At 61.5% G+C, this 57343-nt stretch carries 48 protein-coding genes and 3 tRNA genes; 26 read left to right on the plus strand and 25 right to left on the minus strand.

Translation table 11 applies throughout. The features are described 5' to 3' along the window. Positions 1-154: 154 nt before the first annotated feature. From AB5Y95_RS05205 to AB5Y95_RS05215, 3 genes are all read right to left on the minus strand, one after another. A tRNA-Met gene (locus AB5Y95_RS05205) sits at positions 155-231 on the minus strand. A gap of 95 nt (positions 232-326) precedes the next feature. Continuing rightward, a tRNA-Met gene (locus AB5Y95_RS05210) sits at positions 327-403 on the minus strand. Between the two features lie 92 nt (positions 404-495). After that, a tRNA-Met gene (locus AB5Y95_RS05215) sits at positions 496-572 on the minus strand. 196 nt (positions 573-768) lie between these two features. Here AB5Y95_RS05215 and glgX point away from each other — a divergent pair. Continuing rightward, positions 769-2832 carry a glycogen debranching protein GlgX gene (gene glgX / locus AB5Y95_RS05220; RefSeq protein ID WP_126881923.1) on the plus strand — a complete coding sequence of 688 codons (2064 nt, stop codon included), beginning with the start codon at positions 769-771 and terminating at the stop codon, positions 2830-2832. A gap of 82 nt (positions 2833-2914) precedes the next feature. Here the strand turns inward: glgX and AB5Y95_RS05225 are convergent, their stop codons facing one another. The 3 genes from AB5Y95_RS05225 to AB5Y95_RS05235 form a co-directional block, all read right to left on the minus strand. Beyond that, on the minus strand, positions 2915-3634 hold the full coding sequence (locus AB5Y95_RS05225) for a hypothetical protein (RefSeq protein ID WP_017780170.1): 720 nt from the start codon (positions 3632-3634) through the stop codon (positions 2915-2917). Positions 3635-3751: 117 nt separating this feature from the next. Then, the gene (locus AB5Y95_RS05230; protein WP_368159813.1) at positions 3752-5389 is read right to left on the minus strand and encodes an ATP-dependent endonuclease; all 1638 of its coding nucleotides are present in this window, start codon (positions 5387-5389) and stop codon (positions 3752-3754) included. Between the two features lie 261 nt (positions 5390-5650). Next, positions 5651-6538, minus strand: coding sequence for an AraC family transcriptional regulator (locus AB5Y95_RS05235; RefSeq protein ID WP_362816046.1), 888 nt, complete (start codon positions 6536-6538; stop codon positions 5651-5653). A 167-nt stretch (positions 6539-6705) separates the two neighbouring features. Here AB5Y95_RS05235 and AB5Y95_RS05240 point away from each other — a divergent pair, with 167 nt between their 5' ends. Then, positions 6706-7623: a DMT family transporter gene (locus tag AB5Y95_RS05240; RefSeq protein ID WP_026139174.1), complete on the plus strand. Its 918-nt coding sequence runs from the start codon at positions 6706-6708 to the stop codon at positions 7621-7623. A gap of 52 nt (positions 7624-7675) precedes the next feature. After that, positions 7676-8539, plus strand: coding sequence for a LysR family transcriptional regulator (locus AB5Y95_RS05245; protein ID WP_010634091.1), 864 nt, complete (start codon positions 7676-7678; stop codon positions 8537-8539). A gap of 59 nt (positions 8540-8598) precedes the next feature. On the opposite strand, the gene AB5Y95_RS05250 is transcribed toward AB5Y95_RS05245, so the two are convergent. Together AB5Y95_RS05250 and AB5Y95_RS05255 are read right to left on the minus strand one after the other, a co-directional pair. Further along, positions 8599-9378, minus strand: a complete 780-nt coding sequence (locus AB5Y95_RS05250; protein WP_010634092.1) for a TSUP family transporter — start codon at positions 9376-9378, stop codon at positions 8599-8601. A 207-nt stretch (positions 9379-9585) separates the two neighbouring features. Then, positions 9586-10347 carry a tRNA-uridine aminocarboxypropyltransferase gene (locus AB5Y95_RS05255; protein WP_368159818.1) on the minus strand — a complete coding sequence of 254 codons (762 nt, stop codon included), beginning with the start codon at positions 10345-10347 and terminating at the stop codon, positions 9586-9588. A gap of 167 nt (positions 10348-10514) precedes the next feature. Here AB5Y95_RS05255 and AB5Y95_RS05260 point away from each other — a divergent pair, with 167 nt between their 5' ends. Further along, entirely contained in the window at positions 10515-10928 is a 414-nt protein-coding gene (locus AB5Y95_RS05260; RefSeq protein ID WP_124250978.1) for a VOC family protein, read from the plus strand. 62 nt (positions 10929-10990) lie between these two features. Here AB5Y95_RS05260 and AB5Y95_RS05265 read toward each other — a convergent pair whose 3' ends face one another. Beyond that, positions 10991-11980 (minus strand): D-alanine--D-alanine ligase, encoded by a 990-nt coding sequence (locus tag AB5Y95_RS05265; RefSeq protein ID WP_065017688.1) that lies wholly within the window; start codon positions 11978-11980, stop codon positions 10991-10993. A gap of 200 nt (positions 11981-12180) precedes the next feature. Beyond that, positions 12181-12789, minus strand: coding sequence for a 2OG-Fe(II) oxygenase (locus AB5Y95_RS05270; RefSeq protein ID WP_019838799.1), 609 nt, complete (start codon positions 12787-12789; stop codon positions 12181-12183). 264 nt (positions 12790-13053) lie between these two features. Between AB5Y95_RS05270 and AB5Y95_RS05275 the strand changes: the two genes are divergently transcribed. Both AB5Y95_RS05275 and AB5Y95_RS05280 read left to right on the plus strand, forming a co-directional pair. Next, the gene (locus AB5Y95_RS05275; protein WP_065017689.1) at positions 13054-13530 is read left to right on the plus strand and encodes a glutathione peroxidase; all 477 of its coding nucleotides are present in this window, start codon (positions 13054-13056) and stop codon (positions 13528-13530) included. Positions 13531-13690: 160 nt separating this feature from the next. Continuing rightward, complete coding sequence (locus AB5Y95_RS05280) at positions 13691-15076, plus strand: DEAD/DEAH box helicase (RefSeq protein WP_017780180.1); 1386 nt, start codon at positions 13691-13693, stop codon at positions 15074-15076. Between the two features lie 51 nt (positions 15077-15127). Here AB5Y95_RS05280 and AB5Y95_RS05285 read toward each other — a convergent pair whose 3' ends face one another. The 3 genes from AB5Y95_RS05285 to AB5Y95_RS05295 form a co-directional block, all read right to left on the minus strand. After that, the gene (locus tag AB5Y95_RS05285; RefSeq protein WP_065017690.1) at positions 15128-15592 is read right to left on the minus strand and encodes an acetyltransferase; all 465 of its coding nucleotides are present in this window, start codon (positions 15590-15592) and stop codon (positions 15128-15130) included. A 7-nt stretch (positions 15593-15599) separates the two neighbouring features. Beyond that, entirely contained in the window at positions 15600-16091 is a 492-nt protein-coding gene (locus AB5Y95_RS05290; RefSeq protein ID WP_368159822.1) for a GNAT family N-acetyltransferase, read from the minus strand. A 94-nt stretch (positions 16092-16185) separates the two neighbouring features. Continuing rightward, positions 16186-17031 (minus strand): DUF5718 family protein, encoded by an 846-nt coding sequence (locus AB5Y95_RS05295; RefSeq protein WP_139430787.1) that lies wholly within the window; start codon positions 17029-17031, stop codon positions 16186-16188. A 356-nt stretch (positions 17032-17387) separates the two neighbouring features. Between AB5Y95_RS05295 and AB5Y95_RS05300 the strand changes: the two genes are divergently transcribed. The 6 genes from AB5Y95_RS05300 (at position 17388) to AB5Y95_RS05325 (ending at position 21416) form a co-directional block, all read left to right on the plus strand. Then, entirely contained in the window at positions 17388-17939 is a 552-nt protein-coding gene (locus AB5Y95_RS05300; RefSeq protein ID WP_124250984.1) for a class IV adenylate cyclase, read from the plus strand. A gap of 71 nt (positions 17940-18010) precedes the next feature. Next, positions 18011-18523, plus strand: a complete 513-nt coding sequence (locus tag AB5Y95_RS05305; protein ID WP_124250985.1) for a DUF4823 domain-containing protein — start codon at positions 18011-18013, stop codon at positions 18521-18523. A 20-nt stretch (positions 18524-18543) separates the two neighbouring features. Further along, a complete protein-coding gene (locus AB5Y95_RS05310) occupies positions 18544-18936 on the plus strand; it encodes an NUDIX domain-containing protein (protein WP_026139176.1) in 393 nt (130 codons plus the stop codon). 168 nt (positions 18937-19104) lie between these two features. Next, entirely contained in the window at positions 19105-19611 is a 507-nt protein-coding gene (locus tag AB5Y95_RS05315) for a GNAT family N-acetyltransferase (RefSeq protein WP_005300445.1), read from the plus strand. A gap of 238 nt (positions 19612-19849) precedes the next feature. Continuing rightward, positions 19850-20968, plus strand: a complete 1119-nt coding sequence (locus tag AB5Y95_RS05320) for a glycerol dehydrogenase (protein ID WP_026141034.1) — start codon at positions 19850-19852, stop codon at positions 20966-20968. 115 nt (positions 20969-21083) lie between these two features. Continuing rightward, positions 21084-21416 (plus strand): antibiotic biosynthesis monooxygenase, encoded by a 333-nt coding sequence (locus AB5Y95_RS05325; protein WP_368159828.1) that lies wholly within the window; start codon positions 21084-21086, stop codon positions 21414-21416. Positions 21417-21591: 175 nt separating this feature from the next. Here the strand turns inward: AB5Y95_RS05325 and pdxY are convergent, their stop codons facing one another. From pdxY to AB5Y95_RS05340, 3 genes are all read right to left on the minus strand, one after another. Next, complete coding sequence (gene pdxY, locus AB5Y95_RS05330; protein ID WP_368159831.1) at positions 21592-22455, minus strand: pyridoxal kinase PdxY; 864 nt, start codon at positions 22453-22455, stop codon at positions 21592-21594. Between the two features lie 480 nt (positions 22456-22935). Further along, the gene (locus AB5Y95_RS05335; protein WP_025201780.1) at positions 22936-23691 is read right to left on the minus strand and encodes a DUF429 domain-containing protein; all 756 of its coding nucleotides are present in this window, start codon (positions 23689-23691) and stop codon (positions 22936-22938) included. A 78-nt stretch (positions 23692-23769) separates the two neighbouring features. Then, positions 23770-24333, minus strand: a complete 564-nt coding sequence (locus AB5Y95_RS05340; protein WP_268038735.1) for a phaC PHA synthase — start codon at positions 24331-24333, stop codon at positions 23770-23772. 315 nt (positions 24334-24648) lie between these two features. On the opposite strand from AB5Y95_RS05340, the gene AB5Y95_RS05345 reads away from it, so the two are divergent. From AB5Y95_RS05345 to ybcJ, 4 genes are all read left to right on the plus strand, one after another. Beyond that, positions 24649-24999 carry a phasin family protein gene (locus AB5Y95_RS05345; RefSeq protein ID WP_005300428.1) on the plus strand — a complete coding sequence of 117 codons (351 nt, stop codon included), beginning with the start codon at positions 24649-24651 and terminating at the stop codon, positions 24997-24999. A 93-nt stretch (positions 25000-25092) separates the two neighbouring features. After that, entirely contained in the window at positions 25093-26877 is a 1785-nt protein-coding gene (locus tag AB5Y95_RS05350) for a class I poly(R)-hydroxyalkanoic acid synthase (protein WP_368159834.1), read from the plus strand. Further along, positions 26874-27278, plus strand: a complete 405-nt coding sequence (locus tag AB5Y95_RS05355) for a MaoC family dehydratase (protein WP_017765421.1) — start codon at positions 26874-26876, stop codon at positions 27276-27278. Before AB5Y95_RS05350 ends, AB5Y95_RS05355 begins: the two co-directional genes overlap by 4 nt. 188 nt (positions 27279-27466) lie before the next feature. Further along, positions 27467-27700, plus strand: a complete 234-nt coding sequence (ybcJ, locus tag AB5Y95_RS05360; protein WP_005300419.1) for a ribosome-associated protein YbcJ — start codon at positions 27467-27469, stop codon at positions 27698-27700. Positions 27701-27848: 148 nt separating this feature from the next. Here the strand turns inward: ybcJ and AB5Y95_RS05365 are convergent, their stop codons facing one another. The 4 genes from AB5Y95_RS05365 to AB5Y95_RS05380 form a co-directional block, all read right to left on the minus strand. Beyond that, a complete protein-coding gene (locus AB5Y95_RS05365) occupies positions 27849-28322 on the minus strand; it encodes a DUF4442 domain-containing protein (protein WP_005300417.1) in 474 nt (157 codons plus the stop codon). Positions 28323-28468: 146 nt separating this feature from the next. Next, complete coding sequence (locus AB5Y95_RS05370; protein WP_368159837.1) at positions 28469-30220, minus strand: ABC transporter transmembrane domain-containing protein; 1752 nt, start codon at positions 30218-30220, stop codon at positions 28469-28471. A gap of 109 nt (positions 30221-30329) precedes the next feature. Then, positions 30330-32066: an ABC transporter transmembrane domain-containing protein gene (locus AB5Y95_RS05375; RefSeq protein WP_368159839.1), complete on the minus strand. Its 1737-nt coding sequence runs from the start codon at positions 32064-32066 to the stop codon at positions 30330-30332. Between the two features lie 139 nt (positions 32067-32205). Next, positions 32206-35007 carry a response regulator gene (locus tag AB5Y95_RS05380; protein WP_010634113.1) on the minus strand — a complete coding sequence of 934 codons (2802 nt, stop codon included), beginning with the start codon at positions 35005-35007 and terminating at the stop codon, positions 32206-32208. Between the two features lie 155 nt (positions 35008-35162). On the opposite strand from AB5Y95_RS05380, the gene trxC reads away from it, so the two are divergent. Both trxC and AB5Y95_RS05390 read left to right on the plus strand, forming a co-directional pair. Then, positions 35163-35603, plus strand: a complete 441-nt coding sequence (gene trxC / locus AB5Y95_RS05385) for a thioredoxin TrxC (protein WP_368159841.1) — start codon at positions 35163-35165, stop codon at positions 35601-35603. 154 nt (positions 35604-35757) lie between these two features. Continuing rightward, a complete protein-coding gene (locus AB5Y95_RS05390; protein ID WP_005300397.1) occupies positions 35758-37146 on the plus strand; it encodes a DASS family sodium-coupled anion symporter in 1389 nt (462 codons plus the stop codon). Between the two features lie 308 nt (positions 37147-37454). Here the strand turns inward: AB5Y95_RS05390 and AB5Y95_RS05395 are convergent, their stop codons facing one another. Together AB5Y95_RS05395 and AB5Y95_RS05400 are read right to left on the minus strand one after the other, a co-directional pair. After that, the gene (locus tag AB5Y95_RS05395) at positions 37455-39929 is read right to left on the minus strand and encodes a glycogen/starch/alpha-glucan phosphorylase (RefSeq protein ID WP_368159843.1); all 2475 of its coding nucleotides are present in this window, start codon (positions 39927-39929) and stop codon (positions 37455-37457) included. A 384-nt stretch (positions 39930-40313) separates the two neighbouring features. Continuing rightward, positions 40314-40511 (minus strand): DUF4250 domain-containing protein, encoded by a 198-nt coding sequence (locus AB5Y95_RS05400; RefSeq protein ID WP_005300391.1) that lies wholly within the window; start codon positions 40509-40511, stop codon positions 40314-40316. Between the two features lie 233 nt (positions 40512-40744). Between AB5Y95_RS05400 and AB5Y95_RS05405 the strand changes: the two genes are divergently transcribed. Next, a complete protein-coding gene (locus tag AB5Y95_RS05405) occupies positions 40745-41230 on the plus strand; it encodes a cell division inhibitor (protein ID WP_005300386.1) in 486 nt (161 codons plus the stop codon). 502 nt (positions 41231-41732) lie between these two features. On the opposite strand, the gene AB5Y95_RS05410 is transcribed toward AB5Y95_RS05405, so the two are convergent. Further along, positions 41733-43256 carry a fumarate hydratase gene (locus AB5Y95_RS05410; RefSeq protein WP_368159846.1) on the minus strand — a complete coding sequence of 508 codons (1524 nt, stop codon included), beginning with the start codon at positions 43254-43256 and terminating at the stop codon, positions 41733-41735. Between the two features lie 247 nt (positions 43257-43503). Here AB5Y95_RS05410 and pabB point away from each other — a divergent pair, with 247 nt between their 5' ends. From pabB to AB5Y95_RS05425, 3 genes are all read left to right on the plus strand, one after another. Beyond that, complete coding sequence (pabB, locus tag AB5Y95_RS05415) at positions 43504-44838, plus strand: aminodeoxychorismate synthase component 1 (RefSeq protein ID WP_368159905.1); 1335 nt, start codon at positions 43504-43506, stop codon at positions 44836-44838. A 50-nt stretch (positions 44839-44888) separates the two neighbouring features. Further along, a complete protein-coding gene (locus AB5Y95_RS05420) occupies positions 44889-45455 on the plus strand; it encodes a CoA pyrophosphatase (RefSeq protein ID WP_368159848.1) in 567 nt (188 codons plus the stop codon). Between the two features lie 216 nt (positions 45456-45671). Then, positions 45672-46970 carry a serine/threonine transporter gene (locus tag AB5Y95_RS05425; protein ID WP_017782660.1) on the plus strand — a complete coding sequence of 433 codons (1299 nt, stop codon included), beginning with the start codon at positions 45672-45674 and terminating at the stop codon, positions 46968-46970. Positions 46971-47412: 442 nt separating this feature from the next. Here AB5Y95_RS05425 and sstT read toward each other — a convergent pair whose 3' ends face one another. Continuing rightward, a complete protein-coding gene (sstT, locus tag AB5Y95_RS05430) occupies positions 47413-48663 on the minus strand; it encodes a serine/threonine transporter SstT (protein ID WP_324043528.1) in 1251 nt (416 codons plus the stop codon). 339 nt (positions 48664-49002) lie between these two features. Between sstT and AB5Y95_RS05435 the strand changes: the two genes are divergently transcribed. From AB5Y95_RS05435 to AB5Y95_RS05450, 4 genes are all read left to right on the plus strand, one after another. Continuing rightward, a complete protein-coding gene (locus AB5Y95_RS05435) occupies positions 49003-50931 on the plus strand; it encodes an ATP-dependent DNA helicase RecQ (RefSeq protein WP_368159851.1) in 1929 nt (642 codons plus the stop codon). 566 nt (positions 50932-51497) lie between these two features. Then, positions 51498-53420: a PrkA family serine protein kinase gene (locus AB5Y95_RS05440; RefSeq protein ID WP_005300364.1), complete on the plus strand. Its 1923-nt coding sequence runs from the start codon at positions 51498-51500 to the stop codon at positions 53418-53420. A 23-nt stretch (positions 53421-53443) separates the two neighbouring features. Further along, positions 53444-54715, plus strand: a complete 1272-nt coding sequence (locus AB5Y95_RS05445) for a YeaH/YhbH family protein (protein ID WP_010634123.1) — start codon at positions 53444-53446, stop codon at positions 54713-54715. Between the two features lie 10 nt (positions 54716-54725). Further along, positions 54726-56243 (plus strand): SpoVR family protein, encoded by a 1518-nt coding sequence (locus AB5Y95_RS05450; protein WP_005300359.1) that lies wholly within the window; start codon positions 54726-54728, stop codon positions 56241-56243. A 65-nt stretch (positions 56244-56308) separates the two neighbouring features. Here the strand turns inward: AB5Y95_RS05450 and fadR are convergent, their stop codons facing one another. Continuing rightward, positions 56309-57022: a fatty acid metabolism transcriptional regulator FadR gene (gene fadR, locus AB5Y95_RS05455; RefSeq protein WP_005300356.1), complete on the minus strand. Its 714-nt coding sequence runs from the start codon at positions 57020-57022 to the stop codon at positions 56309-56311. Between the last annotated feature and the right edge of the window lie 321 nt (positions 57023-57343).

Raw genomic sequence — 57343 nt, forward strand, 5'->3', positions numbered from 1 at the left:
TTTGAACCGACGACCTTCGGGTTATGAGCCCGACGAGCTACCGAGCTGCTCCACCCCGCGTCCGAATTGTATTGCCACCACAAGAGACAGAGCAGATGCCCCTTGTTGTCTTCGTCTCCACCGCAGAGCATTGCCTGCCATGGACACAAATAGTTGGTTGCGGGGGCCGGATTTGAACCGACGACCTTCGGGTTATGAGCCCGACGAGCTACCGAGCTGCTCCACCCCGCGTCCGAATTGTACTGCCACCACAAGAGACAGAGCAGATGCCCCTTGCTGTCTTCGTCTCCACCGCGCGGCATCGCCTGCCATGGACACAAATTAGTTGGTTGCGGGGGCCGGATTTGAACCGACGACCTTCGGGTTATGAGCCCGACGAGCTACCGAGCTGCTCCACCCCGCGTCCATATTTTTTCGTTCAGGCTGAGCAGTAGCCTGTTCGAATTCTCTTGTTTATCAACACATTGTGAAACAAGGCTGATGCAAGAACTCAGATGGTTGCGGGGGCCAGATTTGAACTGACGACCTTCGGGTTATGAGCCCGACGAGCTACCGGGCTGCTCCACCCCGCGTCTGAGGTCGCCAATAATAGGCGCCGGCGCTCAGATTGCAAGTAAATATCCTAAAAAAACTTCATTCGTAGATTAAACCGGCATAAATCGCAGGAATTTGCAACAGAGCGCGGTTTTTTCAGGCAAGCAGCTTGTGGGCCAAGCTGGCGCACTACACTCAGATGGTTTGTAACTCCTCGTTTTGGGTAGGTTTATCATGCGCATCTCCGCCGGTCATTGCCGTCAATTGGGGGCCACACCCGAGCACGACGGCGTCAACTTCGCCATCTGGGCCCGTCTTGCCAGCAGGGTCGAACTGCTGCTGTTTGCCGGCGCCGACGATGCCACGCCGGAAGTGATCCCCCTCTCCCCCCGCCTCAACCGCACCGCCTACTACTGGCACATCCATATAGAGGGGATCGGGCTGGGTCAGCGCTACGCCTATCGTATCCAGGGCCCTTGGCGCCCCTATTACGGCACCCGCTTCGATGCCGACAAGGTACTGCTGGACCCTTATGGTCGCAGCATCGAGCTGGGCGCCAACTACGATCGCTGGGCGGCGGCCCGCCCCGGCAGCAACCTGGCCTGCTGCGCCAAGAACCGGGTAGTGGATACCCGCAACTACGACTGGGAGGGGGACAAGCTGCCTGCCCACTCCCTCTCCCGTTCGGTGATCTACGAGCTGCACCTGGGGGGCTTTACCAAGTCGCCGGACTCGGGGGTCGACCCCGCCCTGCGCGGCACCTACCTCGGCCTTATCGAGAAGATCCCCTACCTGCAATCCCTTGGCGTCACCGCAGTCGAGCTGCTGCCGGTGTTCCAGTTCGATCCCCAGGATGCCCCCAGGGGGCTCTCCAACTACTGGGGCTACAGTCCCATGTCGTTCTTCGCCCCCCACGCCCAGTACGCCAGCGGTGAGGATCCCCTCACCGAGTTTCGCGACATGGTCAAGGCGCTGCACCGCGCCAACATAGAAGTGATCCTGGACGTGGTCTACAACCACACCGCCGAGGGGGGTGACGATGGCCCCACCTTCTCGTTTCGCGGCATCGACAACGAGGCCTACTACATCCTCGACGCCAATCAGAAGGACACCAACTACTCGGGCTGCGGCAACACCTTCAACGGCGCCCATCCGGTGGTGCTGCGCATGATCATGGACAGCCTCCACTTCTGGCGCCAGGAGATGCACGTGGACGGCTTTCGTTTCGACCTGGCGGCCATCCTGTCGCGGGACGAATCGGGCCAGCCCCAGGCCAATGCGCCGACCCTGCGCACCATCGACACCGATCCCCGCATCGCCGACATCAAGCTCATCGCCGAGGCCTGGGATGCGGGGGGCCTCTATCAGGTGGGCAGCCTGGCCGGCGCCCGCTGGCGCGAGTGGAACGGCCAGTTCAGGGACGACGTGCGCCGCTTCCTGCGCGGGGATGACAACGCGGTGATGGCGTTCGTGGAGCGGCTGTGCGGCAGCCCGGACATCTACCACTACCACCACGCCGATCCGGAGAAGAGCATCAACTTCGTCACCTGCCACGACGGCTTCACCCTGTGGGACTGGACCAGCTACAACGGCAAGCACAACGAGGCCAACGGCGAGCAGAACCGGGATGGCTGCGATCACAACTTCAGCTGGAACCACGGCCAGGAAGGGCCAAGCGAGGATCCCCAGATCAACGCCCTGCGCACTCGTCAGGCTAAGAACATGATGGTGGCCACCCTGCTCTCGGTGGGCTCCCCCATGCTGCTGATGGGGGATGAGGTGCTGCGCACCCAGCACGGCAACAACAACGGCTACTGCCAGGACAACGACACCTGCTGGATGCACTGGCAGCCCGATGCCAGGGGGCAGGAGATGTTCCGCTTCATGAAGGAGCTGATCCAGTATCGCAAGCACCTGTTCCAGCGCCCGGAGCAGGAGAGCATGCCGCTGTCGCTGACCGAGATCCTGCGCCACAGCGAGATCTGCTGGCATGGGGTCAACGCCGCCCAGCCGGACTTCGGCCCTCACTCCCACGCCATCGCCATGTCGGCCCTGTCGAGCGAAACCCGGCTGGCCCTCTACGTGCTGTTCAACGCCTACTGGGAGCCGCTCACCTTCAACCTGCCAAGCCCCCCCAAGGGGGTCGGTGGCTACTGGCGCCGGATCCTGGATACCGCCCTGCCCTCGCCCGAGGACATCAGCACCTTCGGCATGCCGCTCGAAGGGTTGACCCGGGAGTACCTGGCCCAGCCGCGCAGCAGCTGCCTCTTCATCTGCGGCGCCGACGACTTCTACTAGAGGCCGCACACCAGGGCCGCAAACAGCCAGCAAAAAGCCCACCCCGGTTGCCCGGGGTGGGCTTTTTCATGATGCAGGTCGGTCAGGCCAGCTGATGCAGCACGCTGGTCGCCGCGATCTGGGCGATGATGAGGCCGCACAGGGCGGTGGAGACCACCACCGGCGCCGTCTCCTGCTGGCGGTAGAGCGGGCTGAACCAGAGCAACAGGGCGGCGATCAGCAGGGCGGCCTGGGTCAGCACGCCGGGGATCAGGGCATCGAGGCCGGCGCCGCTCCCCTGCCAGCCCACCAGCACCGCCAGCCAGAGCAGGCTCAGGATGGCGGCCACCAGCCCGGCCAGCGGCAACAGGGTGTTGAATGCCTGCAGACGGTGACGGGCTCGCAGCAGCATCAGATGGGCGAAGGCCGCCCCCAGCAGCACCATCTGCAGCAGGCCGCCAAGCCAGCCCTGGATCTGCAGCAAGCCGATGCCATAGACCAGCAGCGGCACCGCCGGCAGCCAGAACAGGGTGGCCGGGATGGCGCGCTTGCCCTCCAGCCGGGATTGAGCCAGCGACAGCACCACTCCCAGGATCAGGGCGGCGCCGCCACTCCAGATCAGCCAGTCGGCCGCCTTGGCCTCCACCGCCAGCATCAGGGAGAGGCCGGTGATCACCCAGACCGAGAAGAGTTGGGTGGTGATCCGCGAGCGCTGGCCCGGGCAGAGATCACCGCGCCAGAGCACCAGGCCCAGGGCGATGAGGGCCCCCAGCGCCATCAGGCCGGTCAGGGGAAAGAGCCAAAAAGGGAGTTGGACGAACATGACGCCTCCAGCAGCAAGAATTCAGAACGCGCCGATGGCGCCGGATGAAGGGGCCGAGTATACCCAAAGCCGCCGCCATCCCCAATCCCTGCCGCGCATCAGCCTGCGACGAAGGGCTCAGCTCTGGCCACGGGCCAGCGCCACCACCCGGGCGAACATCTGGCGCAGCACCGGCGGGATGTGCTCGCCGCCGAGCCGCTCCGCCTCCTCCACCACCGCCAGCGCCATGCCCGGCTTGCTGCGATGGTGAATCGCCTTGTTGATGATGCGCCCGGCGTTGAGGGTCGAGCGCCCCCCGACGCCAGCTTCACGCCGGAACACCGCCTCGAAGCCGTTGTGGTAGAGGTAGTGCTCTATGTCCGCCGCCGGCAACTGGGTCAGCCTGTCCCGCTCCCGCTCCCCCTTGAGCAGGGAGCGCGCCGAGGTGGCGTATTTGACCCCCGCCTCGTCGCCGTCGGTGAGCAGATGCCACTCGATGCCAAAGTCGCGCGCCACCTTGATAAGGGGTGACTGACCACACTGGGCGAACTCGATGATCCGTACCCCCTCCGCTCGCAGGCTGTAGCCGCAGATCTGGGCGAGCTCGGAGAGCAGCCAGATCTCGGTCTCCCCCTCCACCAGCAGCCAGCAGCGGGCAAACATCGACATGGGGCGGTTGATGCGCACGTGGAAGGCAATCTTGCGCAGATCGTCGCTGCTGTAGCGCTCGCCCCCCAATTGATGACAGAGAATGTCCTGCTGGCGGCGCACCAGCCGGCGGATCTGGTTGAGGGGCAGCGAGGAGAGCAAGTCCCCCGAATTGGTGGTGAGCAGCTTCTGCCCAGGCAGTTGTTCCAGCAGGCCCCAGGCCAGTGCCAGCATGGTGGGGTGCAGGCGGCTCTCCGGGTCTTCCAGGATCATGATGGGGCGCGCCCCCTGCTCCAGCTCCCGGTTGCCCCGCGCCTGCAGCAGGGTGGCTGCCATGCCCGCCATCGCCAGTTGCAGCGCCCGGTTGTCGGCATTGCGCAGCAGCGCCTGCAGATTGCCGGGATTGCGCAGGGTCATGGGGCGGTTGACGATCTCCCGCTGGCTGCGCGGCTTGTTCTTGATGGGGGCCAGCGCGTTGAAGTAGTGATCCATCAGCTGGCGTACCGCCTGCAGCGCCTCCTTGAGCTCGGGCTCGCCGATGCGCTGGGGCTCGTCGATCAGCTTGTCGGCCAGCTCGCTCAGCCGCAGCTCGGAGAGATCCCCCCACTGCAGGGTCTCCACCCCGCTTCGGGCGGTACGGGCATCCCGCAGCCGGAACACCGGGTTCATGGTGATGAGCAGGCAGACCAGCTCGTGGGCATTGTCGATGGCCAGGCTCTTGCCGATGCCATCGAGAAAGTCGTGGGTGGTGGTGACGGAGCCATCGCTCTGCAGCTCGGCGCTGGCGCGGTAGTGAATGCGGTGAAACTTGTCCTTGTGCTTGATCCAGGCGGCGCCGAGGCGGGCCAGTCGCTGGGAGTGCAGGCACATCTGGGGCCTGTGCTCGCTGAAGGTGAGCACCAGTTGCAGGTGGCGGGCCGGCTCGAGCTCGGGATCTTCGGGCTGATGGAAGTCATCGCTGCTGAACTGGTAGGGCTCGGCATTCTGGCCCAGCAGACACCAGAGGGCGCGCAACAGGCTGGACTTGCCCCAGGCGTTCTCGCCGATGAGCACTGTGGTGTGGTCCAGCCCGAGCGAGAGGCGATTTATTCCGCGAAAACCTTTGACTTCAATGCGTTCCAGAAACATGCGGCCATATCCAGTCCATCCTGATGGCGCAATAGTGGCAAAGTTGTCGGGAAAATCCTATCGGGTCGTGGCGATTTTCAGCGGGAACTGTGAGGAACGAGCGGTTCGGGGACGGTGGCGCCGGCAAGTCGGCCCTGGGGGGCGTTCCAGTGGCTGAACCAGAGGTGGCGAGTGCGAGTCTGACGTTTGCGATGATTCAAGGGCATCTCCTGTGCGGGTTGAAGGAACGAGGCTTCCCCTCGTTGCCAACCAATCTGCCGCTTATCTGTGACAGGAGGATGACAGCTGGCTGCGCCACTGACCCGGGGTCAGACCAAACGCTTCACGAAAGCGGTTGCCAAGGTGGGCCTGGGACGAGAAACCGCACTGGATGGCGATGCTGGCCAGAGAGTCGGCGCCGGCCAGCAGCTGCTTGGCCCGCTTGAGCCGCAGCCCCAGCAGGTAACGGTGGGGTGGGCAGCCCAGGCTCTGGCCGAACATGCGGGCGAAGTGGTATTCGCTGAGACCCGCCTCCTGCGCCAACGCCGCCAGGGTGACAGGCTCCGCCAGATGGGCCAGCAGGTACTCCTGCACCCGCCGGATCACCGCCGGTGCCAGCCCGCCGCGCACCTCGGGCAGCGGTGGCGCCTCTCGGGTGTGGTGGCGATAGGCGTGCAGCATCAACATCCAGGCGCCATGGGAGAGCGCCATCCTGTCCACCTGGTGCTGCCAGTCCAGCTGCATCAGCTGGCCCTGCACCAGGCTGGCGGCCAGCGGATCGTCGATGAAGGTCTTGTCCTCCAGCAGCAGGTGGCGCCCCTCCTTGTCGCACACCTCTTCGGCGATGCGGGTCAGGTGGGCCGGGGTGAAGTAGAGGTGGAAGAAGCGAAACTCCTCGCGCACCAGCCACTCGGACCTGTGGTGATCCGGCATGATGCACACCTTGCCGGTGCCGCCGTGGCCACCCGGGCCGTCCAGCCGCTCGGTCTGCTCGCCCCCCTGCAGGTAGACGCTCAGGGTATGGTGGCCCGGCTTGTGATAGCGGGTCTGATCGTAACAGTTGCGCCAGCTGGCGACGCCAAGGCCAGGTTCCAGCCAGCAGGCGTTCTCCAGTCGCGCGCCCGTGCTGACCAGTGCATCGAATACTCCCGCCGGCTTAGTCTGCAGCACCCGCTCTGTTCCTCTTGTTGCTTGCCTGATGGCCCCTGTGCGCCATCTTAACGCGGCGCGGCGGCAAAGGCTGCGGCTGCCCGTAAAAAACCGCAAGATGGTGTAAGCCCGCCGCCACCGCCCGCTGCATGCTGATCCCATGTCGTACTCATCTCACCGGATACCCCATGAACCTGATGCTCTATCTTGCCACCGTCCTTATCTGGGGCAGCACCTGGATCGCCATTGCCTGGCAGCTCGGCCCCATTCCCATCGAGGTCTCGGTGCTCTATCGCTTTGCCCTGGCGGCGCTGGCACTGTTTGCCCTGCTCACGGTGAGCGGCAAGTTCCCGCGCCTGCCCTGGGCGGGCCAGCGTTACGCCGCCCTGCTCGGCGCCCTGCTTTTTTCCACCAACTTTCTCTGCTTCTACCACGCCACCCTCTATATCCCGAGCGGCATGTCGGCGGTGATCTTCGCCAGCGCCAGCATCTTCAACGGCCTCAACCTCTGGCTGTTCGAGGGTAAAAGACCCGGCCTGCGCTGGTTGCAAGGATCCTTGCTGGGGCTCGTCGGCACCCTGCTGTTGTTCTGGCCCGTGCTGGCGGATGCGCAACTGGGTGCAAACGGCTGGAAGGGGCTGCTGTTTGCCTGCGGCGGTACCCTCTGCTTCTCGCTCGGCAACCTGGTCTCGGCCCGCGGCCAGCGCCAGGGCTATCACGTGCTGCAGATGGTGCCCTGGGGCATGGTCTACGGCGTGGCGCTGCTGCTGGGCTGGGTCACCCTGCTCGGTCAGTCGCTGACGCTGCCCACCGATCCGCGCTACCTGGCGGCCATGGTCTATCTGGCCATCTTCGGCTCCGTCATCGCCTTCACCGCCTACCTCACCCTGGTGGGGCGCATCGGCCCCAGCAAGGCGGCCTACGCCACCGTGCTGTTCCCTCTGGTGGCGCTGACCCTGTCCACCTTCTACGAGGGGTTCGTCTGGCAGCCGGTGTCGGTGGTCGGCGTGGTGGTGAGCCTCATCGGCAACCTGGTGATCTTCGCCCCGCCCGTCAAGGCGTGGCGCTGGCCGCTGGCACGGGCTACAAACGGTACTTGCCCCTGATGCCACCAGCCCCTAAGGTAACCGCTTTCAACAGACGAGGATGGGAGAGAGCATGTTACTGGAAGGGCTGGAGACACTCTGCCTGCTGGCGAGCGAGGGCACCATGGCCAAGGTCGCAAGCCGCCTCTACATCAGCCAGTCGGCGGTCAGCAAGCGTATCGCCCAGCTGGAACAGCGCCTTGGCAAGAAGCTCATCGAGCCGGATGGGCGCCACACCCGCCTCACCCCCCAGGCCAGGGAGCTGCTCACCCGGGTGGCCCCGAGTCTGGCCGAGATGAAGGGGGTGCTGACGGACAGCCAGATCCTCACCGACCAGACCCCCCTGCCCGTCGCCTGCTCCGAGACCCTGCTGGCGGGCTACCTCGCCCGCTTCATGCACGACTATCTCGAGCGTGATCCCCACATCGCCCTCTCCACCCACCACACCCCGGTGATCCTGGCCCGGGTGCGCGGCGGCGACGCCCTGCTCGGCATCTGTGCCGGGCGCCTGCCCCCCGGCCACGGCCTGTGCACCGAGCGACTGCTGGAGGAGCCCTTCTATCTGGTGGGGAACGCGGCGTCCGAGCACCAAGAAGAGAGTGCCGAGCAGCTGCAACCCATCCTCACCATGGATCTGGACAACCCCTCCAACCGCTATCTGCGCGAACCGCTGGCGGCCCTTGGCCTGACCCCGGCCATGGAGCTCGACTCCTACCTGGCGCTGATCGAGCTGGCCAAGGCGGGGATTGGCCCCGTGCTGCTGCCGGCCGGCCTGCTGGCCCTGGTGGGCGAGCAAGGGGCGCAGGCCCGTCCCCTGCCGGGGCTGGGGCGCCCGCTCCACCTGGTCTACCGGCCAAACAGCCTCAAGCGTGAGCGCATTGCCCGCCTGGTGCAGGCCCTGCAGGCCCATTTCCGGCAGCTGACGGCGCAGGGCTGAAAAACAAGAGGGCCCGATCCAGCGGATCGGGCCCTCTCTATGATCCCTTGTGCAAGGCGTCAGCCCAGCCAGGCAAAGAGCTCGGGATACTGGCTCCACACCAGCTTGACGGACATCAAGAGGGAGACGGTCACCAGCAGCGGCTTGATGAGCTTGACCCCCTTCTTGAGCACCAGCTTGGAGCCCATGCGGGCCCCGATGAACTGCCCCAGCGCCATGCACAGGCCGACGCTCCACACCACCTTGCCCCCCAGGGTAAAGAACAGCAGGGAGGCGATGTTGGAGGTGAAGTTGAGCAACTTGGTGTGGGCGGTGGCCCGCGCCATGCCAAAACCCGCCAGGGCCACGAAGCCGATGGCAAAGAACGACCCAGTCCCCGGCCCGAAGAAACCGTCATAGAAACCCACGCCACCGCCCACCAGCAGGGCAAACGCCATGGGGGTGAGGCGGCGCTGGCTCTCCGCATCGCTCACCCGGGGGGAGAAGTAGAAGTAGCAGGCAAACGCCATCAGCAGGAAGGGCAACAGGCGTTCCAGGATGGCGGCATCTATGGTCTGCACCGCCAGGGTACCGATGGCCGCGCCGATGAAGGTGCAGATGACCGCCGGCCAGATGATGGCCCACTCCAGCAGCCCCTTGCGGGCATAAAACCAGGTGGCGGAGAAGGAGCCGAAACTGCTCTGCAGCTTGTTGGTACCGAGCACCAGGGCCGGCGGCATGCCGGTGGCGAGCAGGGCGGGCACCGTCAGCAGGCCCCCGCCGCCGGCAATGGCATCGATGAAGCCAGCCACCAGGGCCACGCCAAACAGGGCAAGCAGGGTAAAGAGTTCCAGTTCCATCCATCGCCTCGCGAAATTGACCGGGGCCCGCAAGGGCCCGCACAGCGCAGGCTCGCCATGAGCCTGATAAACACTGCAGGTCGCTATCCTAATGGGGCTTGGCTCATGACGCTAACGAAACGGTGGCAGGCAATTGATTCCTGATTTTCATCAGTCAACCGCTCCATGGCGTGGCTGGCACGCGTGCGGTCCCCTCGCCCGCCTTGATCAGGCCACGTCAGACTCGCAGGTCGCCCCATCGGCCTTGAGGTCGGCCAGCGCCTGTTGCAGGTGAGCCTCATCCTCGCCGGGGGCCCGGCTGACCCGGCCCGCCATGTAGCGACTGCTGAAGAGATTGAACCACAGCTGCAGCGCCTGCCCCGCCGCCAGCTCGCCGGCCACCTCCAGCACGCAGGCCGCCACCTCGGCGGTGCAGAGGTGCTCGTCGCAGTGGGCCACTCGCATGCCATAGGTGGAGAGCGCATCCGGCTTGATGGATAGCACCGGAAAACCGTCCAGATAGGGGCTCTTGTTGAACATCTTGCGCGCCTCGGGCCAGGTGCCGTCCAGCAGGATGAAGAGCGGCTTCTTGCCGGGAACCGGGGTCACCACAGAAGTGAGCCGGGCCGGCTCCTTCTCGCAGGCGGGAAACACCACATAGGGTTGCCAGGCGGGATCCGCCAGCAGGGCCAGCAGCTCGGGATGGGGCTGGGTGCGCGACCAGAGAAACGCCCAGGTGGTCTGCGGCAGCACATCGGCGATGAGGCGCCCGGTATTGGAGGGCTTCATCGGTTCGCTGTCGTACATCAGCAGGCAAAAGCCGGCCTCGGCCTTGAGCTCGGGGCGCCACTCGCAGGCACACCAGTCGTGGCGCAGCTGGCAGGCTTCGCAGCGCGGCACGCTGCCGCCACGGGCGAGAAAGGGTCGGGTCGAGACGCTCTTGCGCCAGATGCGCAGGCGATTGACGGCGTGATCGGGGATTGGCTTCATGGAACGCGGCTCTGACGGTGCCTGTGGCAGGACAAAAAGGGGGCAGATTGTAACGGCGCGCCCTCTGCGCAGCAAGGCCCCCCATCTGGGGCAAGCCGGGATGCCACGCCTCTTTGATACTTGGTCGTCAATCCATGCACCCACGCATGGGACACAGGAGGACGACGATGGCAGAACAAGACATTGCCCGCGAGCACGCCCTGGCCGAAGGCACTACCTTCACCTGGCACGAGCTCTATCTCCCCGATGCCGAGGCCGGGATCCGTTTCTACACCGAGGTGCTCGGCTGGGAGAGCCAGACCATGGCGATGGAAGGCGGCGACTACCCCATGCTGGTTGCCAATGGCAGGCCGATCGCCGGCGTGCAGTCTACCCGGGGCAATCCCGAGATGGCCGGCGTACCACCCCACTGGGCAACCTATATCGCGGTGGATGACGTAGATGCCAGGGTGCTCAGGGTCAACCAGCACGGCGGCACCGTGGTGGTGCCCGCCATGAACATCCCGGGGGTCGGGCGCATGGCCCTGATTGCGGATCCGCAAGGGGCGCACATCTGGCTGTTCACTCCTGACCCCATGTGACATCGCCCACCGTAACAACGACAGAGGGGCCCGCGGGCCCCTCTGTCACGTTCGGCAAGCCGTTAGACCGCCTTGCGCAGGATCTGCTCCAGATAGTGCGCGAAGCTGTGGCCGTGATGCTCCAGCAGTTTCGGGAACATGGAGATGGAGGTCATGCCCGGGAAGGTGTTGATCTCGTTGAGCAGGATCTCCCCCTCTTCGGTCAGGAAGAAGTCGATGCGCGAGAGGTGAGTCAGTTTGAGCTGACGGAACGCCTTGAGGGCGTACTCGTGAATGGCATCGGCCTGGGCCTGGGTCAGCCCCTCGGCACGCAGCGCGGTCTCGGTGTGGCTGGCGCTGCTGTACTTCTCTTCATAGGTGTAGAACTTGTCCTGCGGCACGCAGATCTCGCCCGGGTAGGTAGCCACCAGCTCGTCACCGTACTGGTAGACCGCCACTTCCAGCTCGCGCGGCTTGACCGCTTTTTCGATCAGTACCTGCTCGGAGTAACCGAAGGCATCGGCAATGCTCTTCACCAGATCCGCTTCGTTGCTGGCGGAGTAGCAGCCGACGGAAGAGCCCTGGGAGGCCGCCTTGATGAAGACCTTGCCCCATTTGGCCAGCGCCGCTTTCGCTTCGGTCAGGCTCGCCTCACCCTGCTCGGTCAGGAACAGATAAGGGGTGTTGGGGATGCCGAGGGCGGTGAGCCACAGCTTGGTGGTGATCTTGTTGAAGCACACCTTGCTCGCCTCGGCGTCGCAGCCGAGGTAAGGCAGGCCGGCCAGCTCGAGGAAGGATTGCAGATCGCCGGTCTCACCCGGGTAGCCGTGGATACAGGGCACCACGTAATCCACCGGACGGGCCACGCTGTCGAAAGAGAGCAGCTTGTCCAGCCCCAGCTTGCACTCGCGGCCGTCGGCGCTGAGCCAGCGGTCGGCAAACATCTCGACCCGGGTCACTTCCACGCCGGGCAGGAGAGAGAGCTGTTTTTCGAGGAAATTGGCACTGCGCAGCGAGACTTCGTGTTCGGAGCCACCGCCGCCACACAGCAGCAAGACATGGATGTTCTTCATTAGATGTGATCCCTTGGGAAAAGCGGCTTCGCCATCACCATTTAAAACCCAACCGCATTAAAACCGGACGAAGCCAGATACGAAGATAAGTGCGGGCCAGTGTAGCAAGGGAGATCGAGCCTTGTCAGCCGATGGGCGCCCCATCCGCCGACAAGAGCCATAAAAATTCTCGCCTGTGTCAGAAATTGGATGAAAAGAGCTCAGCGCGGCGGATCGAGCCGGCCATTGCCGCTGCCGTTGACCCGAAACCAGCCGGCGATGCTGTAGCGCTCCTGGTTGGCGGGCAGCACCTCGTGGGGGAACTCTTCGGATAGAAACAGCACCAGTCGCCCGCCCCGGGGCGAGACGTCCATCAGAAACTGCTCGTCGTCACCGTACATGCGCAGCACCCCGCCCGCCTCTGGCTGCCAGTCGTTGTTCAAGTAAAACACCGAGGTGAGGCGGCGGTTGGAGCGCCCGGCGAAGGCGTCGCGATGGGTGGCATAGAAGTCACCGCTGCGGTAGCGGGCAAAGTGGGCCTCGTAGTCGAACAACCCCAGCATCAGCATCCGGTTGGCGGCCAGCCGCAGCGCCTCCATCCGTGCGAGGTAATCGGCCACCGGCGCGCCGAGGGAGGCGTCGAGCCAGTGGATCTGATCCCGGCGAATATCGCGGTTGTCCTGATGCAGGGTATCGCGGCCGATCCCCGCCGGTCGCCACTCGTCCGGCAGACAGGCCCTGAGGGCATCCACCTCGGCGGCGGTTAAAAAATCATCCACTATCACCCATCCCCGGGTGTATATGGCGTCCATGACGGCTTGATAGTCCAAGATTGACTCGCAACAAGTGGAAAGAGGGCGCTTTTTAGCGACTTCCCGGCCAAGACACAAACCGGTTTGCTTCTCTTGAGAAGTCCCACCATCAATACGCCATCCGGGCCGCCAAGACCCCCATTATCTCGACCCGATCGCCACTCTGTGATCCGGCGCACTCAATCTGCTCCCAGCAAGGGAGCACTCCGGCTTGCTCCCCGCCGCCGCCCCCGTTAACGTGGTGCAATGTGCCCTGAATGGGCCCACTCAAAGGAGTCTTTCATGTCTTTGCCCGAACTCACCCTGCAACGCCTCGACGGCAGTGAACTGCCGCTCGCCTCCCTCGCGGGCCAGGTCATTCTGGTGGTCAACGTGGCCAGCCGCTGCGGCTTTACCCCTCAATACACGGGGCTGGAGGCACTCTATCGGGAGCTGGGGCCCGAGGGGCTGGTCATCCTGGGCTTCCCCTGCGATCAGTTCGGCCACCAGGAGCCGGGCGATGCCGAGGAGATCGCCCGTTTCTGCTCCCTCGACTATCCGGTCAGCTTCCCCATCATGGCCAAGTGCGAGGTCAACGGCGAACAGGCCCACCCCTTCTATCAGTGGCTCAAGAAGGAGAAGCCGGGTCTGCTGGGGCTGGAGAACGTCAAGTGGAACTTCACCAAGTTCCTGATCGACCGGGATGGTCAGGTGGTGGACCGCTTTGCCCCCACCACCAAACCGGAAAACCTGGTCGCCTCCATCCGCGATCTGCTCTGATTGCCTGAACCTGCCTAATTGAGCGGCCGGTGCGACAGCTACTGCGCAGCGGCCGCGCTTTTGCTATATTACGCCCCCGTTATCACTTTCATCCCGTGGCCGGCCCCGTGCGCCGGTCACCCGCTGAGCCCAAGGCTCACCAGAGGAGTCTCTCTCGAACATGTCATTCAACGAACTGGGTCTGTCCCCGCACATCCTGCGGGCCGTCAAGGAGCTGGGTTACGAACAGCCAACCCCCATCCAGCAGCAAGCCATCCCCGCCATTCTGGCCGGGCAGGACGTGCTCGGCGGCGCCCAGACAGGCACAGGCAAGACGGCCGGCTTCACCCTGCCCATGCTGCAGCGGCTGCTGGCCAACCATGGCCGCGGCCGTCGTCAGGTGCGCGCCCTGGTGCTCACCCCGACCCGCGAGCTGGCCGCCCAGGTGGGCGAGAGCATCATCAAATATGCCCACCACCTGCCGTTTCGCACCCTGATCGCCTACGGCGGTGTCAGCATCAAACCCAATCTGGACGCCATCAAGCTCGGCATCGACATCCTGGTGGCCACCCCGGGCCGCTTGCTGGATCTGCTGACCCAGGGCGCCCTGACCCTGACCGAGCTGGAAGTGCTGGTGCTGGATGAGGCGGATCGCATGCTCGACATGGGCTTCATCCACGACATCCGCCGCATCATGAAGGCCCTGCCCGCCGAGCGGCAGACCCTGCTCTTCTCCGCCACCTTCTCGGACGACATCAAGGCGCTGGCGGACGATCTGCTGAACGACCCGACCCTGATCGAGGTCGACCCCAGCAACACCGCCGCCGAACAGGTGACCCAGCGCATCATCCAGGTCGACCGGGAACGGCGCCGCGAGCTGCTCTCCCACATGATTGGCCGCGGCAACTGGCAGCGGGTACTGGTGTTCGTACGCACCAAGCAGATTGCCGACAGGCTCGCCCAGCAGATGCAAAAGGATGGCCTGGATACCGTCGCCATTCACGGCGACAAGAGCCAGGGTGCCCGCAACCGGGCGTTGGCGGATTTTCGCGAGGGCAAGGTGCGAGTGCTGGTGGCGACCGACATCGCCGCCCGGGGTCTGGACATCGATCAGCTGCCCCACGTGATCAACTTCGAGCTGCCCCAGATGGCGGAGGATTACATCCACCGCATCGGCCGCACCGGCCGCGCCGGTCGTGGCGGCGAGGCCATCTCGCTGGTGAGCCAGGACGAGCTGGGTCAGCTCAAGGCCATCGAGGCGCTGATCGGCCAATCCCTCTCCGTCGAGATCCTGGACGGCTATGAGCCCAGCGGCAAACCGAGCCGGCAGACCCTGCCCGGCAGCAAGCCGGTACAAAATCCGCCGCGCGCCCGTGGTGCCGCCAATGCCAAGGGCGGCAACGGCAAATCCGCTGCAGGCAAGAGCAAGGCAAAGAGCGATGGCGGCAAGAAGCCCGCCCCGGCGCGCAAGCGGGAAGTGGTGGGCGAGGATATCGGCTTTGCCCCCATGCGCCGCCTGCCCAAGGCCCAGCGCGGCGACTATCAGGACAACTCCAACGAGGAGTAAGACACAGTCCTGAACCCGTCATAACAAAAAACCGCCTGAGGGCGGTTTTTTTCATGATTGCGTCACTGGCCTGTCAGTGCCCTCTGTCGCAATGGACATGTGCAGCAACGGATAGGGTCTGCCCTGCCCGTCCAGCGCCGAGCGGCCCACCACCGCGAAGCCCAGGTGGCGATAAAAACCGAGCGCCTGCTCATTTTGCTCATTGACGTCCACCCGGGTCGCCCCCAGCCGGGCGATGGCATCGGCCACCAGCAGGCGACCCACCCCGCCCCCGCGCAGGGCGGGGTCGATGAAGAGCATCTCGATATTGCCCTCGTGCACCCCGCAAAAGCCGGCGATCCCCTGCTCGCTGCGGGCGCAGGTGAGGGCCACGGCGTCAAAGTAATGTTCCAGGATGAGCTCGCGCAGAGGCGCAATCTCCTCCTCCGGCAAAAAGTGGTGAGTGGCGCGCACCGACGCCTCCCACAGCGCGATCAGGGCCTGATAATCCCCGCGCGATGCCTGCTCCAGTCTCATATCGTGCTCACTCAATCGCTTGATTGTTCGGGGCCTGTCCGGTCGTCGCCATGGCGTCGACCTGCTTGAGGACAAACCCCTTCTCGATGCCGGCCTTGAAGCCCAGCCTTTCATAGAGACGGTGGGCTTCATCGCGCCCCTCCCCCGACAGCAGCATCACCTTGTAGCAATCCTGCTGCCAGGCAAGCTCAAGCGCATGGCTCAGCAACTGCCGACTGATGCCCCGGCGCCGAAACGCAGAGGCCGTCACCACGTGCTCTATGATGCCAAACGGCCGGCCACCGTTGGTCAGGGTCGCGACCACGCCAAGCTGGCAGGTGGCGGCCAGCTGGCCATCCACCTCCGCCACCAGCAGGTGAAGGTGCGGCTGAGTCAGCAGGGCCGTCAGCGCCGTGCGGGCAGCGTCCGGCGCAAGCGTGGGGTCATGGGGGCGCAACTCCCGATAGAGTGCCAGCAGGCCGGTCATATCCTGCAGGGTACAGCACCTTATGAGCGTCATCCTTCCTTCTCCTTGAACCATGGCGACACGTCGCCACCCTGGACGAGGGTCGCAAACCTCGGGGGCACCATACCTGCAAATCGGCAAACGCCCCTCAGCGGGTCTTGACCGCCTGCAGCAGCACCGACAGATCCGGCCCAAACTGACGGGTGCGAATGGCCTCACGGATATCACTTTCGCTATAACGGCTGGCCGGATAGAGCAGCACGCAGGCGGTGTCGCCGGGCTTCAGGAAGTGGGTCTCGCCAAACGGGGTATAGCGGGTGGCCCCGATGCTGATGAGGGCATGAGCCGGGCGCCCGGCCTGGGCCAGCAGCCCCTGGATGTGCTCGGCCGGCCCCTCGTCCTGCTGATGGTTGAACTTGTCGATGGCCCATGTCAGCAGCTGGCCGTGGAAGTAGCTGTAATCCACCGCCGCGCTGTCGACCCCGTAGGGGTGCAGCTCACCATCCCGCTCCAGATAGCAGGCGATGCGGTAGTCATCGAGCTCGCAGCCGGCGGCGAAGTGGGACAGGGGCAACAACGCGGGGGCCAGCCCCTTGCTCTCTTCACCCCAGTTTTTCTTCTCGCTGATCTTTTTGGCGTTGGGACGGCGGATGGAGCAGTCGTTGTAGGCACCAAAAGCGCGCGGATGGATGGCCACCACCTGCTCCCCCGCGTACTCCAGCTCGCACCAGAGCGCCACTTCCGGCTCTATCTGCACTTTCTCATCGCCGTTCACCGCCGCCTCCGGCAAAAAGATGGCGTCGCCGCTCAAGGGGAAGACGCCGAGCTGGCCGGGGTGGCCCGGCACGTAGAAGGGGAACAGCGCCTTGGGGGCGCTGGTGTCACGCACCACCACCGCCACGAAATCCGAGGCCTCGCCGGCCTGCTCCAGATGACCGGCGAAGTTGCCCGCCACCCCGAGTCCGATAAACTTGCTCTCTGCTGTCACTTGCATCTTCTCACCTGCATCTTGCCAAAGCGAAGGCAGCGGCCCGGCACGGGGCGGCTGCCGCAAACGTGGCGAGGATTAAAACACAAGGGTCTGCCCTCGCCCAGCCTGCACGCCCCATCCTGTGCGCCAACGCGAACTTTTGCCGGCCGCTCGGCGAGCTTGTGAGCAACCGCCATGCCCGAACTCACTCGACCATGTGCGGTGCCTGCCCTTGATCACGGTGGCATGCTGCGCATTGATCAACCCTGCGCCCCGGAAACAGATCGTTTCCACATCCTGCCGCCTTGCCCCTTGGGCCGGCCCGCCAACTTTGCTAGGCTGCCCGCCATGCCAATCCGCACACTCAAGGATGCCTGTCGATGTCAGCACAGCACTTTCAGGGCCGCTTCGAGGTCGAGTTCAAATACAGGCTCGGCGATGTCGCGGCCTTCACCACAGCCCTCGCCGCCCTCAATCCCGAGGTGATGCTGGAGCGCAACCAGGAGCAGGACACCTACTTCGACACCCCGGACCGCAGCCTGAGCGCGGCGGGCAAGAGCCTGCTGATCCGCGCCATGCACCCCTCCGGCATCCGGCTCTGGATCGTGAAGGGGCCCGAACCCGATCGCTGCGAGGCGGTCAACATCACCGACGCCGACAAGGCCATCAGCATGCTGCACACCCTGGGTTACCAGCCGATACTGACCCTTCGCAAAGTACGCAGCATCTATTTCGTCGGCCCGTTCCACGTCACCCTGGATCACCTGGCGGGGCTCGGCGATTTTGCCGAGCTGGCCATCATGACCGATGACGAGGAGCGACTGGTGGAATATAGGCATGCCTTGGAAGCGTTGGCGTCAACACTGGGTTTGAAACAGCGTGAGCACCGCTCTTACAAAGAGTTATGTGAGCTTAATCAATCAGTCTATTGATTAGATTTGATATAAAAATCATGCTATTACCCAAATCATCAAACTTATTCAATTAAACAAGGGAATGTATTTTGAAAAACTATGTTACTGCCCTCTTGTCATTACTTGCTGTTGGCTGCAGCTCTACATATCAGCAATCAAATGTGCAAACAATGACCAGCAAGCTCGATCCCAGCCAGGGGGTACTTATTTCGCAGCCTCAAGATGGCTCATACGAAACGACGCAATATCAAAATTCGGGTCAAATGACTGCTCAGGCAATCTATGCAGCATTTTCCAAGAAAGCTCACAGAGTTGAAATTACCACCCGTTGCCATGGCGAACCTTGCCTGAACGATATTCAACCAACCCAATTCAGATATTACGTAAAACCCGTCATTTTACATTGGGAAGAGAGGGCTACCGAATGGTCAGGCAAGCCAGATGTAATTGAAATTCAATTAGTTATATACGACACCCTAAGCAAAAAGAGTATCGCCAACTCGTCGTTTAAAGGAAAAAGCAAATGGGCCACGTTTGGTGGTGATCACCCACAGGATCTGTTGCCTGAACCGACCGAGAAATACGTGAACAGTCTCTACTGATTGACTACTGGAATAGAACCATGATCGACAAACTCGCCTGGCTGACCTTCAAGGATCAGCAACTGCTCTGTGCCCGCTCCCACGGCAAGCACATCTACTACATTCCCGGCGGCAAGCGCGAAGCGGGAGAGAGCGACGAGGCGGCGCTGATGCGCGAAATCGAGGAGGAGCTGGCCGTGGCCCTCAAGCCCGACACCCTGGCGTTTGCCTGTGAGTTCAGCGCCCAGGCCGACGGCAAGCCAGAGGGGGTCAACGTCAGGCTGCGCTGCTACACCGGCGAGGCTGACGGCACGCCCGTCGCCTCGGCGGAGATCGCCGAGCTGCGCTGGCTCGACAGCCGCCATCTGGCCGAGATCTCCCCGGTTTCCCGGCTGCTGTTTGCCTGGCTGGTCGAACAGAAGCTTATGCGCTAGGGGAAACTGCCCGGGTGGCGTGATCGGGCGCACCCGGCGAGTGGCAACGACTTGAAATTGGCGGCGGAAACGGCGAGTCTAGCCAGTCATCCTGCCGCCAGTCCCGTTGGCGGCAGGCGCCGTGGCAGACCGGGCCGACGGCGTGAACTTCGTTGACAAGGACTCCTGATGGACATAGTTGAGGTTGATACCACCCAGGGCATCAAGCCTGCCCTCATCACTTTGCTGCAAGACAGCGTGGCCAGTGGGGCCTCGGTGGGCTTCCTGCCGCCGCTGACCGAAGAGCAGGGGCTCGTCTATTGGCAGGGCATAGAGACGGAGCTGGCCGCGGGCAGCCGCCGGCTCTGGGTCGCTTTTGAGCAACACCAGCTGGTCGGTGCCCTCCAGCTCTCGCTGTGCACCAAAGCCAATGGCCGTCACCGCGCCGAGGTGGAAAAACTGATGGTGCACAGTCTCCACCGTGGCAAGGGGGTCGGCCGTGCCCTGATGGCCAGCATGGAGCAAGGGGCCAGAGAGGCCGGCCGTAGCCTGCTGGTGCTCGACACCCGGGTGGGTGATGCCGCCTCCCGCCTCTATCGCCAGCTGGGCTATCAGGAGGCGGGCCAGATCCCCGCCTTTGCCCGCAGTGCCGATGGCACCCTGGCGGCCACCCTCTTCTTCTACAAGCAGCTCTGAGGCTCGCACCACACCTCCACTGAACTGCCGCGCCCTCCCTATAGAGGGCGTGCAGTTTTTCCCTGCATTTTGCCCTTCCAAAACAATCAAATCGGTCAGATGGATTAATTCCGCTCCAACTTCAGCCCCATTTGAGCGCCATTTTTCCTTCACCTCACGCCAGGCGAGGCGTATGGTGTGGCAGGAAGACCCGTTTGCATACCAATCGGGTGCCACTTACTGCCTTGAGGAATATTGCATGTCTATCCTGCCTCGTACCGTCACCTCCCCCAAAAAGTTCATCATCGGCCACGATCTGCTGCCCCAACTCCATGATCACGTGAAAGATTTCGGCGACAACGCCCTGCTTGTCAGCGACGAGTTCATTCTGGAGCGGGTGCGGGAAGAGGCGCTGGCCGGCCTGCTGCAGGCGGGCCTGAAAGGAGCGGTCGAGAAGTTCAACTACGAGTGCACCGACATCGAGATCCGCCGCCTGTGCGATCTTGCCGAACAGCAGGGGGCCAACGTCATCGTCGGCATCGGCGGCGGCAAGACCCTGGACGTCGCCAAGGCGGTGGCCTTCTACCTGCGCCGCCCGGTGGTGCTGTTTCCCACCATCGCCTCCACCGATGCCCCCTGCACCGCCCTCGCGGTGATCTACAACCCGGCGGGCGAGTTCGAGCGCTATCTGTTCCTGCCACAAAACCCGGACGTGGTGATCGCCGACACCGCCATCATAGCGGCGGCCCCCGCCCGCTTCTTTGCCGCCGGCGTGGGCGATGCACTCGCCACCTATTTCGAGGCCCGCGCCTGTTACCGGGCCGACGGCATCAATCTGGTGGGCAAGCGCCCCTCCCGCACCGGCCTCGGGCTGGCCCGGCTCTGCTACGAGCTGCTGGGGGAGAACATCGAGCTGGCGATGGACGCGGTGCGCCACCATGTCACCACCCCGGCGCTGGAGCAGACCATCGAGGCCACCATCTATCTGAGTGGCGTAGGCGCCGAGGCGGGCGGCCTGGCGGCGGCCCATGCGGTCAACAACGGCATGTCGGTGGTGCCAGATCTGCACCGGGCCCAGCATGGTGAGAAAGTGGTGTTCGGCCTGCTCACCCAGCTGGTGCTCGAGCGCGCGCCCCAGGCCGAGCTCGACGAGGTGATGCGCATCATCCAGCTGGCCGGCCTGCCCATGACCCTGCAGGAGATGGGGCTGAGCCAGTTCGTGGAGAGCGAGTGGCGTCAGGTGGCCAAGCTTGCCTGCGATCCTCTCGACACCATGGGCAACATGCCGATGAGCGTCAGCGAGCAGGATGTCTACCACGCCATGATCGCGGCCAATGCCATGGCCGAGCGCTACCGGGCCCGCCACCCACGCACCTGATCGGCACTCAAGTAATATCGTGATCAAACCGGCAAGGTCGGCCCCTGTGTCCGGCCTTGTCATTCCCCGTCCGACCTGCTGCAATGGCCCTTTCCCCTTGGGACAAGGAGTCACCATGATATTGGAAGTCGCCCATCTGCAGGTCATCCCCGGTCAGGCTGCCGCCTTCGAGCTGGCATTTTCCCAGGCCCAACGGATCATCAGCACCATGCCGGGCTATGGCGGACACCAGCTCCAGCGCTCGCTGACCGACTCCCACCGCTATCTGCTGCTGGTCAACTGGCAGCGCCTCGAAGATCACACCCAGGGCTTTCGCGGCTCACCCCAGTACCAGCAGTGGAAGGCCCTGCTCCATCACTTCTACGATCCCTTCCCCACGGTCGAGCACTACCGGCAGGTCACGTTCGATGAAGCAGAGCAGCGGGAACAGGGCAACGGCCTGATCTGAACCGGATGCCCAGTGTCAGGACCAAGAGGATGGCTGAGGCGGCATTGCCTCGTTCGGTGTGCAACCAGATAAGCGGCGCAGGGCTGGACTGTTAACCGAGAGATGAGGAAAGATGATCAGGGGGCCAAGCAGATCGTGGATCATCCGCGCCCAGACTTGGCCCCTGATGGGAAGATCAGGCCAACCGTTCGGCCCGCGCCTTGATCAGGGGGGCGGCAAAGGCCTCCTGGGCCGCGATCAGCTGCAACTCATAGGCATCGGCCTGCCAGGTGCGCAGCAGTACCGTATCCACCGCCGCATTAGTGCGCTCGAACGCGCTGACGGCATCGTAACCCGCCTGCAGATTGGCCAGCATCAGCGCGCTGATGAGATCCCCCACGCCCACCGGCTGGCGGGCAAACTCGTAGAGCGGACGGTCGATCAGATAATCGCCCTCGGGGGTGGCCAGCAGCATCTCGAAACGACCCGGCTCGCGAGCGGCACGTCCAAGATGCTTGACCAGCACCATCTTCACCCCGCGTGCCAGCAGCTGATGGGCGGCGGCCCGCGTCTGCGCCAGATCCGTCAGATGGACGTCGCACAGTGTCTCCAGCTCCAGCAGATTGGGGGCCATGACATCGGCCACCGGCAGCGCCTTCTCGGTCAAAAAGCGGGTCACCCCAGGCGCGACGATGCACCCTTTCTCCGGGTGGCCCATCACAGGATCGCAAAAATAGATGGCGGCAGGGTTGGCGGCCTTGACCGCGGCCACCACCGTCAGGATCTCGTCCCCCTGCTCAGCCGAGCCGAGATAACCGCTCAGCACGGCATCGCAGTGTCCCAGCACCCCGATGTCCGAGAGCCCCATGCACAGGGCGCTGATATGCCCTGCAGGCATGGCCATCCCCTGCCAACCGGCCGCATATTGGGTATGGTTGGAGAACTGCACCGTGTTGATGGGCCATACCTCCATACCTAGACGGCGCATGGGGAATACGGCAGCGCTGTTGCCGGCACAGCCGAACACCACGTGGGACTGGATAGAGAGAATGCGTTTCATCGACATCACCGCAGAGAAGAGTCAGGGGAAAGGCGCAATATATCGGATGAAGATATTGAACTTCCACCCTTGATCAGCACAAACCCTTATTTGGTCTGCTCAAGCCTCGAGGAGACTCGCGTTGTCACCCACATCCCCCCCTCTTTACTGCGATGCCAGAGTCCGAGACAGCGGAGGACACCGGCGTGGTTTGAAATGGTGATTAAACACTCTTGTTTGATGGCATATGGGCTTAATAAATCCGCTCTTTTTGTTGATCCGTGCGATGGCATGCGAACGGACAGATGGCCGGGTGCAGCCCTGGCCTCAACAAGGCAGCAAGGCAGCAAGGCAGCAAGGCAGCAAGGCAGCAAGGCAGCAAGGCAGCAAGGCAGCAAGGCAGCAAGGCAGCGTAGTGAAAGGAAGAAACTACGTCAGCGCAAGTGAGGAGCTCACGGCCGACCAAAGGCAGGATCGGGCTGGTCGGCCCGATCCGGTTTATCAGGGGCGAGCGAAGTGGTAGACCCAACCCTCGTCCAAAGCCATCTCGGCGGGCGGCGCCACCAGTGCCGGCAACAGGGAGACGCTCCCCTTGGCGGCATATTGCAGCGCCATCAGGGCGCAGATGGCGGCATCGTAGCGATCGGTTCCCGCCGTTACATCGGCAGGCAGATGCTGCAGCAACTCGGCACGCACCGTCGATGCCTTGCCCCCCGTCTTGGCAAGGGCGGGATAGACCTCCAGCACGGCGCGATCGGCCTCAGCCTGCTGCTTGGGCACCAGTCGCAAGTCGGCCAACCTCGGCAGCATGGCCAGCGCCAGGGTTGCATTGTTGCCGAGCCTGTCGAAGGTGGCCGAGAGCGGCTTCTTGCCGTATTGCTCATGGAGCCAGCGTTCGCAGTCCCGGTAGGCATAAGGGTTGTCTATTTCGCGCTGGGGCACGGCGCACTCGGTCGCCCTCCCCGCCAGCAGCTCGCCAAAGGCGCGAGGAAACGCCAGCGGCGCGTCTATCCCCAGCGCCAGCTGCGGACAGGCCAGCACCTGCAGCAGGTGGATCTCGTCATGCAGCGCCGGGCGCAGCAAGGCATCCAGATCCGGCGCAACCCTCGAGCTCAGCCGAAACAGGGGCGATACGCCAAACCAGTGCAGCCGCTGCTCACGCGCCTGCCACCCCACCACGGCCACGGCCTGGGCACTGCCCTGCCAGCCTCTTACGTCCCAGCCGATGCCGATGGCATCCATGTGTTCCATTGTCATGCCAGTGTCACCTCTGCACGCTATCAATGCAGCACAGGGTAATGGCTGGCGCCCCTAAAGCAAGGCTGGCGGCGCAGCTTAGAAGGATTTCTTGAAATTGATCAGCGGCAAGATGGGGAAAACCCCGTTCTCGGCGTAGTTGGCGAGACCGATCTGCAGACCGTCCAGGTGTTTGGTGGCGTTGATGAAGCCCAGCTGGAAGGTGGTGCGCTCGGCATAGTTGACGAAGCCGACGTTGGCCAGGGCATTGCCCTTGGCGATATTGACGGCCCCCCAGTTGAGACCCTGCACATTGTTGGTCAGGTTGACGAAGCCAAGGTTGACCCCCTTGTCCTGACCCTCGTGCCAGTTGAGTGCGTTGATCGCCACCCCGCCAAACTGGTGGCGTACCCGGCCGGCACCGAAAAAGACGCCAAGCTGCAGACCGGTGAATTGATCCACGTCGGAGAGGGCGAAAACGGGCAGATCGATCCCCTTCACCTGACCGGTACGACCATAGAGAACAGAGGCTCTGGCCCCCTCGACCTGGTGAGACGCGGGCAGATTGACGCCGGGCAAGGAGAGCTGGACAGGGGTACTGGCGTGGGCAACGCCGCCAAGGGCCGCAGCCCCCAGGGCAAGCAGCAGGCGGGCAGGTTTCATCGGTGCATTCCTCGAGGCTCAGGGAGTGCATCAGCCTACCAGCCCTGCGGCCCGGTAACGAGGTCGAAGCGAGCTGGCTGCGTCACCCCTCGTCTGAATCCAGCCAATCAGACTGGACAGACCAGAGTCAACATTTCGCCAAAAATTAACATTTATATTATTTACATCAAGCCTCATTTGATAACACAATGCTTAAACGTACGTTTGAACAGAGCAAGCGATACGCAACGACTTGAGGATGTAGTCGCATAGTTGTGACCCAACCCGGGCCATAGGCCCTTTTGCAATACCTTCTGCCAACCACGGAGACGCGCGATGAATATGGACGTAATCAAGACCTTTACCGAGCAGATGCAAGGCTTTGCCGCCCCCCTCACCCGTTACAACCAGCTGCTGGCCAGCAATATCGAGCAGTTGACCCGGCTGCAACTGGCCTCCGCCAACGCCTATGCCGAGCTGGGGCTGAACCAGCTGCAGGCTGCCGGCAAGGTGCAGGATGCCCAGAGCCTGGCAGCCCTCGGCACCGTCCAGCTGGAAACCGCCAGCCAGCTCTCCCGCCAGATGCTGGACGACATCCAGAAGCTCAACGCCCTCGGCCAGCAGTTCAAGGACGATCTGGACGCCCTGACTGCCGACGGCATCAAAAAGAGCACGGGCAAGGCCTGATATCCCCCTGGCTGCCCGCGACGGGCAGCCACATCTCCCCATGCTCCGTCACGACAGGCTCGCCCTGCGCCGGGGATGGGTGAAGGAGAGAACATGAGCCAATCATCTTACGGCCCGCTGTTCGAGGCCCTGGCCCACTACAACGACAAGCTGCTGGACATGGCCAAGGCGCAGACCGAGCGCACGGCCCAGGCCCTGCTGCAGACCAATCTCGACGATCTCGGCCAGGTGCTGGAACAGGGCAGCCAGCAGCCCTGGCAACTGATCAATGCCCAGATGAACTGGTGGCAGGATCAGCTCAAGCTGATGCAACACACCCTGCTCAAGAGCGCAGGCCAGCAGAGCGAGCCGGTCATCGCCCCGGAGCGCAGCGATCGCCGCTTCAAGGCCGACGCCTGGAGCGAGCAGCCCATTTATGACTACCTCAAGCAATCCTATCTGCTGACCGCCAGACACCTGCTGGACTCGGTGGATGCCCTCGAAGGGGTGCCCCAGAAGAGCCGGGAGCGGCTGCGTTTCTTTACCCGCCAGTACATCAACGCCATGGCCCCCAGCAACTTTCTGGCTACCAATCCGGAGCTGCTCAAGCTCACCCTGGAGTCAGACGGCCAGAACCTGGTGCGCGGGCTGACCCTGCTGGCCGAAGATCTCGAGCGCAGCGCCGATCACCTCAACATCCGCCTGACCGACGAATCCGCCTTCGAGCTGGGCCGTGATCTCGCACTGACCCCGGGCCGGGTGGTGCAACGCACCGAGCTGTATGAGCTTATCCAGTACAGCCCGACCACGGAGACGGTGGCCAGGACGCCGGTGCTGATCGTGCCGCCCTTCATCAACAAGTACTACATCATGGACATGCGGCCCCAGAACTCCCTGGTGGCCTGGCTGGTTGCCCAGGGCCAGACGGTGTTCATGATCTCCTGGCGTAACCCGGGGCCGGCCCAGGCCGACATCGATCTCGACGACTACGTGGTGGACGGCGTCATCGCCGCGCTGGATGGCGTGGAGGCGGCTACCGGCGAGCGGGAAGTGCACGGCATCGGCTACTGCATCGGCGGCACCGCCCTCTCCTTGGCCATGGGCTGGCTGGCCGCCCGGCGCCAGAAGCAACGGGTTCGATCCGCCACCCTGTTCACCACCCTGCTCGACTTCTCCCAGCCGGGGGAGCTTGGCATCTTCATCCACGAGCCCATCATTGCGGCGCTGGAAGCCCAGAACGAAGCCAAGGGCATCATGGACGGGCGCCAGCTGGCGGTCTCCTTCAGCCTGCTGCGGGAGAACAGCCTCTACTGGAATTACTACATCGACAGCTACCTCAAGGGGCAGAGCCCGGTGGCGTTCGATCTGCTGCACTGGAACAGCGACAGCACCAACGTGGCGGGCAAGACCCACAACAGCCTGCTGCGCCGGCTCTATCTGGAAAACCAGCTGGTGAAGGGGGAGCTCAAGATCCGCCACACCCGCATCGATCTCGCCAAGGTGAAGGCCCCGGTGCTGCTGGTGTCGGCCATGGACGATCACATCGCCCTCTGGCAGGGCACCTGGCAGGGCATGAAGCTGTTCGGTGGCGAGCAGCGCTTCATCCTGGCCGAATCGGGCCACATCGCCGGCATCATCAATCCGCCGGATGCCAACAAGTACGGCTTCTGGCAGAACGACGCCGAAGCCGCCAGCCCCGAGGCGTGGCTCACCGGCGCGACCCACACCCCGGGTTCCTGGTGGCCGCAAATGGCAGCCTTCATCCAGAGCCGGGAAGAGGATCCCGCCCCCATCCCCGCCCGCATCCCGAGCGAAGGGCTGGAGGCGGCGCCCGGTGGCTACGTCAAGGTACGGCTCAACCCGGTCTTTGCGCCGACACCCGAGGAGGAGCCCGCATGAGCACGCTCCCCTTCGAGGTGGGCCAAAAGGCCAGTCTGACCAAGCGGTTCGGGGCGGCAGAGGTCGCGGCCTTTGCCGGGCTGTCGGAGGATTTCAATCCGCTGCACCTGGATCCCGCCTTCGCCGCCACCACGCCGTTCGAGCGCCCCATCGTGCACGGCATGCTGCTGGCCAGCCTCTTCTCGGGGCTGCTGGGTCAGCAACTGCCGGGCAAGGGCACCGTCTATCTCGGTCAGAGCCTCGCCTTCAAGCAACCGGTGTTTGTGGGGGATGAGGTGACGGCAGAGGTGGAGATCATCGCCCTGCGCAGCGACAAGCCCATCATCACCCTGGCCACCCGTATCCTGACGTCAACCGGCGCCATCGCCGTCAGCGGGGAAGCCGTGGTGAAGTTTGGCTAAAAGCGGTTTGCCCCATGATCTCAGTCAGCCCGGCCAGTGCCGGGCTGACTGCTATGGCGTGCGCCCCGAAAATAGTCTTGCAAGCCACTATTGCCCGCAGACAGCGCCCTTGCCCTTTCCTTGACGGCCCGAACTGCCTAGAATAATCGCCCTGCTGTTTCAGCCATTTATCCACGAGAGGATTTTCCATGGAGACGTTTCTGCTCGAAGGGCACCCCTTTATTGCCCTGTGTGACCTTATCAAACATCAGGGGTGGGCTGATTGTGGCGGCGCAGCCAAGGCGCTGATCGCCGACGGCCTGGTCGAGGTCAACGGTCAGGTGGAGACCCGCAAGCGCTGCAAGATAGTGGCCGGCCAGGTAGTCAACTTCAACGGCATGAAGGTCGTAGTGAAAGAGGGCGTCAGCCCGGAGATCCTCTGACCCGCCGCTCTGCCACCCAAGCGCTACCTGGCACAGTGGCCGAGCAGTGGTCAACTTCAACTGCATGAAGATGGTCGTGAAAGAGGGCGTCAGCCCCGAGATCCTCTGAACCTTGCTTGAATAAGGGCGCCGACGCGCCCTTTGGCATTTAGCTGGCCTTGATGGAGAGGGTCAGCACGAAGCGCGCCATCGCCTCATCTCCGTTCAGTGACGGACAAGTGGCCACCACCTGGATGGGGCGGTTGATGCGTTGACCGCTGGCCAGCGACTCGTCGATCATGGCGTCGATCTCCTCCCCGGCCGCGCAGTCAAACTGCACATCCCCCTCGGGCCGCTTCAGAAACTCCCCCTGCACATCCTTGAAGGCGAAGTGCACCTTCTTGCGCCGCTGCCGTCCCTTCTCCATCACCAGCAGACCGCCCACCAGATCGGCGCCGGTGGCCAGCGCACCGAAATACATGCTGCCCAGGTGGTTGCGCGTGCGCCACCCCAGTGGAATGCGAATGCGCAGCGCCTTGGCGCTCATCTCTTCGATGACGGGGGCACAAAAACCGATGACGGGAATGTAGCGCCAGGCAAAGAGCCGCAGCGCCAGGTTGGCCTTCAAACGTTGCAAATCCATATGCGAACTGATCCGATGAGTTGATGTAAACAATATGTTGCCAGCATGGCTGGCGTTCGACAAGGACGCGGATCACGCTGCCGCCATTTCTTCAGCCCAAAAAAAGAGGGAACCGCAATGGTTCCCTCTGCTCGTTCCTGTGGCTGTCAGGCCCGCTTCTCCTCGAGCCAGGCTCCCTGGCTCTGCATCTCGAACAGCTGGGCATAGTGGCCGCCCAGCGCCATCAGCTCGCCATGGGTGCCTCGCTCGTTCACCTGACCGCGAGAGAGCAGCAGGATCTCGTCTGCGTCGACGATGGTCGAGAGGCGGTGGGCGATGGCGATGGTGGTGCGGCCACGGCGCGCCGCCGCCAACGCCGAAGAGAGGGCCAGCTCGGTCTGGGAGTCCACGCTGGCAGTTGCCTCGTCCAGAATGAGGATGCGCGGATCTCCCACCAGGGCGCGGGCAAAGGAGAGCAGCTGACGCTGGCCGGCGGAGAGGTTCTTGCCCCCCTCCTCCATCAGGGTGTTCAGCCCCTCCGGCAGGCTCAGCACGAACTCTGCCAGCTGCACCTCGGTCAGCGCCTGCCAGAGCTGCGCATCAAGGATGCCGTCACGGCCGAGCCGCAGGTTTTCCGCCAACGTCCCAACGAAGATAAAGGGATCCTGCTGAACCAGCCCGATGCTGCGGCGCACCGCCGAGAGCGACAGGCTCGCCATCGGGTGATCATCGAAGCGGATGGTGCCCTGATCCAACGGGTAGAAGCCCATCAGCAGGCTGATGATGGTGGACTTGCCGCTGCCGGTGTGACCCACCAGCGCCAGCATCTGGCCGGGACGGGCGGCAAAGCTCACATCCCGCAGCACCTGCTGCTCGCCATCGTAGGAGAAGCTTACCCGCTCGAAGCTCACCTCTCCCTTGAGCGGGCGCATCTCGCCTGCGGTGCTCTCGCGCGCTTCATCGAGCAGGGCAAAGACCCGCTCCCCGGCTACCATGGCCTGCTGCAACTGGTTGAGCTGGTTAGTCATCTCGATGAGCGGCTCGATCATCCGCCCCAGATAGCTGATGAAGGCGTAGAGCACCCCCACCTGGATGGCGCCCTCCGCACTCAGTCCCTCGCGGGAAAACAGCGCCAACAGGCCGATCAGCACCATCATGTAGAAGAGATCGATGAGCGGGCGCAGCAAAATGCCGTTGATCTTGAGGCTCTTGAGGCGCGCTGCCCAGTGCTGCTGGTTCACCTCGGCAAAGGCGTTGGCGAAGTGGCGCTCCTGCACCATGGTCTGAATGACCGGCATCCCCTGCAGCGACTCGTTGAGGCGGCTGTTGATATCGGAGAGCAGGCTGCGGGTCGCCCGCACCACGGGCACACTCAGTTTCTGATAGAGCCACATCACCCCGCCCACCGCCGGCAGCAGGCAGGCACACACCAGCATCAGCCGCAGATCCAGCAGCGCCATGGAGATGAGGATGCCGCACAGCAGCACCACCTTCTGCACCAAGAGCCCTATCACCTGCACATAGAGGTTCATGATCGCCTCGGTGTCGTTGGTGATGCGGGAGATGAGCGAACCCGAGCGGTGCTGGTCAAAGTAGCGGGCCGGCAACCGGATGGCGGTGGCAAATACCTGCTCGCGCAGGCGCTGCACCACCGCCTGGGCGATGCGGTTGAAGCGCAGGGACTGCAGGTAGAAACCGGCCGCAGACAATACCTGCAGGCCGAGATAACCGGCAGCAATGGCCGCGATGGCGGGCCACACCAGCTGGCGTGGCGCCAGATAGTCGTCGATGAACAGCTTGATGAGCAGGGGGCCGGCCACTTCGGCGCCGGTGGCCAGCAGCAGGCAGATCCCGGCCTGAATGAGCCAGCGCGGGTAACGGGCACAGTACCCGAGCAGTCGTTTGATGGTCGGGTTCACAGGCGCACCTCCACGTCTTGTTTCAGCAGCTGATGACGAGGCACCAGGCTGGCATACCAGCACTCAGGCTCAGCGCCACACCGAGTGAAGACGCGCTTGATGAGTGGACTCACAGGCTCTCCTCCACGTCTTGCTCGAGACGCTGATAACGGACCATGTCCGCATACCAGCCGTTGTGGGCCATCAGGGTGCCGTGGCGACCCCGTTCGCTGATGTGGCCCTGCTCCAGCACCAGGATCTCGTCAGCCTGCTCCACCGCCGTCATCCGATGGCTGACCAGGATCAGGGTCCGTTTGTGGGCCTTGAGGGCGTGCAGGATCTGCTGCTCGGTGTGGGCATCCACCGCCGAGAGGGCATCGTCCAGCACCAGGATGGGGGCCTCCAGCAGCAGGGCGCGGGCGATGGCGAGCCGCTGTTTCTGGCCGCCAGAGAGGGTCACCCCCTTCTCCCCCACTTCGGTCTCGTAGCCCTTAGGGAAACGACTGATGTCGTCGTGCACGCAGGCGATACGCGCCACCCGCTCAATCTCCTCCCGGCTGGCATCGGGGCGGCCGAGGGCGATGTTGGCGGCGATAGTGGTGGAGAAGAGGAACGGCTCCTGCGGCACATAGGCAAACTGGCTGCGCAGCTCACCCAGCGCCAGTTGCGAAATTGGCACCTCCCCCATGCGGATCTCCCCCGCGGTGGGATTGGCCAGCCGCATCAACAGCTTGAGCAGGGAACTCTTGCCCGCCCCGGTGCGCCCGACGATCCCCAGTATGCCGCCGGCTTGCAGGGTGAACTCCACATTGCGCAGCAGAGTGCGCTGCTCGAGCTGGTAGCTGAGCGTCACGGCGCGCAGCGGAAAGGCCGAGGCCAGCGCCACCGGGTGAGCCGGCTCTTCGATATCGCTGCGCTCGGCCAGCAGGCTCTCGATCCGCGAATAGGCGGCGCTGCCGCGCTCGATGATGTTGAACAGCCAGGCGATGGCGAACATGGGCCAGATCAGCTGACCGAGGTACATGGTAAAGCTGGTGAGCTCCCCCAGGGTCAGCTCGTCACGCAGCACCAGGGCGCTGCCGCCCGCCACTGCGAGGAAGTAGGAGCAGCCGATGCACAGGTAAATCACGGGATCGAACTTGGCATCGATACGGGCCACCGCCATGTTGCAGGCGCCCGCCTCCCGGGTCAGCTCGGCAAAGCCGCGATCTTCGAGCGATTCCACCGCATAGGACTTGAGCACCCGCACGCCGGAGAGCGCCTCCTGGGTCTTGTTGTTGAGCCGCGAGAAGGCCCCCTGCGCCGCCTTGAACTCCTTGTAGATCTGGGTACCGAAGCGGTTCATGAAGAACGCCATCACCGGCAGCGGCAACAGAGAGAGCAGGGTCAGCTGCCAGGAGTACTGGCTGCACATGATGGAGAGCACCAGGATCCCGACGATCATGGAGTCCACCAGGGTCAGCACCCCTTCCCCGGCGGTCATCTCCACCGCCTGGATGTCGTTGGTGGCGTGGGCCATCAGATCGCCGGTGCGGTGGCGCTGATAAAAGTCCGGGCTCATGCGGGTAAAGTGGCCAAAGAGCCGGTTGCGCAGCACATAGGCCAACCGGTAGGAGGCACCAAACAGCATGACCCGCCACACGTAGCGCAGCAGATAGATGAGCAGACCTAGGCCGAACAAGCCGGCCAGATAACCGGTCAGGGTGGCGTTGTCCAGCGACCCTTTGGCGATGCCATCCACCACCCACCCCACCACCTTGGGCGGGATCACGGTCAACAGGGCCACCATCATCAACAGCGAGATGGCGACCAGGTAACGCTGCCACTGCTCCTTGAAGAACCAGCCCAGCCTTGCAAATACGCTCACGTAGATATCCTTTGTCGCGGCAGGCCGAGGCTGCCGCCCGTCATGGAAAGCCCAATGCAATCGCCCCCGGCTGGGGGCGATACGAGGAGGTCATGATAGCCTGAAGCAGAAGGCTTGAGAATTATTGCTATTTCACTTGTTACAACAAACGATCATCGCGCTGCTCAAAGGCACCATACGATGCTTCATGCTGCTCTCCGGTCAGCAGGAAGTGAGACACCTCCTCCCGGGTCAGACTGAAGACCTGCTGCAACTGCTCAAGATCCTGTTCGGTGAGCTCTTCCTGCTGGCGCAGTCGCCACTCCAGCTCGCCGGCGAGGATCTGCAGGCGGGACGCTGAGATGTTGGCGGAAACCCCCTTGAGGGTATGCAACAACCGGCAGGCGATGTCGGGCTGCTGGCGACGCAGGGCGGAGCGGATCTCCCACAGGTCATCCTTGTGCTCCGACATGAACAGCTTGAACAGGATCTGCAGTGCCTCCTTGTCCTGCTCCAGCCGTCTGAGGGCATCCTCCAGATCCAGTACCCCCATCAGATCGGGCGGCTTCACCTCCAGCGGCACCAACCGCTCGCCGCTGGCGCTCTTCACCCACTGCAACAGGTTGTTGTAGAGATCGAGCTTGCTGACCGGCTTGGTAACATAGCCGTTCATCCCCACGCCGAGGCAGCGTTCCCTGTCTCCCGGCATGGCGCTGGCCGTCAGGGCGATGATGGGCACATCGTGCTTGTCGACCATCTTGCGGATCTGGCGGGTAGCATCCAGCCCGTCCAGCACCGGCATCTGCAAGTCCATCAGGATCACGTCGAACGGCTGCTCGGCCACCCGCTCGACCGCCTCCCGGCCGTTGCCCACCACGGTCACCAGGGCATCGACCCGGCGCAGATATTCGATGATGAGCTGCTGGTTGACCCTATTGTCCTCCGCCAGCAGCACCCGGATGCCTTGCAGCAGCTCGCGAAAATGCTGCTGGTCGCCCTGCACCTCGGCCTGGCGGAACTGCTGATCGTGTGAACTGCCGTTGAGCAGCTCGTCCACCTTGGCCAGCAGGGCATTTTCGGTCATCGGCTTGGGCAGGAAGTGGGTCAGCCCCATGCTCTCCATCCGCCCGTGCAACCCCTCCTTGGCCCAGGCACTGGTCATCAGGATGGGCAGTCGGCGCCACTGGCTGTGCTGGTACATTTCGAGCGCCAGATCCAGCCCATCCTCCTGCCCCATGCGCCAGTCGAGAATGGCCAGCCGGACGTTCTGCCCCTCTTCCCGCAGCACCTGACGCGCCCGCGAGAGGCTGTTGACCGCCATCACCCTGGCCCCTGCCCGGCCCAGGATATCCTTGGCCAGATCCAGCACCAGCTCGTTGTCATCCATCACCAGCACCAGCGGCTGATTCTCAAAGAAGACCCGCCGTCCGGAGACGCCATACACCGCCTTGGTCATGGGGATCTCGAACTGGAACACCGAGCCCGCACCCGGTTTGCTCTGCACCGTGATCCGCCCCCCCATCAGCTCCACCAGCCGCTGGGAGATGTTGAGGCCAAGCCCGGAGCCGCCATATTTGCGAGTGTTGCCCGCCTCCAGCTGGGTGAAGGGCTGGAACAGCTGGGCCTGTTTCTCCTCGGCAATACCGATGCCGGTGTCGCGCACGCTGAAACGCACCTGCATGGGATGGGGGTTGACCAGGGTGATGGACACCTCCACCTCGCCCCGCTCGGTGAACTTGATGGCGTTGTTGACCAGATTGACCAGCACCTGACCGAGGCGCAGCGGGTCGCCACGCAGAAAGTCGGGCACCGCCGGCGACTTGTTGATGATGACCTCGACGTGCTTGCGCTCGGCCAGATCGGCGAACATGCCCGCCAGCGAGTCGATCTGCTCGCTGAGATCGAAGTCGATCTCCTCCAGCGTCAGCTTGCCGGACTCCACCTTGGTCAGATCCAGAATGTCGTTGATGAGCAGCAGCAAGGTATCCGATGAGGATTTGATCTTGCTGAGATAATCGCGCTGCTGTTGATCCAGCTCGGTCTGCAGTGCCAGCGAGCTGAAGCCGATGATGGCGTTCATAGGGGTGCGGATCTCGTGGCTCATGTTGGCCAGAAAGTCGCTCTTGGCCTGGGCCAGCAAACCGGTCTGACGCGACAACTCGCTCAGCTTCTGGTTGCGCCGCCACAGGGTCACCGCCACCAGTCCGAAGCAGAGCATGGCCCCCCCCAGCACCATCAGATAGAAGCGACTCTTGAGAGAGGAGGCCTGCTCCATCTTGCTCTGTTTCCAGCGCGACAGCCCCTCCAGCTCGTGCATGTCGATGACCTGGTTGCGCAGCACGTGATATGCCACGACCTGATGACTGACATCCTCACTCAGCTGGGCCAACCCGACTACCTCGGGATAAGCGGGATAGGCTGTCTTGAGACGGCGCTGCAGGGCCTGCAACTGCTGTTGCTCGCCCTTGTCCCAGCTGCGTTTGAGGTAATTGCTGAGCTGGGCCAGCTCGGTCAGATCGATGGCCAGCGGCGCGTCCGCCGGCAGGGTTGCCAGCAGGCCGTTCAGCTGCTTTTGAAAGGGCTGTTCTATGTACTCGATCGCCATCTCCATGGAGTAGAGCTTGGCGAGATCAAGCAGATAGCTGTCGATATCGTGCAACAGCGATTGAGAGTGAGGATTGTCGGCCGAGTCGGGGTCGTTGCGCACCTGGCGTACGAAACTGTCGAGGTTGCTCGACAGCTGATTGAGACGCTGCTGTACATTGCCGTCGTTGGCCTTCTCGCGCCCCAGCAGATAGACGGTATCGGTATTGACCCGGTTGAGGATCAACTCCGCCGCCACGCTGAGCTCCGAGGCTTTCTGCTGCTGGCTGAGCAGTTGCCAGCAATAGCCGGAAAACGCCAGCAGCGATACGATGATCAGGCTAAGTACAACACGATTGACCCGTGTCACATTATTCATCCCGTCTCGATTCTCATGTCATGGCCATGCATCCACCGACATCACGTCGCTACGGGATCACTGGCTGTGAAAGATAATTGACTGCTATGTTACCGTTACTCTGCCCTGACAGTGCAATAAAGATGTTGCAGGGCTTATGCATACAGGAATCAATTATGTCATTTATCACTACCTATTGTAGCCACTGCTTCACCAGGAACCGCCTGCCCGAGGAGAAGGTGGATTCAAACGCGAAGTGTGGTCGCTGCAAGAGCGGACTGTTCGCCACCACCCCGGTCACCGGCCAGGAGCAGCAATTCGATACCCTGATCCAGTCCGACATCCCAGTCGTGGTCGACTTCTGGGCCAGCTGGTGTGGACCATGCCTTCAATTTTCATCTGTTTTTCAACAAGTTGCCAGTGAACTTGAGCCAAAAATCCGCTTCGTCAAGGTCGATACCGAGCAACAGGCCACCATCGCGGCCCGCTACGCCATTCGCAGCATCCCCACCCTGATGGTATTCAAGCAGGGCAAGATGGTGGCTCAGCGCAGCGGCTCCCTGCCCCCCAGTCTGTTCAAGGAGTGGCTTGCCTCCTTTCTGAACAGCCACAAATGATACCAACTTGTTTAATTTATGTTTTATTTGCGTTTTAACTTGTCTTAACTCTGTGAGTCTCGGCATGCTTTGACCAGATCCCCCTGTTTCAAACGGGGGGATGAATGTAATCTCGGCAACACAACAACAACCATAAATTAACCGAGAGAACGATATGCACACATCTGCAGTACCCTCTACTACCCCATCACGCTGGCTGGACGTCAAATCCGGGATCGTCATCCTGGATGTCCTGCTGCTCTGTGCCATGCTCGCCTGGCTGCCGTTTGACCCCAACGTCAACAAGGGGCTGGGGATCCTGGTCTTCATCGCCATTCTCTGGCTGACAGAAGCAGTCAACATCACCATCACGGCCCTCTCCATCCCGGTACTTGCGACCCTGCTCGGGGTGTTTGACATGAGCAAGTCCCTGACGGATTTCGCCAACCCGGTGCTGTTTCTCTTCTTCGGCGGCTTCGCACTGGCTGCAGCCCTCTCCAAACAAGGGCTGGATACCCAGATCGCCGCCAAGGTGATGCAGCTTGCCAAGGGTCACCTCGGCTGGGCCGCCATCGTGCTCTTCACCATCACGGCCGCCCTCTCCATGTGGATCAGCAACACCGCCACCGCCGCCATGATGATGCCGCTGGCCCTCGGCATGCTCAAAGGCATCGACGCCCACAAGGAGCGCCGCACCCTGGTCTTCGTCCTGCTGGGGGTCGCCTACAGCGCCAGCATCGGCGGTATCGGCACCCTGGTGGGCAGCCCGCCCAACGCCATCGCGGCCGCCCAGATGGGGCTGGGTTTCACCGACTGGATGAAGTTTGGCATCCCGGTGGTGCTTATCTTCATGCCGGTGGGCATCGGCCTGCTGTATCTGGTGACGCGCCCCGACCTCTCCCATCAGGTCAGCACCGAGAAGGTGACCATCCAGTGGACCGGTCAACGCAAGATCACCCTGCTCATCTTCCTGACCACGGTACTGCTGTGGATCGGCTCCCAACCCATCGCCAAGGCAATGGGGGGCATTCCCCAGTTCGATACCCTGATCGCCATGGGCGCCATCGTGGCCATTGCCATCAGCCGGGTGGCCAGCTGGGATGACATCAACCAGAACACCGACTGGGGCGTGCTGATGCTGTTCGGCGGTGGCCTCACCTTAAGCGCCATCCTGAAGCAGACTGGCGCCAACGCCTTCCTGGCGGAGCACCTCTCCAACGGTCTGGCCACCATGCCTATCTTCATCATCCTGCTCTGCCTGGCTGCATTCGTGGTGTTCCTGACCGAACTGGTCTCCAACACCGCCACCGCCGCCCTGTTGGTGCCGCTGTTTGCCGGGGTCGCCGAGGCGCTGGGGGTCTCCCCCATCGTTGTCTCCGTGCTGATCGCCGTCGGTGCCTCCTGCGCCTTCATGCTGCCGGTGGCCACCCCGCCCAACGCCATCGTGTTCGCCAGCGGTTACATCAAACAACGTGAGATGATGCGAGCCGGCCTGGTGCTGAACCTGGTCTTCACCGTCATTCTGACCATGCTCGCCTACTTCATGGGCGACATACTGCACTGAGACATATTCACTGATATGCCGAATACCAAGGCCCCTGACGGGGCCTTTTTTATTGTCTCACTTGCCTGCCGATTCTCGAGTGCACATCTTTTTCTCCCGCCCTCAGCCCCCCCTCATTCGACGTCACACGTCCTCAAATAGCAGAACTGTATGCAGAGGGTGGCAATGGGCAGTCAGGCAGTCAGGCAGTCAGGCAGTCAGGCAGTCAGGCAGTCGGGCAGTTTGCTTTTGTCCCGCATTCACACAACCAACGCCGCCCACGCCCAATAAAAAACCCCCGCATGGCGGGGGTTTGGTTTGCTCTCTGGTCAGCCGATGCTGCAGGGCTTCAGGTTCCAGATCCGATCCACATAGTCCTGGATGGAGCGATCGGAGTTGAACTTGCCCATGGTGGCCGAGTTGATGATGGCCTTCTTGGCCCACAGTGCCGGATCCCGATACCAGGTATCGATCAGCTTGTGTGCTTCCGAGTAGGAAGCAAAATCGGCCAGCGTCAGGTAAGGATCCCCCCCTTCCAGCAAGGAGCGCTTGATGGAGGAGAGCTCGCCCGGACGACCCGGCGTGAAGTAGTCGGTATCGAACCAGTCCAGCACAGCTTTGAGCTCGGAGTTGGCGTAGTAGAAGTCATACGGGTTGTAACCGCGCCCCTTCAGTGCCTTCACCTCATCCACGTTCAGACCGAAGATGGCGCAGTTCTCGGCCCCCGCCTCTTCGGCGATCTCGATGTTGGCGCCGTCCAGGGTACCTATGGTGATGGCACCGTTCAGGGCCATCTTCATGTTGCCGGTACCAGAGGCTTCATAACCGGCAGTGGAGATCTGCTCGGAGACGTCGGCCGCCGGGATCAGCTTCTCGGCCAGGCTCACCCGGTAGTTCGGCATGAACACCACTTTCAGCTTGCCCTGAATGCGGGTGTCATTGTTGACCCGCTCCGCCAGCTTGTTGATGGCGTAGATGATGTCCTTGGCCAGCTTGTAACCGGGCGCCGCCTTGGAGCCGAAGATGAACACCCGCGGATGCATGTCGTAGTCGGGGTTGGCCAGCAGACGACGATAGAGCGCCATGATGTGGATGAGGTTCAGTTGCTGGCGCTTGTACTCGTGCAGACGCTTGATCTGGACGTCAAAGATCGCCTCGGCACTGACCTCGATGCCGGTTTCCGCCTTGATGACCTTGACCAGCTTCTCCTTGTTGTGGCGCTTGATGGTCATGAACTGCTTCTGGAAGGCCTTGTCGTCGGCAAACTTGGTGACGCTGCGCAGCTTGTCCAGTTGCAGCGGCCACTCCTTGCCCACCACTTCGTTGTAGAGCTCTGCCAGTTCCGGATTGCAGGCCAGCAGCCAGCGACGCGGAGTCACGCCGTTGGTGACGTTGCACATTTTCTCTGGCCACAGCTTGGCATACTCGGGGAAGAGATCTTCCTTCACCAGCTTGGAGTGGATCTCGGCCACGCCATTCACCTTGGAGGAGCCGATGACACACAGGTTGCCCATGCGCACCTTGCGCACCGCTCCCTCTTCGATGATGGAGAGCTTGGCCTTGATGGCGTCGTTGCCCGGCCACTTGGGCTCCACCAGCTCGCCCAGGAAACGGGCGTTGATTTCGTAAATGATCTCGAGATGGCGCGGCAGCACCTTCTCAAACAGACTGACCGACCACTTCTCCAGCGCTTCCGGCAGCAGGGTGTGGTTGGTGTAGGAGAACACCTGGTAGCTGATGGCCCAGGCCGCTTCCCAGGTCAGACCCTCTTCATCCACCAGCACCCGCATCAGTTCGGGAATGGCGACGGTGGGGTGGGTATCGTTGAGCTGAATGGCGATCTGGGCGGCAAAGTTGCTGAAATCGGCGCCATGCACCCGCTTGTAGCGACGCATGATATCCTTGATGGAGCAGGCACAGAAGAAGTACTGCTGGATCAGGCGCAGCTCTTTGCCCGCATCGGTCTCGTCATTCGGATAGAGCACCTTGGAGATGGTCTCGGCCTGGGCTTTTTCCGCCTGGGAGTCGATATAACCACCGGCGTTGAACACGTCCCAGTCAAAAAACTCGGAGGCGCGAGACTCCCACAGGCGCAGGATGTTGACGGTATGACCGCCAAAACCGACTACCGGAATATCCCAGGGCACCCCTTTGATCTTGCGACCGGCGTGCCACACCTTCTTGAGGCCGCCGTTGTCACCAAAGACGGTCTCCACGTAACCGTAGAGCGGGATCTCCTGCACCGATTCCGGGCGGCAGATCTCCCAAGGGTTGCCATATTCGCGCCAGGAGTCCGGACGCTCAATCTGACGGCCATCCTGAATTTCCTGACGGAACAGACCGTGCTCGTAGTGGATGCCATAGCCGACCGCCGGGTAGTTCAGGGTCGCCAGCGAATCGATGAAGCAGGCGGCCAGACGGCCCAGGCCGCCGTTGCCGAGTGCCATGTCGGGCTCTTGTTCACACAGATCGGTCAGTTCCAGACCGAGTTCGCCCAACGCCTCTTCGCAAATCTTGTACAGGGAGAGGTTGTGCAGGTTGTTGGAGGTCAGGCGCCCCATCAGGAATTCAGCAGAGAGATAGTGAATTGCACGAGTATCTTTCTTGAAGTGAGTCTGCTGAGTGCGGGTCAGGCGCTCGTACACCTGTTCGTTGACGGCGGCTGCGGTCGCTTTCCACCACGCTTCTGGCGAGGCTTTCTGTTCGCTTGTACCCAAGGTAGAACGCAGGTGACGCACGATACTCGCCTTGAGCTGATCTTTATCCAGTTGGAGATCCTGGTCTGTCTTCTTCTTGGTAGCCATAAACCATTTCCTTCGTTACAGAATAATAAATTGTTATCCCATCAGGGACCGGTGCTGTTGTTATCTGAGAATATGTTCCGGCGTGGGCATACTAGCTAAAGCCGCAGCTTGAAAAGTTAACGCAAGTCACACTTTAACGTATAAAAATGACAGTTCAAGTTTGAAAACCCTTTCCTGAAACCTGCAAATACAAACCCATCATTTCCTTTAAAATCAAAACCTTAAGTATATATCGCAAATATAAATTCATGAATAGGTTTTCAACGATTGCCAAGCGCTGAAAATCCATGAAAATAACTGAAAATTCAGCGCACATTGAAAACGATTTCAATGTGCGCCATTCATGAAAAAATAGAACAGTGCCATTCGGGGAGTGTTCGCCGATCAACCGTGAGCCTTGAACTGGTTGCTCATGGGATCGTAGTGGTAGCCAATCTGCAACAGGCGGGTGGCAAGCTGGTCTTCCGTCATGTCGTAATAGGCCAGCAATTCCTCCAGCCCGTCGCACTCCAGGCGCAGCTTCTCATTGATGATCCCGAGCAGGATATTGGCATCCAGTCGTTGCAAGGTGCTGACGTCCATCCTCATCTCTCCTCTGTACAGGACATACTGTATAACCATGGGCGCCCCTGCCCGCTTTGTCCATAGCCTGAAAAACACCCACCTCAAGATTGAAGTTTATATATTTTAAAATCAATTAGTTAACTTCTTTCATTACCGTTCAGATCACATTTTTGGCCACAAACGGCTTGTCACTACTGCGAACAACAACTACTGTATGTACATACAGCATGGTTATTCATACAGGAAAACATATGAGCCAGCCCATGAGCCACACCCTTGTCTCCGTCGCCAGCATGAGCACCCCCTGGCCCACTCGCCATCAGGGCAAGCAGGACGAATATCGCCACTCTGCGAGCCTCACCCGGGAGCCGCCGCTGCTCGATGAGCTGGTGCGCTTGAGCCAGGGTGACACGGGCTGGATCCTGCTCATTGCGCCACCCGGTCTGCCCGTGGCCAAGCAGTTGCAGGCACAGGGGATCAATCCGGCTCGGGTACTGGTGGTACACAGCCCCAAGATCAAGAACTGGCAATCCACGCTGGAGCAGAGTCTGGGCAACGGCCGCTGCGCCGCCGTGCTGACCTGGCTGCCGGAACAGGTCACGCTGGATCGGGCCAAGCTGAACACGTTGGGGCAACGCTGTGGCGTATTGACCCGTTTCTTCGAGCCAGTCGCCTCCTCTCCCGCTCATGGTGGCTCGCTGGTCTATGGCGGACAGGATGTTTATCTCAATCACTGACCCCCAACCGTGTGAGGAGATGGGTTGTTCAGCTAGATTGATGATGACTTTTTAATTGGGTGATGAATCGTTTGCCAATCACAGAGTAAAAAGAGCCCTTGCCACCAGACAACCGTGGCAAGGGTGAAGAGGCGCCAGCCAACTGGCGGACATGGGCTCCAGCGTTGACAGCCTTGTGCACCACGCACAGAGAGCGTCAGTTGGCAGTTGACAGTTGACAGTTGGCAGTTGGCAGTTGGCAGTTGGCAGTTGGCAGTTGGCAGTTGGCAGTTGGCAGTTGGCAGTTGGCAGTTGGCAGTTGGCAGTTGGCAGTTAAAATTCGCACGACAGACACGCAGACGAAAAGAAAAGGCGACCCTGGGGTCGCCTTCGTTTTGTTTGTTATGGCTGAGGCTGCATGACGGCCACATCCATGGCAGTCGCGCATTGCACCGGTGCATGCACTCAGGGCATAAAGACCCGTCTCCATACCGCAGGTGAACAGCCCTCAGACATCTTCAACTCACGCCAGCTTGCCATCGAGCTCGGCAATCTTGGCAGACCAGTAGGCCGGCCCGGTCTCGTGGATATTGTTGCCCTGAGAGTCGACCGCCACGGTTACCGGCATGTCCTCGACTTCGAACTCATAGATGGCTTCCATGCCCAGATCGGCGAAGGCCACCACCCGCGCCTTCTTGATGGCCTTGGCCACCAGATAGGCGGCACCACCGACGGCCATCAGATAGACGGCCTGGTGCTGCTTGATGCTCTCGACCGTCTTGGGGCCCCGCTCGGACTTGCCGATCATGCCGATGAGGCCGGTTTCCCCCAGCATCATGTCGGTAAACTTGTCCATCCGGGTGGAGGTGGTCGGGCCGGCCGGGCCGACCACTTCGTCACGCACGGCATCGACCGGGCCCACGTAATAGATGAAGCGGTTGGTGAAATCGACCCCTTCCGGCAGCCCCTCACCTTTTTTCAGCATGTCGGCAATGCGCTTGTGAGCGGCATCGCGACCGGTGAGGATCTTGCCGGAAAGCAGCACGGTATCCCCGCTCTTCCAGCTGGCGAGCTCTGTCTTGGTGATGCCGTCGACATTGACCCGGCGCACGTTGCCACCGGCAGAGCGGGTGATCTCCGGCCAATCTTCCAGTTTCGGCGGGGTCAGTTCGGCCGGGCCGGAACCATCCAGCTCGAAGTGGACATGGCGGGTGGCCGCGCAGTTGGGGATCATCACCACCGGCTTGGAGGCGGCATGGGTCGGCGCAGATTTCACCTTCACGTCCAGCACGGTCGTGAGGCCGCCGAGGCCCTGGGCACCGATGCCGAGCTTGTTGACCTTGTCGTAGAGCTCAACCCGCAGCTTCTCCTCTGTGGTCTCGGGACCACGGGCGATCAGCTCCTGGATGTCGATGTGCTCCATCAGCGCTTCCTTGGCCAGCACGGCCGCCTTCTCGGCGGTACCACCGATGCCAATGCCCAGCATGCCGGGCGGACACCAGCCGGCCCCCATGGTCGGTACTGTCTTGAGCACCCACTCGACGACGTCGTCGGAGGGGTTGAGCATCACCATCTTGGATTTGTTCTCGGAGCCGCCGCCCTTGGCCGCGATGCTCACTTCCACCTTGTTGCCCGGGATCATGTCGATGTGTACCACGGCCGGGGCGTTGTCTTTGGTGTTCTTGCGGCTGCCGGCGGGGTCGGCCAGCACGGAGGCGCGCAGCGGGTTGTCCGGATTGGTGTAGGCGCGGCGCGTCCCTTCATCCACCATCTCCTGCACCGTCATGTCGCTGTCCCACTGCACCTGCATGCCGATCTTGACGAAGCAGGTGACGATGCCGGTATCCTGGCAGAGCGGACGATGACCTTCGGCGGACATGCGGGAGTTGATCAGGATCTGGGCCAGGGCATCCTTGGCGGCCGGGTTGATCTCCCGGTCATAGGCGGCCTTGGCGGCATGCACGAAATCGAGGGGGTGGTAGTAGGAGATGTACTGCAGGGCGTCGGCGATGGAATCGATAAAATCCTGTTTTTTAATGATGCTCATATCATCCTCACTGGTCCTTGTCTCCCGTGTTGGTTGGAGCAAGGGCTTCCATATGAGCCGTGCTTCGGTGGGGTGGTGCCAGGCGGTCTGCCTGTCTGCCCGATAAGACAACGGCGCGTTTTTTCTAAAAATTCCGGCGCCTATGATACGCTTGCCACCCCGTACCGGCTAGGGAGCAGGCTGCAAACTGTTGCCTGTGTAACAAAAAATGAAACCAACGCTGCATATCCACCATTTTGAACACCAGATGGCGCTCCATGCGCTGTTCGCCCGCCTTCACCACCTGCCCTGGGCCATGTTGCTGGGATCCGCCGGCCCGCTGGGTGCGGACAACCGCTTTGACATCATCACCGCCGATCCGCTGGCCACCCTGCAGACCGACGGGGCGCTGACCCGCATCGAGCAGGGAGAGCAACACGAGTCCAGTGAAGATGATCCGCTGACCTTGCTGGCCCGGTGCCAGCGCGACCTGCTGGGAGAGATCACCACTCAAGCGCCCCCCCTGCCCTTCATCGGCGGGGCGCTCGGCCTGTTTGGCTATGATCTGGGCCGCCGCTTCGAGCGTCTGCCGAACCTGGCCGCCCGCGACGTCACCATCCCTGACATGGCGGTCGGCATCTATGACTGGGCCCTGCTGCGGGAGGTGGCAACGGGCAAATGGCAGCTGGTGCACTGGGGCAACGAGGCCGGCCTTGCCCGCCGGCTGCAGTGGCTGGAGGCACAACACGAGCTTGCCGCAGACCCCTTCGCCCTTGCTGGCCCCTGGCGCAGCAACATGAGCCGCGCCGAATATGGCGACAAATTTGCCCGGGTGCAGGCCTATCTGGCGGCAGGGGATTGCTACCAGATCAACCTGACCCAGCGTTTCAGCGCCCCCTATCGGGGTGACGAGTGGCAAGCCTACCAGGCGTTGTCACGGGCCAACCGCGCTCCCTTCTCGGCCTTCCTGCGCTTGCCGCAAGGGGCCATCCTGAGCCTCTCGCCCGAGCGTTTCCTGCTGCTCGACCAGCGCCACATCGAGACCAAACCCATCAAGGGCACTCGTCCGCGGCTGGCCGACCCTGCGCTGGATCAGGCCAGTGCCCGCGAGCTGGCGGAGGCCGACAAGGACAGATCGGAAAATCTGATGATCGTGGATCTGCTGCGCAACGACATCGGTCGGGTGAGCCGGCCCGGTTCGGTCAGCGTGCCCAGCCTGTTTGCGGTGGAATCCTTCCCGGCGGTGCACCACCTGGTTTCCACCATTCACGGCGAACTGGATGCCCGCTGGCAGGGCGTGGATCTGCTGCGCGCCTGCTTCCCTGGTGGCTCCATCACAGGCGCCCCCAAGATCCGGGCCATGGAGATCATCGAGGAGCTGGAGCCCCAGCGGCGCAACGCCTACTGCGGCAGCATCGGCTACCTCAGCCAGCACGGCCGGATGGACACCAGCATCTGCATCCGCACCCTGATCGCCGCACAGGGCCAGCTCCACTGCTGGGCTGGCGGTGGCGTCATCGCCGACTCCGACGTGGACGACGAATATCAGGAAACCTATGACAAGGTGGCCCGCATCCTGCCGCTGCTGGACGCACTGCGTTGAAAACCTGACAAAATGATCTCAGCGACTTGAAGGAGTGAAGAAGAATCGAGATGGAACGAGCCGAACTGCTGACCCGCTTTTTGTTGCAACGCCCCGCCCCCGCCCACCGGCTGACGGTGGCCGGGCTCAAGCCCGCCGCCGTGCTGCTGCCGCTGGTTGAACGGGCCGACGGCCTGCAATTGCTGCTGACCCGGCGCAGTCCGCACCTGCGCCACCACGCGGGACAGATAAGCTTCCCCGGTGGCAGGCAGGATCCGGACGACCGGGATCTGATCCACACGGCGCTGCGGGAAACCCAGGAAGAGCTGGGCATAGTCCCGGCCCAGATAAAGGTGCTTGGCACCCTCGCGCCCCTCAACACCGTCTCGCAATATGACGTGCTGCCGGTGCTGGGACTGGTGGCGGCCGACTATCAGCTCACCCTGAGCCGGGACGAGGTCGACCAGGCCTTCGAGGTGCCGCTCAACCACCTGCTGGATCCGCGCCACCATATCGCCCTGACCATTCCCAGAGCCGATCACCTGCATACCATCTACTGGATCCCCTGGCAGGACCATTTTATCTGGGGCGCAACCGCCAGCATGATCCGCCAGCTGTCACGGCAACTCTCCAGATAACATATTGCCAACAAATGCCTGTGCAATATTCATGCGTTAACACTAAAATAACGTGGTGTTTTATAAAAAATAATTGATTAATTCTTCTTTCGATCACATTTCCATAAAAGAGTGCGGTTTTCAGTCCCATAAAGGTGAATTTGATCAACATTTTTGATTAAAAAACCCGTATCCTTGCGCCGATTCTATAAAAACCACAATTCAGGGGTGAGACACATGTCTAATACTGTCACCGGCGCACAGGATGTTGCGACCTCACAGGAGCAAGGAACCCGCTCAGTCCAATCGCGTGGTTGGACCAAACAAGACACTCGCTGGGTAATCAGCCTGTTCGGTACCGCCGTCGGCGCCGGCATCCTGTTCCTGCCCATCAACGCCGGCATGGGCGGCTTCTGGCCGCTGGTGGTCATGGCGCTGCTGGTCGGCCCCATGACCTATCTGGCACACCGCGGCCTCGCCCGCTTCGTGCTCTCGTCAAGCAAACCCAATGCAGACATCACGGAAGTGGTGGAAGAGCACTTCGGCGTGGGTGCCGGCAAATTAATCACCCTGCTCTACTTCTTCGCCATCTACCCCATCGTGCTGATCTACGGGGTGGGCATCACCAATACCGTGGAAAGCTTCATGGTCAACCAGCTGCAGATGACGGCGCCGCCGCGCTGGATCCTCTCCATCGTGCTGATCATGGGCATGATGTCGGTGATGCTGGCTGGCGAGAAGCTGATGCTCAAAGTGACCGAGTTCCTGGTCTACCCGCTCATCGCCATCCTGGTGGGGATCTCCTTCTACCTGATCCCGGACTGGACCGGTGCCGCCCTCTCCCAGGTACCGTCCGGCAAGGACTTTGCCATCACCCTGTGGCTGACCATCCCGGTGCTGGTGTTCTCCTTCAACCACAGCCCGGCGATCTCCAGCTTCTCCCTGGCCCAGCGCCGCGATCACGGCGAGCAGGCGGTCGAGAAGTCTGACGCCATCCTCAAGCGCACCGCGACCATCCTGCTCGGTTTCGTGATGTTCTTCGTCTTCTCCTGCGTGATGAGCCTGACCCCGGCACAGCTGGCCGAGGCCAAGTCCCAGAACATTGCCGTGCTCTCCTACCTGGCCAACCAGCACTCAAGCCCCATCATCTCCTACTTCGGTCCGCTGGTGGCGTTCGTGGCCATCGTCTCCTCCTTCTTCGGCCACTACCTGGGTGCCCGTGAAGGCCTGAAGGGGATGATCGTCCAGAACCTGCGCAAGTCCGGCAAGGAGCCGAACCACAAGAAGGTCGAGATCTTCATCATCGCCTTCTTCATCCTGACCCTGTGGGGCACAGCTGTGATCAACCCCTCCATCCTCGGCATGATCGAGTCGATGGGCGGCCCCATCATCGCCACCATCCTGTTCATCATGCCGATGTACGCCATCAAGCGCGTGCCGGCCATGGCGAAGTATCAGGGCCACATCAGCAACGTCTTCGTGGCCCTGATGGGGATGACCGCCATCTCCGCCATTCTCTACCAGCTGATCGGCTAACGCGGTCAGAGACCAGCAACAATGCCAGCCGGGTAACCGGCTGGCATTTTTTTATGGTGCAGGGCTGATTGCCTATCTTCACCAGGCAAAAAGAGAGGGTCCCTTGAGAGCGAGTTGGCTGGCAAGCCACAACAACCCGGCCATGCCTACCCACGTTTTCACTCTGACGACCTGCCCTGCTCAAGCTGGAATATCGAGCCACCGTCAAGCCGATCAACTCCTGCCCGCATCACCCGAGACGGCAAAGCCATCCCTCTTCCACGCTCGCACACCCCCTCCATCCCGACTCAGTGACGGCTGCCGGGTTTCAGGTCGTGAAGCCTTCTTCTCTGTTTGCCGGGAGGGTTGCCAGGAGTCACGACGGCTACCCACCCCCATCCGAACAGCAATAAAAAACGCCCTCGAATGAGGGCGTTGTCGTTGTGATAGGAAGATACGGCTATCAGGCTTCGCTGTTGGGCACCGGCGAGATGTCCAGCAGGGTCTCATCTTCGGCCATGCAGGCCGCTGCGGTGAACAGCACGTCGGTGGAACTGTTGAGGGCCGTCTCTGCGGAGTCCTGCAGCACGCCGATGATGAAGCCGACCGCCACCACCTGCATGGCGATGTCGTTGCTGATGCCAAACAGGCTGCATGCCAGCGGGATCAGCAGCAGGGAGCCGCCGGCCACACCGGAGGCGCCGCAGGCACTGACGGTCGCAACCACGGAGAGCAGAATGGCCGTCGCCGGATCCACGTCCATCCCCAGGGTGTGGACCGCCGCCATGGAGAGCACGGTAATGGTGATGGCCGCACCGGCCATGTTGATGGTGGCGCCCAGCGGGATGGAGACCGCATAAGTATCCTCCGGCAGACGCAATTTTTCGCACAGCGTCATGTTGACCGGGATGTTGGCGGCGGAGCTGCGGGTGAAGAAGGCGGTGACGCCGCTCTCTTTCAGGCAAGTCAGCACCAGCGGGTAGGGGTTGCGGCGGATCTTCCAGAATACGATGAGCGGGTTGACCACGAAGGCGATGAACAACATGCAGCCGATCAGCACCACCAGCAGTTGGGCATAGCCAAACAGGGCCTCAAAACCGGTTTCCGCCAGGGTGGAGGCTACCAGACCCAGAATGCCGAGCGGCGCGCAGCGGATCACCGCTTTCACAATGGTGGAGACGCCGTGGGACAGGTCGGTGATCACCGCCTTGGTCCCCTCGCTGGCGTGGCGCATGGCGATGCCAAGACCGATGGCCCAGGCCAGAATGCCGATGTAGTTGGCATCCAGCAGCGCCTTGATCGGGTTGGTCACCACGTTGAACAGCAGGGTCTGCAGCACCTCGGTGATGCCGCCGGGCGGGGTGATCTCGGCACTGTTCGCCACCAGGTGCAGGTTGGTGGGGAACAGGAAGCTTGCAACCACGGCCACCGCAGCCGCCAGGAACGTTCCCAGCAGATAGAGCAGCAGGATCGGCTTCATGTTGGTTTTTTGACCCTGCTTGTGGCCGATGATCGCCGCCATCACCAGTACGAAGACCAGCAGCGGCGCCACCGCCTTCAAGGCGCCGACGAACAGGCTGCCGAGCAGACCCGCCGCTTTGGCCCATTCCGGCATGAACATAGCAAGGAGGATACCGAAGACCAGACCGACCAGGATCTGGCTAACCAGGCTGGTGCTGTTGACCAGTCTTATGAGGGGGTGTTGTTGTGTCATCAAATAGTCCCTGAGCACCTAAGTGCGTGAATCATTAGTCCTGTTGGCAACCGCTACACCAGGCGACACCCATGTCACGGGCTGGCGTCGTCTGCCCCGGCAAGCCTTCTGTCGAGCCTGTCCGGAAACACACGGGGTTGCGGACAAGGAATATCCCATCTGCAGCCGCTTTTTTCCACAGAATCACTGAAAAATATCCGCTTTGCCTCACAAAAAATCTACAACACCGAGATAACACAATATCAACAACGCTCAAATGGATGCCATTTTCCCTCCCGATTGGCCGCCAGCCTCCACCCGGCGGTGGTATCATGACGGTTTTGCCGCGGAGCCTTTGCCATGATCTCATCCCTGTTGACCCGTCACTTTGGCTTCGATCGGTTGAGGCCAGGACAGGAAGAGGTGATCAGCCGGCTGCTGGCGGGCAAGAACGCCGCCGCCATCTTCCCCACCGGTTCAGGCAAATCCCTCTGCTATCAGTTGCCGGCACTGGCCCTGCCCCACCTGACCCTGGTGATCTCCCCCCTGATCGCACTGATGCACGATCAGCTCGCCTTTTTGCGCAGCAAGGGGATCGCCGCCGCCACCCTCGACTCCAGCCTGACAGCGGAGGAGAGCCGCCGGGTGATGCAGCAGGCCAACGACGGCCAGCTCAAGATCCTGATGATCTCGGTGGAGCGCCTCAAGAACGAGCGCTTTCGCCGCTTCATCCAGCAGGTGCCGCTGTCAATGCTGGTGGTGGACGAGGCCCACTGCATTTCGGAATGGGGCCACAACTTTCGCCCCGACTACCTCAAGCTGCCTGACTATCGCCGCGAACTGGCCATTCCCCAGGTGCTGCTGCTGACGGCCACCGCCACCCCGGCCGTGATGGCCGACATGCAGGCCAAATTCGACATCGAGGATGACGGGCTCATCGTCACCGGCTTTTATCGCGCCAACCTGGACCTGGCCGTCGTTCCCCTGCCCGCCGAGGCGCGCGATGGCTGGCTGCATGGGGAACTGGCGCGCAATCCCGCCGCCCCCACCATCATCTACGTCACCCTGCAGCACACTGCCGAAGCCTGTGCCGCCCAGCTGCAGCAGCGCGGGATCAGGGCCCGAGCCTATCATGCCGGGCTCGACGCCACCTTGCGCAGCCAGATCCAGCACGACTTCATGACCGGCAAGCTGGATTGCATCGTGGCCACCATCGCCTTTGGCATGGGCATCGACAAGGCCGATATTCGCCGGGTGATCCATTACGATCTGCCCAAGTCCATCGAAAACTACAGCCAGGAGATAGGCCGTGCCGGCCGCGACGGCCAGCCTTCCCGCTGCATCGTGCTGGCCAATCGCAGCCAGTTGCCGGTGCTGGAGAATTTCGTCTATGGCGACACTCCGGATCGCTCGGCCATCGTCGCGCTGCTCGAGATCCTGCTGCAAAGCGGCAGCGAGTGGGAATTCAGCCTGCTGCGTCTGTCCAATGAAACCAACATCCGCCAACTGCCTCTCAAGACCCTGCTGGTCTATCTGGAGATGGCGGGCATCATAGCCCCGGCCTACAGCTACTTTGCCGAGTACCGTTTCAAGTTCGTGCTGGAGAAAGCGGAGATCCTGGCCCGCTTCAACCCCGAACGACGCCTGTTCCTGGAGCAGCTGTTCGCCTGCGCCCCGCAGGCCCGCAGCTGGTGCACCATGGACTTCGAAGCACTCTGGCAAGGCTATCAGGGGGAGCGGCACCGCGCGGCGGCGGCCTTGGACTACCTGCAGCAGCAGGGCTGGATCGAACTGGAAAGCAAGCAGATGACCGAGGTTTACCGGGTGCTGCGCCAGGAGATTGACGTGGCAACCCAGGCCGATGAGCTGCACAACTTGTTTGAAAAGAAAGAACACAGCGAGCTGGCCCGTCTGCAGGCATTGCTGGGTTTCTTTACCTCAAGCAGTTGCCTGAGCCATGAACTGGCACGCTACTTTGCCGATCAGGCTGCGCCCACTCATTGCGGGCACTGCTCTGTCTGTCGGGGCGAGGTGGCAGAGCTCCCCCCCTTGCCCGGCCGGACACTGCCCAATGAACAGGGACTAAGAGCCTGGTGCGATCCCCTGGTGGCCCTGTGTCACACCCGGCATCCGCGCATCCTGACCCGCTTTCTGTGCGGCATCGCCACGCCGCTCACCACCCGGGTCAAGGCGAAAAGCCTGGCCGGATTTGGCCAGCTGGCATCCCACCCCTTCGCCGACGTCCTAGCGGCGGTTTCCCGCATTTATCCGCTCCACCACGATCACTAGCTCACCAGACAGCGTCGATTGCGCTGAAAAAATAAGACCCTCGCATTTGCGAGGGTCAAGCCAACGGAAACGTGCTTAAACAGAGCTTTGTATCGGCAACCAGCCACTCTCTTGCTAAAGCGCTGACTGCCCGACACAGGGCCAATCTAGAGCAGTCGCAATGTAGCGTCAATGTAAAAATTAGAGCTAAAACACCAAACAATTAACTTTACGTGCACGTAAACGTAATGCCATTTTTGCTGCGTGGCGCGCTCCCCCTTGCCCTGACTGCGCTTGCGGCAGCCGGCCAGGAACAATGCGGTGCAGTTTCCATTTTTTGACAAACATTTATTTTTTATGTCTTTGACATTTGCCTCACTATCATGGCAAAAATAATTTAACAGTCAGTAACATAGGTGTGTCACTGATTGCGCCTTCCCGCATCGGGTCGGGAAGTACCCTTGCAAATTTAAACCAATAGTTGGTGATGGATTACTGGGGGCTGTTGACTAGGCTTAATGAGGTAAACAGAACAAAAGTAGTGATCCACTCTTTTCAGGGTAAGCGACTATAACGAGGGCAAAGTTATGGGCATCTTCGAGCATTATCAACAGCGATATGAGAAAGCCAGGGAAGAGGAATACAGCATCCAGGAGTTCCTGGATATGTGTAAGCAGGACAAGTCCTGCTACGCCTCCGCCGCCGAACGTCTGCTGACCGCCATCGGTGAGCCTGAGATGGTCGACACCTCTGCCAATCCCAGACTCAGTCGTCTTTTTTCCAACCGCGTCGTGGCACGCTATCCCGCCTTCAAAGACTTCTACGGCATGGAAGAGGCCATCGAACAGATCGTCTCCTATCTCAAACACTCCGCCCAGGGGCTGGAAGAGAAGAAACAGATCCTCTATCTGCTGGGCCCGGTCGGCGGTGGTAAATCCTCGCTGGCAGAAAAACTCAAATCCCTGATGCAGAAGGTGCCTATCTATCGCATCAAGGGGTCACCGGTCAACGATCACCCCTTCTGCCTGTTCGACATCGAAGAAGATGGCGAGCTGCTGGAAAAAGAGTACGGCATCCCGCGCCGCTACCTGCGCCCTATCATGTCCCCCTGGGTCGCCAAGCGGCTGCACGAGTTTGGTGGCGACATCACCAAGTTCAAGGTGGAGAAGGTCAACCCCTCCATCCTCGACCAGATTGCCATCGCCAAGACCGAACCGGGCGATGACAACAACCAGGACATCTCCTCTCTGGTCGGCAAGGTGGACATCCGCATGCTGGAGCACTTCGCCCAGGATGACGCCGACGCTTACTCCTACTCAGGCGCACTGTGCAAGGCGAACCAGGGGATCATGGAGTTCGTCGAGATGTTCAAGGCCCCCATCAAGGTGCTGCACCCACTGCTGACCGCCACCCAGGAGGGCAACTACAACGGTACCGAGGGGCTATCCGCCCTCCCCTTCGACGGCATCCTGCTGGCTCACTCCAACGAATCCGAGTGGCAGCAGTTCCGCAACAACAAGAACAACGAGGCCTTCCTCGACCGGGTCTACATCGTCAAGGTGCCTTACTGCCTGCGGGTGTCGGAAGAGGTGAAGATCTACGAGAAGCTGCTGGTCAACAGTGAGCTGACCGATGCCAAGTGCGCCCCAGGGACCCTGGAGCTGCTGGGCCAGTTCTCCGTGCTGTCGCGCCTCAAAGAACCGGAAAACTCCAGCATCTACTCCAAGATGCGGGTCTATGATGGCGAGAGTCTCAAAGATACCGATCCCAAGGCGAAGAGTTATCAGGAGTACCGCGATTACGCCGGCGTCGACGAGGGGATGAATGGCTTATCCACCCGCTTTGCGTTCAAGATCCTCTCCCGCGTCTTCAACTTCGATCACGCGGAAGTGGCGGCCAACCCGGTACACCTCTTCTATGTGCTGGAGCAGCAGATCGAGCGCGAGCAGTTCCCGCAAGAGCTGCACGACCGCTACCTTGAATTCATCAAGGGCTATCTGACCCCGCGCTACGTGGAGTTCATCGGCAAGGAGATCCAGACCGCCTACCTCGAGTCCTACTCCGAGTACGGTCAGAACATCTTCGATCGTTATGTCACCTACGCCGATTTCTGGATCCAGGATCAGGAGTACCGTGACCCCGAGACCGGCCAGCTGTTTGACCGCGCCTCCCTCAACAGCGAGCTGGAGAAAATTGAAAAACCTGCCGGGATAAGCAATCCGAAGGATTTCCGCAACGAAATCGTCAACTTCGTGCTGCGTGCCCGCGCCAACAATGCAGGCCGTAACCCCAACTGGACCAGTTACGAGAAGCTGCGCACCGTGATCGAGAAGAAGATGTTCTCCAACACGGAAGAGCTGCTGCCGGTTATCTCCTTCAACAGCAAAACCTCGGCCGAGGAGCAGAAGAAGCACGATAACTTTGTCGAACGGATGATGGAGAAAGGCTACACCCGCAAACAGGTGCGTCTGCTCTCCGAGTGGTATCTCAGGGTACGCAAGTCATCCTGACCCTGACTGTTCAAGGGGGAGTTATGGCGCATTTTATCGACCGCAGGCTCAACGGCAAAAACAAAAGCGCTGTCAATCGGCAGCGCTTCATCCGCCGCTACAAGAAGCAGATCAAACAAGCGGTCTCTGATGCTGTCTCCAAGCGCAGCATTCAGGACGTGGATACCGGCGAGAGCATCAGCATCCCGACCAAGGACATCGGCGAACCCCATTTCCATCAGGGGCAAGGCGGTAAACGGGAGATGGTGCACCCCGGCAACGATCAATTCGTCTCCGGCGACAAGATTGACCGCCCCAAGGGAGGAGGTGGCGGTCAGGGCTCCGGCGAGGGGCAGGCTTCCAATCAGGGAGAGGGGGCGGACGACTTCGTCTTCCAGATCTCCAAGGATGAGTATCTGGACTTGCTGTTTGAAGATCTGGAACTGCCGAGGCTGCAAAAAACCCAGCTCAATCAGCTGATGGAAGTCAAAACCTACCGGGCGGGTTACACCTCCAACGGGGTACCCGCCAACATCAACGTGGTGCGTTCACTGCAAAACTCGCTGGCCCGCCGCATGGCGCTGCAAGCGGGCAAGAAACGCCAACTGCACGAACTGGAGGATCGTCTCGCCCTGTTGGCCGCCGATCCCACCGAACACTTTGCGGAGATGGCCCAGCTCGAAAAAGAGATCCGTGAGCTGAAGAGACGGATCGATGCGGTGCCCTTTATCGACACCTTCGATCTCAAGTTCAACAACTTCGTCAAACGGCCCGTGCCTTCCAGCCAGGCGGTGATGTTCTGCCTGATGGACGTGTCAGGCTCCATGGATCAGGCCACCAAGGAGATGGCCAAGCGTTTCTATATCCTGCTCTATCTGTTCCTGAGCCGGACCTACAAGAACGTCGAAGTGGTCTACATCCGTCACCACACCCAGGCCAAGGAAGTGGACGAGCACGAATTTTTCTACTCCCAGGAGACGGGCGGCACCATCGTCTCCAGTGCGCTCAAGATGATGAACGACATCATCAACGAACGTTACCCCGCCAACCAGTGGAACATCTACGCGGCACAAGCGTCAGATGGTGACAACTGGGCCGACGACTCGCCGCAGTGCCGGGAGATCCTGGTGCGGGACATCATGCCGCGGGTGCGGTACTACTCCTACATCGAGATCACCACCCGCGCTCACCAGACCCTATGGCACGAGTATGAATCGGTCGCCAGCCAGTTCCCCCACTTTGCGATGGAACATATTCGCAAGGTCGAGGATATCTATCCGGTATTCCGGGAGCTGTTCAAGAAGCAAGCGGCTTGAGGGAGGTCATATGGTAGAAACCGCAAGAAAAGTAGCGCCGCTGGACGATGGCCCGGACTGGAACTTCGACCTGCTGGACATTTACCATCAAGAAATAGCCCGGGTCGCCAAATTCTATCGACTGGACACCTACCCCAACCAGATAGAGGTGATCACGGCGGAGCAGATGATGGATGCCTACTCCAGCGTCGGCATGCCCATCGGTTATCAGCACTGGTCATTCGGCAAGCGCTTCATCCACACCGAGCGCAACTACAAGCGTGGCCAGATGGGGCTGGCCTACGAGATCGTCATCAACTCGGATCCCTGCATCGCCTATCTGATGGAGGAGAACACCATGCCGATGCAGGCCCTGGTGATGGCCCACGCCTGCTACGGCCACAACTCCTTCTTCAAGAACAACTACCTGTTCAAGGCCTGGACCGATGCCTCTTCCATCATCGACTATCTGCTGTTTGCCAAGAACTACATCACCGAATGTGAAGAGAAGCACGGCATCGACGCGGTGGAGAAATTGCTCGACTCCTGCCATGCGCTGATGAACTTCGGGGTGGATCGTTATAAGCGGCCTCAAAAGATCTCCATGGCCGAAGAGAAGCGACGCCAGAAGGCACGGGAAGACTATCTGCAAACCCAGGTCAACGAGCTGTGGCGCACCCTGCCCAAACAGCACAAGGCCTCCGGGGTGGAAGACCGGCGCTACCCTGCCGAGCCACAGGAGAACATTCTCTATTTCATCGAGAAGAATGCCCCCCTGCTGGAGCCCTGGCAGCGCGAGATAGTGCGCATTGTGCGCAAGATCAGCCAGTACTTCTACCCCCAGAAACAGACCCAGGTGATGAACGAAGGGTGGGCCACCTTCTGGCACTACACCATCCTCAACCACCTCTATGACGAGGGCAAGATAAGCGATCGCTTCATGATCGAGGTGCTGCACAGCCACACCAACGTGGTCTATCAGCCCCCCTACAACAGTCGCTACTACTCGGGGATCAACCCCTACGCCCTCGGCTTTGCCATGTTCACCGATCTGCGCCGCATCTGCGAGCACCCGACCGAGGAGGACAGATACTGGTTCCCCGACTACGCCGGCAGCAACTGGGTGGAGACGCTGCATTTCGCCATGCAGAACTTCAAGGACGAGAGCTTCATCAGCCAGTTTTTGAGTCCCAAGGTGATGCGCGACATGAAGCTGTTCGCCATCGATGACGATGATCTGAAGAACTACCTGAAGGTCTCGGCCATCCACAACGACGAAGGCTATCGTCAGGTGCGCAACACCCTGTCAGCCCAGTATAACCTGAGCAATCTGGAGCCCAACATCCAGGTCTACAACGTGGCGGTGAAGGGGGATCGCTCCCTCACTCTGCGCTATGTGCCACACAACCGGATCCCGCTGGGGGACTCCCGTCACGAGGTGCTCAAACATCTGCACCAGCTGTGGGGCTTCGACGTGATACTGGAGCAGGACAATGGCGAACTGCCTCCCGACATCATAGGGCGCTGTCCGGAGAAGAAGCCGGTCTGATCCCCTCACCTTGCAGCCATAAAAAAACGCGCCAATCGGCGCGTTTTTCTTGCATCAGAACAGGCTCAGTTGTCGCAGAGATTGCTCGGCATGTCCTGGCGCAAACGGGTCCAGAGTTTACCGGACTCGATGCCATATTGGCGCACCGTCATGAACACGGCCTCGTGATTCTTGGTCTCGGCCAGGTTAAGCAGGGTCTTGTAGTAGGCATCCGCGGTTTCACGCGCCTGCTTGTCGGAAAAGTAGTAGCGGCCAACCCGGCTGTACAGCCCTTTGAAACCGTTCAGGATCAAGGCGTAGATGGGGTTGCCGGAGGCGAACGACAGCTGATGGTGCAACCGGTAATCGAAGTCCGCATAGGCTTCGGCGCTGTTCTCCACCTCGGCGGCGCCGCGCAGGATCTCGGCGGCCTGCTCCGGGTTGTTGCGGATCGCGCCACGAATGAAGATGGTGCAGATGTTGGTGCGCGCCGACAGCAGCTGAGCCACCAGATCCGGTACCTTGTCCTGATCGAGGCGAGCCAGGGTCTCCAGAATGTTGAGTCCCGAGGTCTCCCAGAAGTTGTTCACCTTGGTCGGTTTACCATGCTGGATGGTGAGCCAGCCATCGCGGGCCAGACGCTGCAGCACTTCACGCAAGGTGGTTCGGGTCACGCCAATCAGCTCGGACAGCTCGCGCTCGGCCGGCAAGATGGATCCTGGAGGAAAGCGATTGTTCCAGATGGACTCGATGATGTATTCCTCGGCAAACCCTGCGGGGCTCTGCGCTTTTATGACCATGTAGTGACTCTGTTGTAGTACGTAAAAAAGGCTCACGAATAATAGCAAAGCAGGGAGGGCTGGCAAGCAGAAGGTCAGTCCTCTGCTCACATCAGCGGGGGATTTTGTTAAAAAAATGTATTTCAGCCGGCAATAGGTGCCAGCCAACCCCTGGATTGCCCATAAAACCACCATACTCATGGGCAAGGGCGACTATGTTATTTATAGTTAATGCTCTTTTTGATTAAAATCATGAGGAATCAATCTGATAAGGGACAACATCCGGATGTTCTGGTCGAGCCTGTCTTGACTGCATAGACGCAGATACCAACCACAAAACAG

It is taken from the genome of Aeromonas sp. R5-3, from assembly GCF_040908225.1.
Taxonomy (GTDB): domain Bacteria; phylum Pseudomonadota; class Gammaproteobacteria; order Enterobacterales; family Aeromonadaceae; genus Aeromonas; species Aeromonas dhakensis.

Bases quoted from the DNA above. Each gene is read 5' to 3' on its own strand.
- glgX (WP_126881923.1), top strand. From the start codon at position 769: ATGCGCATCTCCGCCGGTCATTGCCGTCAATTGGGGGCCACACCCGAG.
- AB5Y95_RS05225 (WP_017780170.1), bottom strand. From the start codon at position 3,634: ATGTTCGTCCAACTCCCTTTTTGGCTCTTTCCCCTGACCGGCCTGATG.
- AB5Y95_RS05230 (WP_368159813.1), bottom strand. From the start codon at position 5,389: ATGTTTCTGGAACGCATTGAAGTCAAAGGTTTTCGCGGAATAAATCGC.
- AB5Y95_RS05240 (WP_026139174.1), top strand. From the start codon at position 6,706: ATGAACCTGATGCTCTATCTTGCCACCGTCCTTATCTGGGGCAGCACC.
- AB5Y95_RS05245 (WP_010634091.1), top strand. From the start codon at position 7,676: ATGTTACTGGAAGGGCTGGAGACACTCTGCCTGCTGGCGAGCGAGGGC.
- AB5Y95_RS05250 (WP_010634092.1), bottom strand. From the start codon at position 9,378: ATGGAACTGGAACTCTTTACCCTGCTTGCCCTGTTTGGCGTGGCCCTG.
- AB5Y95_RS05255 (WP_368159818.1), bottom strand. From the start codon at position 10,347: ATGAAGCCAATCCCCGATCACGCCGTCAATCGCCTGCGCATCTGGCGC.
- AB5Y95_RS05260 (WP_124250978.1), top strand. From the start codon at position 10,515: ATGGCAGAACAAGACATTGCCCGCGAGCACGCCCTGGCCGAAGGCACT.
- AB5Y95_RS05265 (WP_065017688.1), bottom strand. From the start codon at position 11,980: ATGAAGAACATCCATGTCTTGCTGCTGTGTGGCGGCGGTGGCTCCGAA.
- AB5Y95_RS05275 (WP_065017689.1), top strand. From the start codon at position 13,054: ATGTCTTTGCCCGAACTCACCCTGCAACGCCTCGACGGCAGTGAACTG.
- AB5Y95_RS05280 (WP_017780180.1), top strand. From the start codon at position 13,691: ATGTCATTCAACGAACTGGGTCTGTCCCCGCACATCCTGCGGGCCGTC.
- AB5Y95_RS05285 (WP_065017690.1), bottom strand. From the start codon at position 15,592: ATGAGACTGGAGCAGGCATCGCGCGGGGATTATCAGGCCCTGATCGCG.
- AB5Y95_RS05290 (WP_368159822.1), bottom strand. From the start codon at position 16,091: ATGACGCTCATAAGGTGCTGTACCCTGCAGGATATGACCGGCCTGCTG.
- AB5Y95_RS05295 (WP_139430787.1), bottom strand. From the start codon at position 17,031: ATGCAAGTGACAGCAGAGAGCAAGTTTATCGGACTCGGGGTGGCGGGC.
- AB5Y95_RS05300 (WP_124250984.1), top strand. From the start codon at position 17,388: ATGTCAGCACAGCACTTTCAGGGCCGCTTCGAGGTCGAGTTCAAATAC.
- AB5Y95_RS05310 (WP_026139176.1), top strand. From the start codon at position 18,544: ATGATCGACAAACTCGCCTGGCTGACCTTCAAGGATCAGCAACTGCTC.
- AB5Y95_RS05315 (WP_005300445.1), top strand. From the start codon at position 19,105: ATGGACATAGTTGAGGTTGATACCACCCAGGGCATCAAGCCTGCCCTC.
- AB5Y95_RS05320 (WP_026141034.1), top strand. From the start codon at position 19,850: ATGTCTATCCTGCCTCGTACCGTCACCTCCCCCAAAAAGTTCATCATC.
- AB5Y95_RS05325 (WP_368159828.1), top strand. From the start codon at position 21,084: ATGATATTGGAAGTCGCCCATCTGCAGGTCATCCCCGGTCAGGCTGCC.
- pdxY (WP_368159831.1), bottom strand. From the start codon at position 22,455: ATGAAACGCATTCTCTCTATCCAGTCCCACGTGGTGTTCGGCTGTGCC.
- AB5Y95_RS05335 (WP_025201780.1), bottom strand. From the start codon at position 23,691: ATGACAATGGAACACATGGATGCCATCGGCATCGGCTGGGACGTAAGA.
- AB5Y95_RS05340 (WP_268038735.1), bottom strand. From the start codon at position 24,333: ATGAAACCTGCCCGCCTGCTGCTTGCCCTGGGGGCTGCGGCCCTTGGC.
- AB5Y95_RS05345 (WP_005300428.1), top strand. From the start codon at position 24,649: ATGAATATGGACGTAATCAAGACCTTTACCGAGCAGATGCAAGGCTTT.
- AB5Y95_RS05350 (WP_368159834.1), top strand. From the start codon at position 25,093: ATGAGCCAATCATCTTACGGCCCGCTGTTCGAGGCCCTGGCCCACTAC.
- AB5Y95_RS05355 (WP_017765421.1), top strand. From the start codon at position 26,874: ATGAGCACGCTCCCCTTCGAGGTGGGCCAAAAGGCCAGTCTGACCAAG.
- ybcJ (WP_005300419.1), top strand. From the start codon at position 27,467: ATGGAGACGTTTCTGCTCGAAGGGCACCCCTTTATTGCCCTGTGTGAC.
- AB5Y95_RS05365 (WP_005300417.1), bottom strand. From the start codon at position 28,322: ATGGATTTGCAACGTTTGAAGGCCAACCTGGCGCTGCGGCTCTTTGCC.
- AB5Y95_RS05380 (WP_010634113.1), bottom strand. From the start codon at position 35,007: ATGAATAATGTGACACGGGTCAATCGTGTTGTACTTAGCCTGATCATC.
- trxC (WP_368159841.1), top strand. From the start codon at position 35,163: ATGTCATTTATCACTACCTATTGTAGCCACTGCTTCACCAGGAACCGC.
- AB5Y95_RS05390 (WP_005300397.1), top strand. From the start codon at position 35,758: ATGCACACATCTGCAGTACCCTCTACTACCCCATCACGCTGGCTGGAC.
- AB5Y95_RS05395 (WP_368159843.1), bottom strand. From the start codon at position 39,929: ATGGCTACCAAGAAGAAGACAGACCAGGATCTCCAACTGGATAAAGAT.
- AB5Y95_RS05400 (WP_005300391.1), bottom strand. From the start codon at position 40,511: ATGGACGTCAGCACCTTGCAACGACTGGATGCCAATATCCTGCTCGGG.
- AB5Y95_RS05405 (WP_005300386.1), top strand. From the start codon at position 40,745: ATGAGCCAGCCCATGAGCCACACCCTTGTCTCCGTCGCCAGCATGAGC.
- AB5Y95_RS05410 (WP_368159846.1), bottom strand. From the start codon at position 43,256: ATGAGCATCATTAAAAAACAGGATTTTATCGATTCCATCGCCGACGCC.
- pabB (WP_368159905.1), top strand. From the start codon at position 43,504: ATGGCGCTCCATGCGCTGTTCGCCCGCCTTCACCACCTGCCCTGGGCC.
- AB5Y95_RS05420 (WP_368159848.1), top strand. From the start codon at position 44,889: ATGGAACGAGCCGAACTGCTGACCCGCTTTTTGTTGCAACGCCCCGCC.
- AB5Y95_RS05425 (WP_017782660.1), top strand. From the start codon at position 45,672: ATGTCTAATACTGTCACCGGCGCACAGGATGTTGCGACCTCACAGGAG.
- sstT (WP_324043528.1), bottom strand. From the start codon at position 48,663: ATGACACAACAACACCCCCTCATAAGACTGGTCAACAGCACCAGCCTG.
- AB5Y95_RS05435 (WP_368159851.1), top strand. From the start codon at position 49,003: ATGATCTCATCCCTGTTGACCCGTCACTTTGGCTTCGATCGGTTGAGG.
- AB5Y95_RS05440 (WP_005300364.1), top strand. From the start codon at position 51,498: ATGGGCATCTTCGAGCATTATCAACAGCGATATGAGAAAGCCAGGGAA.
- AB5Y95_RS05445 (WP_010634123.1), top strand. From the start codon at position 53,444: ATGGCGCATTTTATCGACCGCAGGCTCAACGGCAAAAACAAAAGCGCT.
- AB5Y95_RS05450 (WP_005300359.1), top strand. From the start codon at position 54,726: ATGGTAGAAACCGCAAGAAAAGTAGCGCCGCTGGACGATGGCCCGGAC.
- fadR (WP_005300356.1), bottom strand. From the start codon at position 57,022: ATGGTCATAAAAGCGCAGAGCCCCGCAGGGTTTGCCGAGGAATACATC.